Source organism: Methanoregula sp. PtaB.Bin085 (assembly GCF_002067035.1).
Taxonomy (GTDB): Archaea; Halobacteriota; Methanomicrobia; order Methanomicrobiales; family Methanospirillaceae; genus Methanoregula.
Map to the genome: position 1 here is coordinate 57,672 of NZ_MVQB01000013.1, position 57,475 is coordinate 115,146.

At 55.4% G+C, this 57,475-nt stretch carries 57 protein-coding genes and 1 tRNA gene (2 of these 58 only partly in view); 21 read left to right on the top strand and 37 right to left on the bottom strand.

What is annotated here, in order from left to right:
• The 6 genes from A4E33_RS01020 to A4E33_RS01045 form a co-directional block, all read right to left on the bottom strand.
• Positions 1–319 carry the 5' portion of a hypothetical protein gene (locus A4E33_RS01020; RefSeq protein ID WP_292345574.1) on the bottom strand. It extends 269 nt beyond the left edge of the window, so the window shows 319 of its 588 coding nt (coding positions 1–319); its start codon is at positions 317–319; its stop codon lies beyond the left edge, outside the window.
• Positions 320–424: 105 nt separating this feature from the next.
• Positions 425–700 carry a hypothetical protein gene (locus A4E33_RS01025; RefSeq protein WP_292345576.1) on the bottom strand — a complete coding sequence of 92 codons (276 nt, stop codon included), beginning with the start codon at positions 698–700 and terminating at the stop codon, positions 425–427.
• Between the two features lie 78 nt (positions 701–778).
• The gene (locus A4E33_RS01030) at positions 779–1,264 is read right to left on the bottom strand and encodes a hypothetical protein (protein WP_292345578.1); all 486 of its coding nucleotides are present in this window, start codon (positions 1,262–1,264) and stop codon (positions 779–781) included.
• Entirely contained in the window at positions 1,261–1,503 is a 243-nt protein-coding gene (locus A4E33_RS01035) for a hypothetical protein (protein WP_292345580.1), read from the bottom strand. The genes A4E33_RS01030 and A4E33_RS01035 overlap by 4 nt, the downstream gene beginning before the upstream one ends.
• Before the next feature lie 118 nt (positions 1,504–1,621).
• Positions 1,622–1,846: a hypothetical protein gene (locus A4E33_RS01040; protein WP_292345582.1), complete on the bottom strand. Its 225-nt coding sequence runs from the start codon at positions 1,844–1,846 to the stop codon at positions 1,622–1,624.
• 245 nt (positions 1,847–2,091) lie between these two features.
• Positions 2,092–2,373 (bottom strand): hypothetical protein, encoded by a 282-nt coding sequence (locus A4E33_RS01045; protein WP_292345584.1) that lies wholly within the window; start codon positions 2,371–2,373, stop codon positions 2,092–2,094.
• A 430-nt stretch (positions 2,374–2,803) separates the two neighbouring features.
• Here A4E33_RS01045 and A4E33_RS14665 point away from each other — a divergent pair, with 430 nt between their 5' ends.
• Entirely contained in the window at positions 2,804–3,043 is a 240-nt protein-coding gene (locus A4E33_RS14665; RefSeq protein ID WP_363053544.1) for a tetratricopeptide repeat protein, read from the top strand.
• Here A4E33_RS14665 and A4E33_RS01050 read toward each other — a convergent pair.
• From A4E33_RS01050 to A4E33_RS01065, 4 genes are all read right to left on the bottom strand, one after another.
• A complete protein-coding gene (locus tag A4E33_RS01050) occupies positions 2,982–3,770 on the bottom strand; it encodes a hypothetical protein (RefSeq protein ID WP_292345585.1) in 789 nt (262 codons plus the stop codon). The genes A4E33_RS14665 and A4E33_RS01050 overlap by 62 nt on opposite strands.
• Positions 3,771–4,167: 397 nt before the next feature.
• Entirely contained in the window at positions 4,168–4,344 is a 177-nt protein-coding gene (locus A4E33_RS01055) for a hypothetical protein (RefSeq protein ID WP_292345587.1), read from the bottom strand.
• A 68-nt stretch (positions 4,345–4,412) separates the two neighbouring features.
• Complete coding sequence (locus tag A4E33_RS01060; protein ID WP_292345589.1) at positions 4,413–4,676, bottom strand: hypothetical protein; 264 nt, start codon at positions 4,674–4,676, stop codon at positions 4,413–4,415.
• 239 nt (positions 4,677–4,915) lie between these two features.
• Positions 4,916–6,004 (bottom strand): hypothetical protein, encoded by a 1,089-nt coding sequence (locus A4E33_RS01065; RefSeq protein ID WP_292345591.1) that lies wholly within the window; start codon positions 6,002–6,004, stop codon positions 4,916–4,918.
• Between the two features lie 425 nt (positions 6,005–6,429).
• Here A4E33_RS01065 and A4E33_RS01070 point away from each other — a divergent pair, with 425 nt between their 5' ends.
• The 4 genes from A4E33_RS01070 to A4E33_RS01085 all read left to right on the top strand — a co-directional run bounded on the left by A4E33_RS01070 (position 6,430) and on the right by A4E33_RS01085 (position 10,200).
• Positions 6,430–6,726, top strand: a complete 297-nt coding sequence (locus tag A4E33_RS01070; protein WP_292345593.1) for a hypothetical protein — start codon at positions 6,430–6,432, stop codon at positions 6,724–6,726.
• A 162-nt stretch (positions 6,727–6,888) separates the two neighbouring features.
• Positions 6,889–7,572, top strand: coding sequence for a winged helix-turn-helix transcriptional regulator (locus A4E33_RS01075; protein WP_292345595.1), 684 nt, complete (start codon positions 6,889–6,891; stop codon positions 7,570–7,572).
• A gap of 172 nt (positions 7,573–7,744) precedes the next feature.
• Positions 7,745–8,710: a tetratricopeptide repeat protein gene (locus A4E33_RS01080; protein WP_292345597.1), complete on the top strand. Its 966-nt coding sequence runs from the start codon at positions 7,745–7,747 to the stop codon at positions 8,708–8,710.
• A 149-nt stretch (positions 8,711–8,859) separates the two neighbouring features.
• Positions 8,860–10,200: an AIR synthase-related protein gene (locus A4E33_RS01085; protein ID WP_292345599.1), complete on the top strand. Its 1,341-nt coding sequence runs from the start codon at positions 8,860–8,862 to the stop codon at positions 10,198–10,200.
• A gap of 17 nt (positions 10,201–10,217) precedes the next feature.
• Here A4E33_RS01085 and A4E33_RS01090 read toward each other — a convergent pair whose 3' ends face one another.
• From A4E33_RS01090 to A4E33_RS01160, 15 genes are all read right to left on the bottom strand, one after another.
• Positions 10,218–10,949 carry a class I SAM-dependent methyltransferase gene (locus tag A4E33_RS01090; RefSeq protein ID WP_292345602.1) on the bottom strand — a complete coding sequence of 244 codons (732 nt, stop codon included), beginning with the start codon at positions 10,947–10,949 and terminating at the stop codon, positions 10,218–10,220.
• Positions 10,946–11,941 (bottom strand): AAA family ATPase, encoded by a 996-nt coding sequence (locus A4E33_RS01095; RefSeq protein WP_292345603.1) that lies wholly within the window; start codon positions 11,939–11,941, stop codon positions 10,946–10,948. Before A4E33_RS01095 ends, A4E33_RS01090 begins: the two co-directional genes overlap by 4 nt.
• Positions 11,928–12,659 (bottom strand): 4-phosphopantoate--beta-alanine ligase, encoded by a 732-nt coding sequence (locus A4E33_RS01100; protein ID WP_292345604.1) that lies wholly within the window; start codon positions 12,657–12,659, stop codon positions 11,928–11,930. The genes A4E33_RS01095 and A4E33_RS01100 overlap by 14 nt, the downstream gene beginning before the upstream one ends.
• A complete protein-coding gene (locus A4E33_RS01105) occupies positions 12,656–13,522 on the bottom strand; it encodes a pantoate kinase (RefSeq protein ID WP_292345605.1) in 867 nt (288 codons plus the stop codon). The genes A4E33_RS01100 and A4E33_RS01105 overlap by 4 nt, the downstream gene beginning before the upstream one ends.
• Positions 13,523–13,954: 432 nt before the next feature.
• Positions 13,955–15,082, bottom strand: a complete 1,128-nt coding sequence (locus A4E33_RS01110) for a hypothetical protein (protein ID WP_292345607.1) — start codon at positions 15,080–15,082, stop codon at positions 13,955–13,957.
• Positions 15,079–15,426: a roadblock/LC7 domain-containing protein gene (locus tag A4E33_RS01115; RefSeq protein ID WP_292345609.1), complete on the bottom strand. Its 348-nt coding sequence runs from the start codon at positions 15,424–15,426 to the stop codon at positions 15,079–15,081. The genes A4E33_RS01110 and A4E33_RS01115 overlap by 4 nt, the downstream gene beginning before the upstream one ends.
• Before the next feature lie 110 nt (positions 15,427–15,536).
• On the bottom strand, positions 15,537–15,965 hold the full coding sequence (locus A4E33_RS01120; protein ID WP_292345611.1) for a HAMP domain-containing protein: 429 nt from the start codon (positions 15,963–15,965) through the stop codon (positions 15,537–15,539).
• A gap of 133 nt (positions 15,966–16,098) precedes the next feature.
• Positions 16,099–17,247, bottom strand: a complete 1,149-nt coding sequence (coaBC, locus tag A4E33_RS01125; protein WP_292345612.1) for a bifunctional phosphopantothenoylcysteine decarboxylase/phosphopantothenate--cysteine ligase CoaBC — start codon at positions 17,245–17,247, stop codon at positions 16,099–16,101.
• Positions 17,244–18,122: a class I SAM-dependent methyltransferase family protein gene (locus A4E33_RS01130; protein ID WP_292345613.1), complete on the bottom strand. Its 879-nt coding sequence runs from the start codon at positions 18,120–18,122 to the stop codon at positions 17,244–17,246. The genes coaBC and A4E33_RS01130 overlap by 4 nt, the downstream gene beginning before the upstream one ends.
• A 3-nt stretch (positions 18,123–18,125) precedes the next feature.
• A complete protein-coding gene (locus A4E33_RS01135; protein WP_292345615.1) occupies positions 18,126–19,172 on the bottom strand; it encodes a 60S ribosomal export protein NMD3 in 1,047 nt (348 codons plus the stop codon).
• On the bottom strand, positions 19,169–19,462 hold the full coding sequence (locus A4E33_RS01140) for a DUF424 domain-containing protein (RefSeq protein WP_292345617.1): 294 nt from the start codon (positions 19,460–19,462) through the stop codon (positions 19,169–19,171). The genes A4E33_RS01135 and A4E33_RS01140 overlap by 4 nt, the downstream gene beginning before the upstream one ends.
• 464 nt (positions 19,463–19,926) lie before the next feature.
• On the bottom strand, positions 19,927–20,757 hold the full coding sequence (locus tag A4E33_RS01145; RefSeq protein ID WP_292345619.1) for a TatD family hydrolase: 831 nt from the start codon (positions 20,755–20,757) through the stop codon (positions 19,927–19,929).
• Complete coding sequence (locus A4E33_RS01150; RefSeq protein ID WP_292345621.1) at positions 20,729–21,082, bottom strand: dihydroneopterin aldolase family protein; 354 nt, start codon at positions 21,080–21,082, stop codon at positions 20,729–20,731. The genes A4E33_RS01145 and A4E33_RS01150 overlap by 29 nt, the downstream gene beginning before the upstream one ends.
• An 8-nt stretch (positions 21,083–21,090) precedes the next feature.
• Positions 21,091–23,208 carry a minichromosome maintenance protein MCM gene (locus A4E33_RS01155; protein ID WP_292345623.1) on the bottom strand — a complete coding sequence of 706 codons (2,118 nt, stop codon included), beginning with the start codon at positions 23,206–23,208 and terminating at the stop codon, positions 21,091–21,093.
• 2 nt (positions 23,209–23,210) lie between these two features.
• Positions 23,211–24,182, bottom strand: coding sequence for a replication factor C small subunit (locus tag A4E33_RS01160; RefSeq protein ID WP_292345987.1), 972 nt, complete (start codon positions 24,180–24,182; stop codon positions 23,211–23,213).
• A gap of 161 nt (positions 24,183–24,343) precedes the next feature.
• Between A4E33_RS01160 and A4E33_RS01165 the strand changes: the two genes are divergently transcribed.
• From A4E33_RS01165 to A4E33_RS01185, 5 genes are all read left to right on the top strand, one after another.
• Positions 24,344–25,384 (top strand): DUF3821 domain-containing protein, encoded by a 1,041-nt coding sequence (locus A4E33_RS01165; protein ID WP_292345626.1) that lies wholly within the window; start codon positions 24,344–24,346, stop codon positions 25,382–25,384.
• A 414-nt stretch (positions 25,385–25,798) separates the two neighbouring features.
• Positions 25,799–26,308, top strand: a complete 510-nt coding sequence (locus tag A4E33_RS01170; protein WP_292345629.1) for a tetratricopeptide repeat protein — start codon at positions 25,799–25,801, stop codon at positions 26,306–26,308.
• Positions 26,309–26,458: 150 nt separating this feature from the next.
• Positions 26,459–27,232, top strand: a complete 774-nt coding sequence (locus A4E33_RS01175) for a hypothetical protein (protein WP_292345631.1) — start codon at positions 26,459–26,461, stop codon at positions 27,230–27,232.
• The gene (locus A4E33_RS01180; protein WP_292345633.1) at positions 27,229–27,984 is read left to right on the top strand and encodes a metallophosphoesterase; all 756 of its coding nucleotides are present in this window, start codon (positions 27,229–27,231) and stop codon (positions 27,982–27,984) included. The genes A4E33_RS01175 and A4E33_RS01180 overlap by 4 nt, the downstream gene beginning before the upstream one ends.
• Positions 27,971–30,667 carry a DEAD/DEAH box helicase gene (locus A4E33_RS01185; RefSeq protein WP_292345635.1) on the top strand — a complete coding sequence of 899 codons (2,697 nt, stop codon included), beginning with the start codon at positions 27,971–27,973 and terminating at the stop codon, positions 30,665–30,667. Before A4E33_RS01180 ends, A4E33_RS01185 begins: the two co-directional genes overlap by 14 nt.
• 1,004 nt (positions 30,668–31,671) lie before the next feature.
• On the opposite strand, the gene A4E33_RS01190 is transcribed toward A4E33_RS01185, so the two are convergent.
• Positions 31,672–32,226 (bottom strand): TATA-box-binding protein, encoded by a 555-nt coding sequence (locus tag A4E33_RS01190; RefSeq protein WP_292345636.1) that lies wholly within the window; start codon positions 32,224–32,226, stop codon positions 31,672–31,674.
• A gap of 220 nt (positions 32,227–32,446) precedes the next feature.
• Here A4E33_RS01190 and A4E33_RS01195 point away from each other — a divergent pair, with 220 nt between their 5' ends.
• The 3 genes from A4E33_RS01195 (at position 32,447) to A4E33_RS01205 (ending at position 36,266) form a co-directional block, all read left to right on the top strand.
• A complete protein-coding gene (locus tag A4E33_RS01195) occupies positions 32,447–34,114 on the top strand; it encodes an AMP-binding protein (protein WP_292345639.1) in 1,668 nt (555 codons plus the stop codon).
• Positions 34,115–34,235: 121 nt separating this feature from the next.
• Positions 34,236–36,098: an AMP-binding protein gene (locus A4E33_RS01200; RefSeq protein ID WP_292345640.1), complete on the top strand. Its 1,863-nt coding sequence runs from the start codon at positions 34,236–34,238 to the stop codon at positions 36,096–36,098.
• A gap of 83 nt (positions 36,099–36,181) precedes the next feature.
• Positions 36,182–36,266 (top strand) — tRNA-Leu (locus tag A4E33_RS01205).
• 120 nt (positions 36,267–36,386) lie between these two features.
• Here A4E33_RS01205 and A4E33_RS01210 read toward each other — a convergent pair.
• From A4E33_RS01210 to A4E33_RS01220, 3 genes are all read right to left on the bottom strand, one after another.
• Positions 36,387–38,132: a hypothetical protein gene (locus A4E33_RS01210; RefSeq protein ID WP_292345642.1), complete on the bottom strand. Its 1,746-nt coding sequence runs from the start codon at positions 38,130–38,132 to the stop codon at positions 36,387–36,389.
• Positions 38,133–38,375: 243 nt separating this feature from the next.
• Positions 38,376–38,693, bottom strand: a complete 318-nt coding sequence (gene mscL, locus A4E33_RS01215) for a large conductance mechanosensitive channel protein MscL (protein WP_292345644.1) — start codon at positions 38,691–38,693, stop codon at positions 38,376–38,378.
• 191 nt (positions 38,694–38,884) lie between these two features.
• Entirely contained in the window at positions 38,885–39,745 is an 861-nt protein-coding gene (locus tag A4E33_RS01220; RefSeq protein ID WP_292345646.1) for a methanogenesis marker 8 protein, read from the bottom strand.
• A 109-nt stretch (positions 39,746–39,854) separates the two neighbouring features.
• Here A4E33_RS01220 and A4E33_RS01225 point away from each other — a divergent pair, with 109 nt between their 5' ends.
• The 4 genes from A4E33_RS01225 (at position 39,855) to A4E33_RS01240 (ending at position 43,758) form a co-directional block, all read left to right on the top strand.
• Entirely contained in the window at positions 39,855–40,595 is a 741-nt protein-coding gene (locus A4E33_RS01225) for a heparan-alpha-glucosaminide N-acetyltransferase (protein ID WP_292345648.1), read from the top strand.
• 590 nt (positions 40,596–41,185) lie between these two features.
• Positions 41,186–42,121, top strand: coding sequence for a hypothetical protein (locus tag A4E33_RS01230; RefSeq protein WP_292345649.1), 936 nt, complete (start codon positions 41,186–41,188; stop codon positions 42,119–42,121).
• A gap of 74 nt (positions 42,122–42,195) precedes the next feature.
• The gene (locus tag A4E33_RS01235; RefSeq protein ID WP_292345651.1) at positions 42,196–42,741 is read left to right on the top strand and encodes a cysteine hydrolase family protein; all 546 of its coding nucleotides are present in this window, start codon (positions 42,196–42,198) and stop codon (positions 42,739–42,741) included.
• Positions 42,742–42,828: 87 nt separating this feature from the next.
• A complete protein-coding gene (locus A4E33_RS01240) occupies positions 42,829–43,758 on the top strand; it encodes a DMT family transporter (protein WP_292345653.1) in 930 nt (309 codons plus the stop codon).
• 21 nt (positions 43,759–43,779) lie between these two features.
• On the opposite strand, the gene ade is transcribed toward A4E33_RS01240, so the two are convergent.
• From ade to A4E33_RS01275, 7 genes are all read right to left on the bottom strand, one after another.
• Positions 43,780–45,447, bottom strand: coding sequence for an adenine deaminase (ade, locus tag A4E33_RS01245; RefSeq protein WP_292345655.1), 1,668 nt, complete (start codon positions 45,445–45,447; stop codon positions 43,780–43,782).
• Positions 45,448–45,449: 2 nt separating this feature from the next.
• Positions 45,450–45,812, bottom strand: a complete 363-nt coding sequence (locus A4E33_RS01250) for a hypothetical protein (protein WP_292345657.1) — start codon at positions 45,810–45,812, stop codon at positions 45,450–45,452.
• A 107-nt stretch (positions 45,813–45,919) separates the two neighbouring features.
• On the bottom strand, positions 45,920–47,596 hold the full coding sequence (locus tag A4E33_RS01255; protein ID WP_292345659.1) for a methyl-accepting chemotaxis protein: 1,677 nt from the start codon (positions 47,594–47,596) through the stop codon (positions 45,920–45,922).
• 113 nt (positions 47,597–47,709) lie between these two features.
• Complete coding sequence (locus A4E33_RS01260; protein WP_292345661.1) at positions 47,710–48,261, bottom strand: chemotaxis protein CheW; 552 nt, start codon at positions 48,259–48,261, stop codon at positions 47,710–47,712.
• A 24-nt stretch (positions 48,262–48,285) separates the two neighbouring features.
• Positions 48,286–50,880, bottom strand: coding sequence for a Cache 3/Cache 2 fusion domain-containing protein (locus tag A4E33_RS01265; RefSeq protein WP_292345663.1), 2,595 nt, complete (start codon positions 50,878–50,880; stop codon positions 48,286–48,288).
• A 58-nt stretch (positions 50,881–50,938) separates the two neighbouring features.
• On the bottom strand, positions 50,939–51,511 hold the full coding sequence (locus A4E33_RS01270; protein ID WP_292345665.1) for a chemotaxis protein CheW: 573 nt from the start codon (positions 51,509–51,511) through the stop codon (positions 50,939–50,941).
• An 18-nt stretch (positions 51,512–51,529) separates the two neighbouring features.
• On the bottom strand, positions 51,530–53,641 hold the full coding sequence (locus A4E33_RS01275; protein ID WP_292345667.1) for a methyl-accepting chemotaxis protein: 2,112 nt from the start codon (positions 53,639–53,641) through the stop codon (positions 51,530–51,532).
• A gap of 307 nt (positions 53,642–53,948) precedes the next feature.
• Here A4E33_RS01275 and A4E33_RS01280 point away from each other — a divergent pair, with 307 nt between their 5' ends.
• From A4E33_RS01280 to A4E33_RS01290, 3 genes are read left to right on the top strand one after another with little or no spacing between them, the layout of a single operon-like run.
• Positions 53,949–55,616, top strand: a complete 1,668-nt coding sequence (locus tag A4E33_RS01280; RefSeq protein ID WP_292345669.1) for a PAS domain S-box protein — start codon at positions 53,949–53,951, stop codon at positions 55,614–55,616.
• A gap of 36 nt (positions 55,617–55,652) precedes the next feature.
• A complete protein-coding gene (locus A4E33_RS01285; RefSeq protein ID WP_292345671.1) occupies positions 55,653–56,162 on the top strand; it encodes a chemotaxis protein CheW in 510 nt (169 codons plus the stop codon).
• Positions 56,163–56,183: 21 nt separating this feature from the next.
• On the top strand, positions 56,184–57,011 hold the full coding sequence (locus A4E33_RS01290; protein ID WP_292345673.1) for a protein-glutamate O-methyltransferase CheR: 828 nt from the start codon (positions 56,184–56,186) through the stop codon (positions 57,009–57,011).
• Here A4E33_RS01290 and A4E33_RS01295 read toward each other — a convergent pair.
• The gene (locus A4E33_RS01295; RefSeq protein ID WP_292345675.1) at positions 57,008–57,265 is read right to left on the bottom strand and encodes a hypothetical protein; all 258 of its coding nucleotides are present in this window, start codon (positions 57,263–57,265) and stop codon (positions 57,008–57,010) included. The two genes, A4E33_RS01290 and A4E33_RS01295, sit on opposite strands and share 4 nt — an antisense overlap.
• Before the next feature lie 147 nt (positions 57,266–57,412).
• Here A4E33_RS01295 and A4E33_RS01300 point away from each other — a divergent pair, with 147 nt between their 5' ends.
• A protein-coding gene (locus A4E33_RS01300) for a hypothetical protein (protein ID WP_292345676.1) crosses the window boundary here: on the top strand, positions 57,413–57,475 show its beginning. Its footprint extends 618 nt past the window's final position; 63 of the gene's 681 nt are visible here — the first part of the coding sequence; the start codon lies at positions 57,413–57,415; its stop codon lies off the right edge, out of view.

The window sequence follows — 57,475 nt, forward strand, 5'->3', positions numbered from 1 at the left end:
CCTCGCCATTCAACGTGGGTAATTTTGCGTTTGAGGGGACACCGTTGACGAATAATTTTACGGAAAGGTACCGGTTGAGGTAACTTCTTTTACCGACATTCTTCAGTGTCACATAGCTGTTAAAATCCATTTTTCCATTTTTATCATAATGGTCAATATTTACAATTTTGAAGATATCCGGAACATCATCTGCCTGTAAAATATGGATGCCCAGACACATCAGCAGGAGAATCGTCGCGAGAATGATCGTGATACTTATCATCATCACATTGCCGATAACTGACATGCCTGCGCGATCGGATTCTGGCAGCGGGGACACATTCCTCAGTTATATTATTGAGTATATAGCGTTTGTGAAATCCTTTCGCAAACAATATACCGGAGGATATCGGGTGTTATTGTTTCCCGAAAAATAATTTGGTTATCAAACCCTCATAATGAGTGCAAGAATCTCCCTCGCCATCTCCGGCTCCAGTACCTGCGTCAGCACGAACCCGGCCAGGATCACGAACACGCTCCAGAACACCTTCTTCATCTGCTTATTCCTGCCGATGAGCTGGATGATGGTGTCTATATCGGTGCTCATCGCTTTCCGGATCATCTTGGGCAGGAAGAGGAACAGGAGCAGGAAGATCATCGCAGCAATGGTGAACGAGAGCATGCTCCTGCCCTTCTCGGAGAGGAGAACCCACGCAGGCACGGTGAATAATCCGGCAAATAATGCCTCGGAAGCAGCCTCGCCGAACTCATTGCGGATGTTGCGACGTTCAACCCGACTTTAGCCGCTGACAGTTGATAGCCGCTCACCCGCTCCCCCGTTGATGTCTCCTCCCCCGGGCGGATGACGGCCCGGCTCTCCCCCGGTTATCCCGGGAGATCTCACTTCTCCGGAATACCCCGGCACAACCAAAGGATCGATCACCGCCCCGTGCTGGTTGATCTCCACGAACCCCGTGCCCGCGGACCGGAAGAACCGGATGTTGCCGTAATAATCGCAGGCCCAGATCTCGCAGGACCGGCCGGGATCCGGCGGAACGCGGCTGAGGTGCGCGATGGCGGACGGGAACTGCGCGGCCATTCCTGCAGTCGTATCGAAGAGGCGCTTGGTCCGCGTCGCTTTTCCGATCGTTGTCTGGCCGGGTTCCGCGATGATGAAATCGCAGACACAGCCGTGATACCTCTTGCACAGGATCACAAACCCGCGTGCGTTCGCGTACGGCATCGCGATCTCCATCGCTTTCTCGGGCCACGGTCCGCGGTTCACGATCTCACCTCCACTTTTACGCTATAGCCGGCCTGTGGGACTTTCATCCGCAGTTCGCGGCAGATCGAGCGCGTCCGGACACTCACGTTGTAGTAGTGCCGGCCGGCTTTCTTCACAACGATTCGCACGAGTTCCTCGCCCGCCCGTTTCACTTCCTTTTGGATGATGGACGGGATGAGGAAGAGCGGAACTTTTGGCGTGAGGACCGCTGGTCTCCGCGGCATCAGGAACGCCTCCATGCTTCACCGTCCGCAGGTACACGCAGGATGGTCCGGCCCTGCCGGACACATTCTGTCATGCCATGACGTTCCGGCAGGATTATCTCCGGCCCCGATTCAACAGTTTTCCTGCTCACGGCTAAAGCCTCCCCAGTCTTCGCAGGAAGACATCGGCATAATGGTTAATCCTGGTCCGCACACGTTCCGGCAGGGTGAAGGGATCGCAGGCTATGCGGAGTCCCGCTGGTCTGCGGACTCCCTCTACCTGGATGAAGTACACTTCTTCTCCCCGCAACGGCCGCTGCCCGTATTCCGGGTACCGTGCCGTCATGCAGGTTCTTTCCACGCCGGTTCTGTCGTACATTGCTGTACGCTTTTCGTTCCGGGGAGTACACAATTCCCCGGGTTGTATCGTTTTCACCATTGCAATCACACAGTCCACATTTTCTGCAGTTACGCGGGAGGTGAGCGGCTCCGCTCGCCTCTTTCATTCTGTAAGGACCGGCCGGCTCCGGAAAGCGGGAACGGCAGCGGTTGGGCTGCCGGGTATCGTATAGCGGGGAAAATCTCCACGCCAGCGATCCGCTTCCGCTCAGGCCGGTATCCCGGTCACGCAGAAATCCGCTGACACTGGAGAATCTTATGGTCCCGGCAGGGTGCAACCGCCGGGACATTCCCACAATGGCCTGCAGGGCTGTCCTTCATGGTGCGTGAAGGATCTCGGGAAAAGGTCGGGTATTCCGGCTCACTGCCGGCAATACGGAAGCCCATCATCATGTACAGCACGATACACTCGATCACGATCACCGCGGCTATCCGTTCCGCCTCGCGGAGGGAATGGCCGAGGGCCATGATCTTTGTCGTCGTGGGGATACAGGATTCAGCAAGCATTGTGATTATCTAAGAAAAGTGGCGATTGAATATATACTAGTTGGTCGATTATTGTTCTTGGTATTGTACATTATAAAATATTAGCAGCGGACCCTGTAGGAGATTGTTGTGAGTATGAGGTTACCCCCCGGTTTCTGCCGCATATTCCGGATTATGTCTGCATTGGCTGGATTGATTGAGAAACATCTTAGATTTCTGTTACTATCATCTACCGATCACGAGGAGTAAAAATTCTCGTTGAGCGGATAAAAACATAAAAATTATCGATAAAAGAATCAAAGAATAGGATATGAAAAGAATTGCAGGTCTTTTCCTGATACTGATATTCTTATCATTCAGCGGATGTGTCTCGCAGGATGGGACGTCTGCTGCAATTTATCCACGGCAATTTTCCCAGAGAGTGAATGCCAGCCAGGAGGATTTCGATCGGATGGTGGAATCGGATCCAGCGAATGCATCCGCATGGTGCCTGCGGGGGATGTACTACAACAATGCTTTTGGCCAGTATGATAAAGCGCTGGAGAATTATAACAAAGGCCTTGAACTGGATCAGGAAAGTGGTTTATGCTGGTATGCAAAGGGGATTACCCTCCGGAACATGAAACAATTCAATGAAGCAGAACTATGCCTCCGGAATGCAAAAACCTATGATCCTTCTCTCCCCCTCTGATGAACGGAATCCAGGTTTCCGTTTTGGAAAAAAAGAAAGTCCAGGTGTAATACATCGTGTTGGACCACCGTGCAAGGGTCCATGCTGGCGGCACTGCACCCGGGGGGAAATCCCCGAAATGCTGGGAATACGTGGAATAATAGTATCCGGACGGGGGCAGGATTGAATTGTCCCATGCTTCTGTAAACGTGGTGTAATAACTCTCAGCCGTTTTTTCTTTCTGGCGGACCCACTTGGAACCATCCCACCTCATGAGATCTGCGATGACAAGAGACCACGGGCACGGGTAATTTGTCGTAGTGCCTGCCCAGTAATTTATGGCGCCGGGAATGGCTGTAGTTGCACTATAGGCATCTGCAGTGTAGATGATTACCTCCAGCGAGGAGGCAATTTTATCGTTTCCTGACGATTTGCCGGTTGCCGTTGCAGTTGCAAACTCTTTCTCAGTGGTCTGGGAGAATTGATGGTAATTCGGGATCATGGTCTTCAGTTTTGAGTATACATTTTTCTGATCCTGAGACAGATTTGACCAGAATTCCGGATTTCGCTTTTCAAGGATCTGGCTTACCGGGACCTCCTTGCCCTCCATCGTGTAAGCCCATTCCATGTATGCGTCTACTTCCGGCGATGCCGTACTTGTTGTCATCTCTGCTGATCCGGCTGGCATTATTACTGTGACTGCCAGGAAGAGCGCAAGCATGACAACCAGGGTTTTGTAGAGTTCCATTTTCATGCTCCTTTGGCTTGTTCTCAATACGCTCCGCTCGCCGGTACAGAATCATTCCGCCTTTTCAGTGAGGCGGGTATCGCAAGCGGACCGGGGAGAGGAGTTATGTGAGTGTGAGGTTACCCTCCCCGGTTTCTGCGGTGCATTCGGGAGAATGCCCGCACTGGCTGGATTCAGTGCGCGACAAATAAGATTTCTATTACAATCATCTACTGGTCTGGCGACTGGTAAACCGTTATAATTAATACTATAAGCGCAGGCTTCAGTAACGTAAACTGAGGTATCCATGAAGGCACTCGGAAATATATCATGATCCCGGTTGGCGCGATCATGCTCGTGTCGGGAATTTTTTTCAGAAATTTGCAATTAATAATAGTTATTCAACCTGGCTAACCAATCACCTGTCGAAATAATACCGGATGATCCCTATGGCAATGAGGATAACCATCATCAGGCCTAGGTTCGGAAAATAATTCCTGTTGTAAACCATGACGGAGTAAAAATCGATACATGCCAGAATGATTCCGATAATGAGAAGGATATTCCATGCCATGCCTGCGTATTGGTTTTTCATAGGGCTCCCTGTATTATCCCAATCAGTTACTATCTGCCCTTCTGGTCGAGAGTCCGTCGGAATGTCTATCAGAGTACTGTATCCCGAGGTACTTCAACATGGACAATTCCCGTCAGGACAAATTTGCACGGAACGTTTGTTATATTAAACGTTCTTCCCCGTTCAGAAATACGATTATGGATCTCATAGACAACGGTCCGGTTAACTTTCTGTGAGTCGTCTATCATCACGATGATCGAACCCTGCATATCCTTCCTGAACCCGATTACCGGTCCTTTCGGGTAATAATACGGGCTGATATCCGTATCGGATGCATTGATGAACCGCTCCATCAGATCCGGGTCGTTGAGAAAAACCGTTCTATCCGGGTTTTCCCTTTCCAGTCCGAATGAATCAATGATCCGTTCTCCCGGAATAGTCGCCGACAGATTTGGTTTCATATCCGGGCCTTCATCTTGTTCCATCCCTGTAGGAAGAATTAATACAAGACCAAAAACAATCCCGAGGATTAGAATTCCGGTCATTACGTATCGGTTCATCTGTTTTCACCGTTCTGGAAAAAATGGGGATTTTATCCGGTCAATGGCGTTATCCAGTTAAGATCACGCCGGATTCCCTGCACTGGTGAGAAAATGGCATATCCAGTCCCGTTTGATCGTCCTACGTGGATCCCAACCAGTACTGTCTCCCCAGTGGAATATTTCTCATACACAGGTGCTCCGCTGTCACCCGTTGCAGAAGAGTAGGTGGCGTACCATTGATTCTGAATGTATTTTCCGTAATGGTCATTCCAGACATTGGCCTGGTACACCGTGCTACCCGTTGTCAATCCCGATTCCACTCCAGACATATACAGGGTAAGTCCTGACGGATTGTCATCCCAGTAATTGAATGTCTTGTATGCAGAAGCGGATTCATACACTTTGGGATTACTCGTAACCCCACTCGTCAATTGTGTCCATGAAGAATCAGAATAGGTATTACCCAGAGTGGTTTTATAGCCGATAAAGGCGCCGCTGACGGTCGGATCCGGCTGATACACTGATGATCCTATCGATCCCATATGGCCTGTTGCGACGATGCCACGGTTTCCGGAAGAATCCGTTGCAACAAATCCAAGCGTGGAATAATACCCAGCCATGTGAACCTTGGTTCCCCCGATTACCGGTCGTATCTGTTCGGTCCGGGTGGCTTGCGTTTCCATGAGTCCCATGGAGATAAACCTGCAGGGAATATTTTCGATGCCCTTCTGTCGTCCCTGTTCGGAAATTTTTTCGTAAATCTCCTTTAACACTGACTGATTCACGACCCAATCTTTGTTAATCATCACAACGATTGATCCTTTCATGTCAATGCCTTTACCAATCATTGGACCATTCGGATAGTAGTATTTTTGCAGTTCTTTGTCTGATTCGCTGTTTACGGCTCTCAGACTTGAATACCAAGGATCGGAATCAATTTTCCGCAAATCAGTATATGGTAATTTTTCTGACGGTACCCGGCCGAATGCAGCGAGAATGATTTCTTTCTGATATGCAGTTTCCGCGTTTTTTATCGCAGATTCCTTTGATAAATCATCACTCGCACTCACTATCGGTACAAATATTATCGCTGCCAGCATTAGTGCCAGCAGGATAACGATTATCTTGTGTGGTTTCATCCCTTTTCGCTCCTTTTTTCGATACGCTCCGCTCGCCGGTACAGAATCATTCCGCCTTTTCAGTGAGGCGGGTATCGCAAGCGGACCGGGGAGAGGAGTTATGTGAGTGTGAGGTTACCCTCCCCGGTTTCTGCGGTGCATTCGGGAGAATGCCCGCACTGGCTGGATTCACTGCGCGACAAATAAGATTTCTATTACAATCATCTACCAGTCCATCGATCGGTAGATAGTTGTAATAGAAACCTTAAGTGCCTGGCTTTGAGACGCAATCCGTGATATCCATGAAGGTATCCGGAATATCCCTCATTTTCCTGGTATGCGCGTTCGGGCTCATACCGGGTATTTCTGCATTGAGTCCTGAAATCGATAATGGTTATTCAGTCCGGCCGGCAAATGACCTGTTCCTACCATCAGTGATCATGCCCATGAGTACCGGAACCATCGGGCAGGGCCAGACCGTGTACTACTCGAAATATGTGTCATCCGGTACTATGGCCATTTATCCGGACCTTAACTGGGGCGACACATCCGATTCCCTGACCCTCACAATCTCGGCACCGGATGCGACGCTTGGTCCTTATAACGATGCATCTGACGGTGTGATCAACGGAAGGATCTATCTTTCCGTATCGAAACCGTCCGGCCTGACCCCGGGCAGCTGGAGTTTCAGGGTGTATGGAGAACACGTAACGGGGGTCCAGGGGTTTTCATTCAATGTCTGAAAGTCTGGATCAAAAACCTCATATTATTTTGAATATTAATTGGTTTTAATGAAAAGGAAGATCTGCAGCCTGGTCATCGTGCTTATTACCAGTCTTCTGGTCCTTTCTGTAGTACCTGCCGTGCACGGAGAAAGTTACACAGTCCGGCCTGCATATGGTCTCGTGCAGGAACCGCCGGAAGATACCAGCCAGGAAGTCTCCTTTTATGAACTGACACCCCGTGCCATGATCATCTTTGTCGCCCTATCATTCTCTCCAATCCTCGTGTATCCGGTCGAATTTTTCCTTATGATCAAAATATTCGTTTATCTCGGATACAGGAAAATCGATGAGATGGCGGTTTTGTATAACAGTAACCGCAGGCTTATTTTTGAAACTGTTGCACGAAATCCCGGCATCAATTTCAATACTCTGATGATATCGTACGGGATTAACCGGGGAGTACTGCAATATCATCTCCATATCCTTGAATTAAAAGGAAAGATCGTCAGGTTCCATACTGCAAAGTCCGAGGGGTATTTCGAGAACAGCGGGCGATGGGGCAACCTGGAAAAATGTATCTTTATCCATATGAGGAATTCAACTACCAAAAAAATCTTGGGGATCCTCTCTGATTCCCGAGAGATCACCCGTAAGGAGATTGCAGAAATCCTCGGAGTTTCCGGGCCCTCAATAACTTGGCACACGAACCGTTTGTCGGAAGACGGAATAATCACCATTACAAGGAACGGAAGAGACGCATCTTTCCGTTTGTCCCATGATGCAGCCCGGTCTATCCGGGGTCTGTCCCGGGCCCTCCAGAGCCCTGTTTTTTCAGGACAAGCACACGCCGACCAGGCTGTTTGAGCGAAAAAAATTTTTCTGAACGAAATGAGCATCCCTTACGTATGTCTGGGAATTGCTATCAGAATTTTCACTATCCGCGGGTCTCTTTCTTTCCCCCGTCACCCATAATCCGTTAAAATAAATATCACCGGCACTAAGCAGTTGTACTACAATCCACCGGGTAACGGAGTCCATGCCAGTCGCATCAGAACCTTCGGATCCAGCCACCGGCGCCAAGTCCGGAAGGGACTTTTACCTCGAAGGTCTTGCCCTCGGGCGTGAAGGAAAGCACGAGGAAGCTCTGGAACAGTTCGCCCGTGCGCTTAAAGAGGATCCGAAGCTTGCCATTGCATGGGTCGGCAGGGGGTTTGCCCTCGGGAAGCTCGGCAGGTTCGAGGAAGAGATCGAGTGCTGTAAAAAAGCCATCGAGATCGATCCGTTCTGTGTCGAAGCATGGAACAACATGGGATTTGCCTTCGGGATGCTCGACCGGTTCGAGGAGAAGGTCGAATGCTGCGAGCGGGCGCTCCAGATCGACCCGGAGAATGCCACTGCGTGGAACAACAAGGGAGTTGCCCTCGGCATGCTCGGCCGGTTCGAAGCCGAGGTGCGTTGTTGCGACCGGGCGCTCGAGCTCCGTCCGCGATACCTTTCCGCATGGGTCAACAAGGGGTATGCGTACGGGAAACTCAGGTGGTTTGAAGAGGAGATCATCTGCTATGACCGCGCCCTCAGGATCTACCCGTTCTATCTCTCTGCGCTGATCAAGAAGGGAGTTGCCCTCATCAACCTGAAACGGTACCGGGAAGCGCTCGAGGTCCTCGACAAGGCACTCTCCCTCGAGCCCGACAATGCAAAAGCCCTGTACCGGAAAGGCCTTGCGTACAGCATGCTCGGGAAGCATGAAGAAGCCGTGAGCTGCCTCGAGAACGCCCTCAAATCAGACCCGTCGATTGCCGATGCCTGGGTTGTCATGAGCAACTCGTGTTTCATGCTCGGAAAGCTCGAGGAATCGGCGCGTGCGTTCGACCAGGCGTATTATATCGATGTCAAGGATGTCCGGATTGGTGTTGTCAAAGGACTCTCTCTCCTGAAGAACGGCAAAGTTGATGATGCCATCAGGAGTTTCTCCGAGGTATTCGGTATCCTGTTGCGGTAAATCTTCCGGTTCGTAAGTCAGGGAGTTGAAACCGGCAGTATTCAATTTGCATTCTGAAGCGTTCGGTTTTCCCGGCATAATACAAGAATCACCCGCACTTCTTCAACGGATCCCCGTGTTTTTTATGTCCTTCCCACGTACAGAGAATCATGGATGTTGAGGAGTTTGCCCGGAAAGAGATTGCGTGTGGCAGGAGCGAGGCAGAGGTCGAGGAAGGCCTTGTCAGGATCATCCGCTCGTTCAAGACCGTCAGCCCCGCATATGCATCCGCGTTTGCCCGGGCGATCATCACGGAAGTAAAGAATACCCGGGGGTTGGCCGGCGACTTTTTCACCTTCGAACCGGCCGGCGTCAAAATGGGGGAATTCGGCGTTGGTTCGCGGGGGAAGGGCGATTTTTTTGCCCACCGCCAGATTGCCCGCATCATCGGCACAGGCCCGGCCGAGGTCGGGGTCGACCAGATGGATGACGGCGGGGCTGTCAGGGCCGGCGGGGAATTCATTGTCTGTACCGTGGACGGTATGCACTCGCGGCTCTCGGATTTCCCGTTCCTTGCCGGGTTCCATGTGACCCGCGCCACGCTCCGTGATGCCATGGTCATGGGCGCCCGGCCGGTCATGCTCTTCTCCGATATCCACGTGGCAGATGACGGGGACGTTGCAAAGATCTTCGATTATACGGCCGGCATCACGACCGTGAGCGAAGCGATGAATGTCCCGCTCGTCTCGGGCTCGACGCTGCGCATCGGAGGCGACATGGTACTAGGCGGCCGGCTCACCGGCTGTGTCGGCTGTGTCGGGGTAACGGAGCACCTCACGGCCCGGAAGTCCACGCAGCCGGGAGACGTGTTCCTGATGACCGAGGGTGCCGGCGGCGGGACGATCGCGACGGCAGGGATCTACTCCGGATATCCGGATGTCGTGGAACACACCATCAACCTCAATTTCCTTACTACCTGCCAGACTCTGATGAAGAGCCCGGTCTTTCAAGAGATCCATGCCATGACTGATGTCACCAACGGCGGGCTCCGCGGCGATATCTCCGAGATGGCCGAGACCGCCCAATGCCGTATCGTCATCGACGACACCAATGTTGCAGACCTTGTCGAACCCCATGTACGGGCAATGCTCGAAGCCCTCCGCATCGATTACCTGGGTGTATCGCTCGATGCTCTCCTGGTCGTCGCCCCTCCGGAAGCAGCCAAGGAGATCTGCAGGGTCGTGCGGTCGGCTGGTGTGAGGATCGAGGAGATCGGCCGGGCCGAGGAAGGAAAGCCTGAGGCCGTGCTGGTATCGGGCGGGAAGGAGCAGGATTTCACTCCGCGGTTCCGCGAATCGGCATACACGCCGGTCAAGAAGGTTGTTGACACTGATGCCCGGAACTTTGACGAGATGAAAGAGCAGGTGATGAGGGCATCGGAAGCCGCAATCAGGAAGAAAGAGCGGGTGCTTGCACGGCTGAAGGGGAAAAACAGATCAGCGCGGACCTGAAAAAACTGTGATCTGTTTTAATCCTCAGTTTTCTTTGCGCTGACGAAGATATTATACGCGAGCTGGGGGACTTTCTTCTCCACGAACGGCTCGACTTTCGTGGCAAGAGTGAAGATCGGATCGATCATGTCGATGTGCGCAAACGAACACCATTTCACGTTCACGTCAGAGAACCCGGCATTGTCAAACAGGCTGTACATCTCCTTCTCATTGTAGTAGTGTTCCCCGAAGTCTTTCATGACGACATGTTTGATTTTGATCTTCTCACCGATCTTGTAGAGCGACGGGATCCCGCGAGTGATCAGTTTTTTGCCAAGGGTCAGGAGCGCGACAGATCCTCCCGGCTCGAGAACGCGATGGACCTCTGCGAGCATGGCAACGGGATCCCTGACATAGCTGAAGACAAGGACGCTCGACACGGCGTTGAATGACGAATCGGAGAACGGCAGCTTCTCGCCGGTTCCGACAAGAAACTCGCAGTCAGGGCAGCGGCGGCGGGCCTTTGCAACCATCCCTTCGCTGATATCAAGGCCGGTGCCGGTCCCGCCGTTTTTGATATACTTCTCGACAAACAGGCCCGTCCCGCACCCGATATCGAGCAGGTTGCCGCCTTCCGGCAGGGCTTTCATGAGGTGGTTGCTCAGGTGGGTGTGGTACGTTTTCCCCCGGTGGTGATCGTAATGCGAATCGTAGGTGTCAGCGACGGTGTCATAGTGCTTGCGGATCTTGTCTGTTTTTGTACCGCTCATATGAAGACCTCACGGGTGCCGGTGGCAAATGCCCCGGCCTGGATATATTCATTGTTGGCATGCAGCATCCGGTATTCTGCATCGGCGAGGGCGACAGCCAGCGCCGGGTGGTTGTACTCGCGCCGGATGATGGTCCGGATCTCATACAGCACCTCGCTGCCGGAGAGGCCGTAATCGATCATGAGGGATTCCATCCGGCGGATTGCTCCCAGAATGTCCCCTGCCCTGAGTGCCGCGAGGACTGCCGAGGCGATCGCCTGGTTCTCTGACGCAGTATGGGCAAGCAGGTCCTCGCAGCGGCCGGACTGCATCGCCGCCTGGAGGAGCAGAATCGCACGCCGCAGGTCGCCGCCGGCAGCCTGGACGATGAGATCGAGATCGTCGTCAGTGCAGGGCGGGGAACCGGCGGTCTCCTTTTCCCGGATAGCCGCCAGGTGGCGGGCGATGAGGTCGTTGTGCACCGGGGCAAAAAAGAGGGGGAGGCAGCGGGAGCTGATAGCGGGGATGATTGCGCTCTGGTTTGTTGTCGTGAAGATGAACCGGCAGGTGTTACTCGTCCGCTCCATGATACGGCGAAGCGCCTGCTGGGCGTCGCGGGTGAGCGCATGGGCATCTTCAAAGACCATCAGTTTGTATTCGGCGTCCAGCGGCCGGAGCGATGCATACCATTTGAGAATGTACTTGAAGTTTGCGATAAGCGTCAGGTTCTTCTGGTACAGGTGAGAGTACCGGTCATCCTTTTCAAGGAAGGATTTTCCCTGGGAAAAGAGGTCTGATACCGGGAAAACGGATGTGTTCAGCTCCGCGTTCCCGCCATACAGTGCACGGGAGAGGCACAGGACTGCGGTGCTCTTACCCGTCCCGTGCGGGCCGGAGAGGATGAGGTGGGGGAGTGTCTTTGAGGAAGCAAACGAGGACAGGTGCCGGACAACCGGTTCCTGGCCAAGGATCTCAGTAAAGGTGTTCGGGCGGTAGGTTTCAGTCCAGAGCACGGGATAACCTCCCAGTCATCTCACGTATTGCTTCTGACAAAAGATAATGGTTGTCCAGCGACTGCAGGAGGCGTCCGCGTTCTTCTCCGGTAAGATCCCGGCAGGCACGGGTGATGTTCGGGAGCGCGCGGGTCAGCTCGTCAACAACGGTCACGGTTGCCGCGCGGGCAGTCCTCGACAAGGGGTTGAGATCAATCGCAAGAACGGTCTTTCCCATCTTCACCAGCGCCTCGCACCGGTCCCCGTCCTCGAGCGGTACGAGGACAACATCTGCCGAGAACATTCCTTCGCGCCGGCACCATGCCCGGTCATGCGAGAGGGGAAGCAGCCGCTCTGCCGGCCCCGAGAAGACATCGGCCCCGGCGTCACGGAGAAGGTTCTCGATACGGCGCACCCGCTCCTCGGTCCGGTGGAAGAGGTTTACTTCAACGATCGCGCCGCTCGCTTCCTGGAGATCGGCAATCCCGCGCGCAGCGAGCGCTGCCGCATTCCCGTTCACCGAGATGACCGGGTGTCGTGCAGTCATCAGGAATGCCGCCGCAGTCCGTTCGGCAATGAGGGCGCTTGCCGTTGTCCTCTCGCCAAGGAAATAGTCGAACGCCTCTCCCCTGCCATGGGCGGTGAGGCCCTCCATCGAAACGATCCCGTTTTTCACGCTCTCTGCAAGGTGCTCGCGGGTCACGAGCGAGCGATACCGGGGATGGTCGGGCGGTATCATGGCCCTTCTCCCGTTATCCGTGCGCCCTCGTTCGCGACGCTGAATGTATACACCCGCCCGTGGGCGGCGAGGATTTCCCGTGCGTTCTTCCCGTACGCGAACACGCCGTTGCCCAGCATGGTCATGCTGGCAGGGATGCGGCTTTCTGTACATTCCCGGATCACAACACGGGCTTCCGGTGTCAGGAGCCCGCTCTGCTCCGCGAACCGGAGGGACAACCGGAAGAAATCCGCGGCATCATACGGGCGGGTCGGGGGAAATGCAGCGGCAACGCGTTCCATCTGTTCCTGCGAGCCGAGGACGGACGGGGTGGAGATCGGGCCGAACGATACGGCACAGAGTGGTCCGGGGAGATCAAAGAACCGTGAGATAGACCCGTCGATGCCCGGCCCGTCCCGGACCACCCGGCCTCCGGCCTGGCAGGCAGCGACATCGCCAAGGCCGGTCCGGTGGATTACTTCCGCTTCGTGGGCGAGCCGGGCGATATCATGGGGAGTCAGCCCGAGGTTGCATGCCCTGTTTGCTGCCGTGATCGTTGCCAGCAGCGCTGCCGCCGACAGGCCGAATCCCGCACCGATCGGGAGCGTGCATCCGGTTGTTACTTCAACCGTGACGCCGAGTTTCTCAAGGACATATTCGAGCGGCGGCGAGGAGGTGGAATACTTCACACGGTTTCCGGATCCATCGGTCCGGTTCACGATGACTGATGTGGAATCCGCCTGCGTTACTGAAGCAGTGACTCCTTCGCTGATTACGATGCCGGCGCCGATACTTCCCGTAGCAGCGGGTGTCGCTCCGCCGATGCGCCTGAAATACCCGGAAATATGCCCGGGGCAGAATGCAGTAACCGTCCTCGAGTTCATGGGAAGCCGTGATATCTGTGTTGTTAGGTATTGCCTGCACTGGCATTAAGAAATTCGGCCCATGAAAATCACGCTCAAAGAAAAACGACGGGGCCTGATACCCCCAAACCCCCTTTAGGATAGTTGCCGCCGCCCCCGCGGGAGCGCTCCCGCGGCTGCTTTCAATTACCTTTCCGGTAATCTGCTCTGGCCCCGTCGTGCCTCGGAGAGGCCATGAGGCGGGGAGCCTTCATAATAATTCAGATTTCATATGATTTTCATCATTCTGGTATGAACTTCTGTTCATGTTCGTTTCTCCAGAGTAAAAATTCAGGACCGATCGGATGCCCGTGACAGCATTCCGCAGCGTCTCCCGCCAGTGAACATACCTGCCTGAAGTGGTAAAGGAAAGTTGAGTCCCGTCGACAGTTCTTCGCAGGGAACCTTCGGGCTCTACAGAACGCCGCCGTGCTCCCTGTCCTGCTGGAGATCGCGGAGGATGCGCCGGATGTGGCCGATATTGATGGTCCGTGTTGTCAGGATGCAGAGATGGTTCTCACGATACGGTGCGATGATGACATTTCCCTCCGGGATCTGGAGCGTCATGTGGACAAACGAACCCCAGTCCAGGTGCGGCGTGATCTTCCTGGTGGTCGCAAGCATCGTGCGCGCAATTTTCAGGAGAGGCTCGATCTCGACGTCCCCCATGAGAAGGATATTCCGATCTTCGTTGAATACTGAAATGGCAACGATTCCATTGAGTTTCTTGATCTGACCGATGATCCTGATATCCGGGTCCTCAAGGATGGCCGGCTGCGGAACGAAGACCCGATCCTTTGCGGCGGTCACAGGTTTTACCGGGACCGCTGCTGCGGGTTTTACCGGAATAGCAGCGGCCGGCATGACGGGCACGGCAGCTTCCGGTTTTGCGGGTGCGGGAGATGCCGGCCTCACGATCATGGCAGGTTCCGGCTGGACCGGGGCAGCTGCTGCCGGCATTGCAGGTTTTGCCGATCCGGTCATAGCGGATCGTTCCGGAGCGGAATACTCCGGCTGTGCAGGTGTGGCAGGTTCCGGCTGCGGGGGGGTATATGAGACCTGCTTGACCGGTGCCGCAGCCATAGGGGACTCCCCTGGAGGCTCCGTACGCATTGGCCGCGACGCCGGTTGCACGAGCCGGTGGATTGCAGACGCATCCCCCACTCCAATGGTATCCTCCTCTTCAGCACGGGCCGGTACTGTCACAACCTTCTCTGCTGCACTCCCTTCATCCGCCATCGACTCGTCTATGTTGCAGACCTTCAGGGCCTGGGCAAACTCTTCTGGGGTATATTTGCACAGGTTGAACTCGATGGTGGGGTGGGAATTGAAATAATCCAGGGCCCCGTGTCCATGGAGCTCGATCCGGCCGTGTTTGAAATAATAGACAAGCGGCTTTCCTTTCTTGATCAGGATGAAGCCTTCACCGTCCTGGATGACCACACGGACCACGCCGATGAACCTGATGGTATGGGTAAAGATCCACTGCGGCGGCGCCTGCATCCAGCCAATGCTCTTTCCTTCGGGTAACTTGTCTATCATAACAGGGAAATGATCGCGTCCTGGTTCTTCTTCATCTCGTACGTTATCTGCCCGATATTTGCTGTATTCTTTGCGATGATCACAAGGTAAAACTCTTCCATTACCGGTCCGAGGATGAGGAACGATTCAGAGAACTCCACAAAGACCATGGAGAGAGGTGCGTTCCCGAACTGGGTTGCGGTTTTCCGGGAATCCAGCATGATCGTCGCAATGGCATCCTGGAGATCCTGCCTGATCGTGATCCCGGACTTCATGCTCTCTATGATCTCCCCGTTCTCCTGGACTACGAGGGCTGCCTGCACGTCATTCAGAATAAGGAATTTGTTCAGGATCTGTTTGAGCATGGGAGTTCCTCTTCTTTCCGGGTCCCTGCATTCATGGTGGTTCCATCGGTTCTGTGGCTCTCTTTTCCGGTATAATATACCGGATCGGCGTTTTTTATCCGCAGGAGCGGTTATTCATTGTCTTCTTTTGACAGGGTATCCAGGATCCGGTAGGTGTTGATCATGCGGTTGAACGCGGTCTGGAGCTCCCCGATCTCATCGTTGCTGAGCAGCTCGATCTCGGGATCCTTGAGCTCGCCGGTACTCATGCTGGTGGCGATCTTCGAGAGTTTTACGATCGGGTTCGTGATGCTGCTTGCAAGGAAGAAACTCCACATCACGACAACCGAGAGGGTGATGAGCGTGATGATGAAGATGCTGTTTGTCAGGCCGATATTGCTGATGATGCTGTTCTGGTCGCCCATCATGACAATACCCAGCAGGATCATGGGTATGGTCGCGACAAAGAGCATGCTCACCATCAGCTTGTAAAAGATGGGAATCGGGATACTGAATCCCCCGGGCGCAGGTTTGGGATCCGATTTTTTCATGGCGGTCATACATCAGTATATACTTAAACTCCATATAAAAATATCCAAAAAACCAATCCGGAACCTGCCAATACGAGTGCTATTATAAAAAAAAAGGGTGCCGGTGACTGCAATCGCGCAGAGCAGCCACATGCAGGGGTATTTATATCAGATTCGGTAAATCCTTCCAGAATTCGTGGGCGATCGCGTCCTTCGATCCCTTCAATGTCGTCTTTTTCCTTCCTGCAAGGAGGACATACTCACCGTCCCTGCTGCCCATGGTCGCGGGTGTGTTCGTCAGGACTGCTGTTACGCCCTTCCGGAGCATTGCCCGTGCCTGCACTTCCGTATCCGTTCCGATCTTGAACGCGACGGTCACCGGCGCAAAGTCGCGGATGACTTCATCCAGAAGTTTCGGCAGAGGAGAAAGTTCGAGGGAAGTCTTCTTCCCGCTGGGTATCTTTCCCGGATACTTTTTTGGTGCAAAATCGGAGATGGCTGCAGCGCTGATGTAGATATCGGCTCCATCCTTTGAAAAACAACGACGAACTGCCTTGCGCATATCCGCAGCCGATTCCGCGAATATGTTTGTGATGCACGGGAAGGTATCACGATGGACAACGGTAACTTCGGCGCCCAGCCGGAACGCCTCGAGAGCAAGTGCCCGCCCTATCAGGCCGGTTGACCGGGTTGTCAGTACCCGTACGTCATCCACGGGTTCGCGGCATGGACCGCTCGTGATGATCACCCGTTTCCCTTTCAGGGCCGTGCCAAGGATCATCCGCTCGCACCAGAGCACGATCGTTTCGTTGTCCGCGATCTTTGCCTTTCCCTCTTCGATCCGTGGGTCGACAACTCCGACACCCCATGCACGGAGGCATTCCAGGTTGCCGCGGACCGCGGGGTGGCGGTACATGCTGTGGTGCATTGCCGGGACGACCAGGACCGGCATTCCGCTCCCGAGCGCTGTTGTTGCAAAGGTCGTAACAGGGGTATCGTCGATGCCGCAGGCAATCTTGCTGATGGTGTTTGCCGTGCAGGGGGCGATGAGGAGCAGGTCAGCGGATCCCCCGTCACCGCAGTACGTCACATGCTCAACCATACCGGAGATGCGGGTGATGGCAGGCCTCCCGCTGGCATAGGTCAGGGAATCCGGCGAGATTATGCCGGCTGCCGCTTCGCTCATCACAACCTGGACCGTTGCGCCGCACCGCCGCAGGGAGTGGATCAGCCTGACGATCTCGACCGCAGCGATGCTTCCCGTGACGCCGACAACGATTTGTTTCCCGGCAAGGGTCTGAACATCTGTCATGCGAGATACACATCCTGGACCATATGCCATGCATGCGGCCGGTATTTCTTAACCTTATGTACATGGATGGTGGCAGAAAAACCTGCGCCCTCCACGTATTGCCTGATCTTCTCATCCGCCGGCCCGATACTGTGGACATGAATGATGCTTCCCGGTGCTGCATGCTGCAGGGCATCCGGAAGCATGGACACGGCGTCGAAGTGTCCCATGACGATACGGTCGTAGATGCCGGACAGCAGAGTGCGGGAATCCCCAAGAGCAGGGATTATCCGGCCGGTAAGGTCGTTCGCACGGATGGATTTGTTCAGGTATTCAAAAGCAGCGGGATTGATCTCCATGGCATGGACAGATGCTCCTGCACCGGCAAGCGGGATGGAGAAGTACCCGATACCGGCGAACATGTCTGCAACCCGTTCGGTACGGGAATTCTTCCGGACCATCCGGGCAATCCGGGCCTTCTCTTCCCGGTTACCCATCGAGAACATCACTTTCTCCGGATCAAGGATGAACACGTATCCCCCTTCCCTGTGGCAGACCTCGCCGCCCTTCCCCCAGACCAGTCGTGTCTCGGGCGTCCGCGTGATATCGTTCAGGGACCGTATCCACAGGACCCCCCGGGGATGACGGAAACCGGTGATTGCGCTGATATCGTCCGCGGTTGGTTCCCTGCCATGGAGAACGGCGATGTCGCCGACCATGTAATACCCCCGCCCGCGGTACCGGGCCCGTTCGGGGATCTCGCGGTCACAGGGTTCACCGTCGATGACGGGGACCCAGAGGATATCGCCCTCGCGGAACGGGTCCCGTGTACGGTCAACCCAGCCGGCATCATGGAGTCTGCCGGTATTTTCCGGTCGTACTGCCCGTACCCGCATATCCTACCTGACAAAGATTATCTGGTCATCGTCCCGCAGGATGCGGATGGAGTCTCCAGCTTTCATCGTGGTCCACTTCAATTGCGGGTATTCGCGGGTGCGGTTCGTTGCCGGGTCGAGTATCCCCATGTTCTTCCCGTCTGCAAAGACGATAAGCGCCGGTTCAGCATTCCGCGAGTTGCCGATAAGCTTAGCGATATCGTCCATCCGGATCGAGCGGGCCGTGCCGTCCGTCAGATCGATAACCTGGAGATGGCGGGACTCAACAGACTGTACCTCGAAGTACCGTTTCCCGGCCCTGACAACGTCGTTCTTCTGGTAGCGGGGGAGCCGGACGGAATAGGTGATCCGGAAGAGCTGCCTGCCGTTCTTTTCGCCGACAAGTTTCGGGTGGGTGGTGTACCTCCCCCCGAGGCGTGCGACAATCCCCTGCGCGATCAGCAGGCCGATATGCTGGGACCCGATGACGATATCGAGACCGTCGTGGATCTCGTTCATGTCTGCAATAAAGGAGAGGCGCTCACCCCCGGCCTGCAGCGTGTCCTCGATCTGCTGGGCAACGGATGCAGCGATATGTATCTCGTATGTGCTGGGGCTGCGGCCTTCTGCCCTGATCTGCACGACACCCTCGTGGTAGCTGCCGCTGATGCGGTTACACCGGTCGCACTGCTCCTTTTGCCAGCGGATCTCAACGGTGCAGGTTCCTTCGACGGGCTTGTTGTACAGGATTCCACGGATGATGAGTGAAGCCCGCGAACGGTTCGGTGAAATGTCCCGGACCGATACTTCGATGACGGGTTTTTTCACGTCCTTGTGGAAATGCACCGCAGATCTCGCCACTTCGGGTGCGAGATCCTCCCGTTCCGCTGCCGAGTCCGTCCAGGTGTTCACAACCTTAATCGCACCGCAGCTGGGGCAGTTGGTACTCGCGACACGGCTGTCACAGGTGAACCACGGAGTGCTGCCGATCCTGCACTGGCTGCAGAGGCCTCCGCTCTCCGACAGTTTGCCGCATTTCGGGCAGAAACCGCCCCTGATATCCCTTTTCATAACCGGTAGATCTGGGCGTGGGGGACTTTTCCGATCATCATGCAGCCGGATTTCGTGATCAGGCCCATGCCGATTGCAACAGCAACCGAGCGTTCTCCGATGAGGTTGATATTGCCGGCTTTCTTCAATGCTTCCCTGACTTCGTCCTCCGTTGCAGGGGTAGTGCCATAAAAGGTGTCGGTGATGGTGAGCGATAGCATGTCATGGCGGATCGTTGTATTCAGCAGTTCACGGTCACAGACAGCAACTACGTCACCCATCTCCCGCGAGCGGTGGATCTTCATCAACATTGTGTACGCATTGGCGGGTGTGGATAAAAAAGGTGAGTTTGCCGGAAAGAATTCCCAGATTGGTTGAAAAAAAATTGTTCGCCTAATTCAAGGAATTGAGGGATTTCATATTCAGAGATTCAAAGAGCATTATTATCAGTATTATGATGGGGGCTGATGCCCCCATACCCCCGGTTGTGATAAACGGACGCCGCCCCCCCGCGGGGACCTCAATTACTGTACATAATCTTTGGAAGCAATCTGTATGTTCTTTTAGTGATGTTCCCGTTCTGCCATTATAGCGCTTTGGTTTCGATAATACATATTGTCTGTATACCTCAATGAAGGGCTGTAAAGGTAATGCAGAGAAATCGCAATGCGCCCCCGCCCCCTGCGGGGGCAGGGCTGGCGCAAGGGGGATTATATTTTTCACAGTTGGTGGGATTTTCGTTGTAATTTTCAGTTTTTATAGAAAAACTGTTCCCTTACTTCAGCTCCACGGTCACCCCATACACCCTCTCAACGGTATCCTTGTGGATAAAGTAACAGTCTTCGATAGTCATGACTCCGGCAGCGACAAGCCGGCCCGTATACTTCGGAACCGATTTCGGGCCGGTGACCGCACCGGGCCGGGAGTTCTCGTCCATGTAATCGCTCTCCATGGTGAAACGCCGGCGTTCACGTACCATCTGCGGGACGGCATCGTGTTTCGCGATAAGCGACGGGTGCAGGGGTGTGTCGGGGGATGCGTAATGCTTCACAACCCGCTCAACCGGCATCCGCGCTGCCGCAGCCATCGTTACGACATCGTCGCACGGGCCGCTCTCGGCATGGATCTGCAGGGCGCAGCCGCATTCAGCGGACAGCCGGAGCGCGTGGGAAAGGACATCGTTCGATGCATCAAGCATTTCCGGGCTCACATCATAGTGGGGCCGGCCGCTCTTGAGCGCAACCGCTTTCCCTTCGCGTACATAGCTGGCAGCGCAGTCGAGCCCGGCCATCATCAAGCCTGCTGCCTCGTCAACAGGCATCCGTTCCGCCAGCCGGTTCATCTCCGCAGGGTGCACTCCCAGGACTGTAAAGACTGTCAGGCCGGTACTGCGGATCATCTCCGCAATACGGAGCGTCTCGTCAAAGACCTCCCCGTAATCTGTGCCGGCCGATACATCCACACCCAGCGTCCATGACGGCAGGGATACAAGGAACAGGTGCGTCCCCCCTGCGCGGAGGAAATCCTTTGCAGCCTCCAGTCCCCGTCCGCCCCTTGGGTTGAAATGGATGTGGTCGTCAGTGACGGGATATTCCGGGGATTTCATTGCATTCCACAACCTGCATGAACGGGTATCCCTTGTCAGGGGCAAGGCGGGCCCGGCAATAGGAGAATCCCACGCGGGTGACGATCTCGACATCGAACATCAGGCCGGAGAGCTCGCTGTACCCGAACCGGTTTTCCGCCATGAGGCTGCGGTCAAGCCTCACAGATATCTCTTCGACGAATGGCTGAAGGATTACGGCTTTCTCGATCGCAGCCTCAACGCTTGCGGCCGATTCCTTCGAAACGGGTGTGCCAACCCACTGGTGGTAGAGCGCGCCGAGTTTGATTCCCGCCTCGAAGACTGCCTGTTCACAATCGTTTTTCATGGTATTCCTCATATGAGCTGGATGATACCGTTTTTGGGCTCCATAGCCTCTCCATGGCGAAGGAGCATATCGATCCCTTCCTTCACCTTCTCCCGCGGGAAGCCCTTGGCGCTGACGGCGTCGATCACCTGATCGATGGCGGCACGCCTGCCCTCGCCACCGATATCGCGGATGGCATCCTTGATGACCCGGACGATATCCCGCTTCTCCTTCGATATTCCCGTCACGACCTTGTCGATATCAAAGGTTCCCGTCCGCGCATCGTATGCGATCTGGCGCAGGCAGGCGTCCACAATGTGGATGACTCGCTCGGCATCGGTCTGCTCGATAGTGTCCGAAAGGCGGATTCGGGCGCTTGCTTCCGCAAGCCGGACGAGCGCTTCCAGCTGGCGGGCGGTTACGGGCACTGGCTTGTTGGGTTCTGCAATACCCCTGAGTTTAAGGTAATAGTTCACGAGCGCTTCCTTTGCTTCGGCAGAGAGCATCGGATAACAGGACCGTTTCGAGTACGCAACGTATTTCCGGAAGAGGGACGGGTCGATGTCCGGCATGACAGGCTTGAGCTGTTCGAGAATATACTCATCGGTAACGCCGGGGATGGGGGTTTTCTTGTGCTGGGCGATGAGTTCCCCCGTACTGTGCGCCTTGAGGATGTGCTCAGCAATGGCAAGGTCACGTTTCTGTTCCGGCTGGTCGGTCATGATAAAGATGAGGTCAAACCGGGAGAGGAGCGATGGCGGCATGTTGATCTGGTCGGAGATGTCGCCGAACATGTCGAATCTCCCGTATTTGGGGTTTGCCGCACCGAGCAGGGCGCACCGGGATTTGAGGGTTGCCGTGATGCCGGCTTTTGCAACGCTGATGGACTGCTGCTCCATTGCCTCGTGCAGCGCGGAGCGGTCCCCCTTCTCCATTTTATCCATCTCATCGACTGCCGCAACACCCATATCTGCGAGCACCAGTGCCCCGGCCTCGAGGGTCCACCGGCCTTCGCCGAACTCGTCCTTGACCGCGGTTGCCGTCAGGCCGGCAGCGGTGGAGGACTGGCCGCTCGTATAGATCGCCCGTGGTGAGAGCTTGACGACATACCGCAGCAGCTGGCTTTTTGCAATGCCCGGGTCGCCAATAAGGAGCACGTGGATATCTCCGCGGAGCCGGCTCCCGTCCGGCATCTCCTTGGCTATCCCCCCGAAGAGCTGGAGGGCGATCGCCTGCTTCACGTCCTCGCTCCCGTAGATCGTGGGAGCAACAGAGTGGGTGATCATCCGGTAGATCATCGGGTCTTTGCTCAGCCTCCGGATCTCGTCCTCCGCTTTCTCGTCAATTTCGACCTCCTCAAACTCTTTCTCCGCGACCTCGATGGAGTTGCATTCGAGAAAGATGTCGAAGACCGTGCTCTTCTCCCCCTTGACAATCCTCTGCATCGACCGGAGGATCCCGTTGATGATGATCCGGTCGCCCGGGGAGACCTTCCCGGAGAGGTCGTCGGTGACATCCACGTCGAGCGTCTGCGGCTGCTCGCCCCCGCGCAGGCCTTCCGGCGATTCCTGGATCCTGAGCTTCTGCGAATCGACGAACTTGGAGCGCTTGGGCATCAGCTCGAGCTTCTTGAAGGTGCAGCCGTCCGTTGCACACCCGTCGGGCTCGATGAACTTCCCGTACTTCTGTTCCTTGTACGTGAAATGGCCCGCCGGGCACCGGAACGCTGCCATGACCACCCGCGGCCGGACCTCCGTCGTCTTCCGGAGGATCCCTTCGACCGACATGAACTTGTTGATATCCTCGGAGCGGATATCGCGGATCAGGGTCTTTTTGGGAAGGTTGACGAACCGGATATTGACGCCGCCCTTTGGCAGCTCCTTCCCGTCCTTGGTCCGGATGAGCTGGTCGCCGGTGATCGCTGCCTCGACATCTTCGAGTACCGACCCGGGATTGTCGAGCAGCTGGTCCGCAAGGGCGATGCCCGCTTTCCCGAACTTTTCGATCTCCCGGTAGTCGATGTACAGGGAACGCCGGTGAGGATACTCGCGGGAGATCTCCAGCAGTTCCTTCTTGTAGCGTGACTTGAGGAGCCGGCTCCAGTCTGCCGCCCGGTCCGTTTCCTTGAGACCCCGCTCCTGCGCCATGGTCAGCTCTCACGCTTTTCCGAGGACACGACAAATCGGGCGATCATGGCTTCGAGCTGGATATCGCTGTTGGCTCCTTCCGAAAGGCGGAAGTCGGCCTCGCCAAGATGATCGATGAGCCGGACCTTGAGCTTCCGGTCGATGTCCATGGAAAGGATCGTCCGGTAGCACTGGTTGATCAGCTCGTTGGGGGCAATGCCCCGCTCGTGCAGGAGATGGGCAAGCAGGGATTCGGCACCATCGAAATCGCCCCTGAGCGACCGGGAGAGGAGGTCATTGATCTCATCCGGCCGTGCAGTCGAGGTGATAGCGTAGATCATCTTCTCGTCAATCGTACTCCGGATGATCGCGGCTCCCTGCAGGGCATTGATTGCCTTGCGCATGTCTCCCTGTGCAATATAGACAATCGCGTCCATTGCCGCGTCTGAGACGGTCAGCTTCTCGTGGGCTGCGATCCGCCGGATCTCTTCCTTTACGGCATCGGCGCCCAGCGGCTTGAACCGGTAAATTGCGCACCTGCTCTGGATGGGATCGATGATCTTGGAGGAATAATTGCAGGAAAGGATGAACCGGCAGGTCTGGGCATAGCTCTCCATGGTCCTGCGGAGTGCAGCCTGCGCATCGGTTGTCAGGGCATCCGCCTCGTCGAGGAAGAGGATCTTGAAACTGGCGGTGCCGAGTGGTTTTGTCCGCGAGAACTCCTTGATCTGGTTGCGGACAACATCGATCCCCCGTTCATCCGAGGCGTTCATCTCACGGAAGTTCACCTGCCAGGAGTCTTTGAAAAATTCCTTTGCCAGCGTCACGGCAGCCGTCGTCTTCCCGACACCCGCACTGCCCGTGAACAGGAGGTGAGGGAGGCTGCCGCTTTTGACATAGGATGACAACCGCTCAACTATCTCGTCCTGCCCGACTATATCCTTCAGCACGGCAGGCCGGTATTTCTCGATCCAGATCGTGTGGCTATCATCCATCGTCATCACTCCTGCATAAACGGAACCGCGGGTCTTACCAGCCGGGCACGCCGGATGAAAAATTCCGTGCCGGCCGGACCTGCTGCAGTACTACTTTTGGGCCGTATGATCTTTTAATGAATGTCATAATCTTTATCATAAGTGTTTTGAAATTACTTTTCATGCATGGAAAACTTTTTTTTATCCTGTTTGCTGTCATCGTGGTGGTCACAGCCCCGGTTGCCGGCAGCCTGACAAAGATAGCGGCCGGCGCTCCTGTGTATATCGGCGAGCAGAACCTGAATATTGCAGCCGGGCTCCAGGGATGCCGTGCTATCGAATGGTACGAGCCGGGGGCCGACCTGACGGGGCCAGCCCAGAAGAACGTTGTCATCATCAAAACCCTTGAAGATTCCAACATCGCCTTCAGGTACACGATCGATCCGGCAATCTATAACGGATACGAAGGGAACTGGTACTGTGCGGGCTGGCGGCCGCTCCGCCCGGTCTTCGAGGTACGGAAGCCGAATCTGACGGTGCGGTTCTGGGATCTTGACAGGGACGAGGATGTCACCGGCAAAACAGTGCCCCAGACTGCCAATATCACCTTCCGGATCGATACCAATCTTGACAAGGCCCTCCAGTACAAGTATCGCCCCGAGATGACCCCTCTCGACTCGTTTTATACGCTGAGCCTGATGGATCCCTCAAACAAGGTTCTCACCACGATTTATACCGGCAGCACCGGGAAGGCTGGTGCCCATGGTATCCTTATCGAAAAGAATCCCCTGATCACCACGACCCCGTATTTCTGGAAGGACGGAAGTTCATGGGACCGGACCTCCCGTGATGCACAGGGTGACGCCATGTACCGTCCCGGATCGTACTCGGTTTTAATAAAACAGAATCTCAACAACATGGAGGCGATGTATTCCGGCCTGTATCCGGATGAGCGGGCCGGCCTTCTGGAATCAACGGCTTCGGTGACATTCACCCGGCCCGAATCTACTGCGGTCCCAACAACCGTGGCCATGGAAAAGACTCCCACAAAGACTGTCGTGGCAACCACATCGGAAACACCCGCGTCCTCACCGGCATCATCAGAAACGACAGCAGAGGGAACAACGGCCCCGGTGAAGACAACCTATGCCCCGTTTCCTCCATGGATTGTCGCTGCCGCGCTTGGACTGGCATGCGCCTGCGCTGCCCGCAACCGCCGGTAATTATCTTTTTTCCGCATGTTCCTGCTCTGGAGAATCCTTCCCGCAACACACTCATTGGAATTTCGAGTGTGACCCTCTGTCCCGGTGGGGAAGGCAGCCTGATGGGAGCAAATCCCCTTGAACCTGTGAGAAGTCATCAGACCACGAGCAGGAGAAGGGAGGCTTCAGCCGACCTTCAACTCCGGTTTCGATCAGTGCATTCGATCCCTCTATACGGCCATGCTCCACGGGGCGAGTGTCGACAGACCCCGAGCACCTGTCGTCCCAATCCGAAAGTATCCCTTGCAGGTTTTCTCCAGGGTCGGTTTTCCCACCAATTTATAGCGGAACCCTCCCAACAATATTCGGAGATCCCCCATGAGAAACCGGATAATCTTTGCCATGCTCCTTTGCATAGTGGTTCCTGGAGCATATGTGTCCGCAGAAAACGCGCAGGAATCCATGAGCGCTGCCGGGGCGCTGTACTCACAGAGCGTCGACCTTGCCAACGAGGGGAAATACCAGGAAGCGCTCGATGCTGCGGACAAGGCCCTTGCAAAGAATGACGCATCGATGACCGGCCTCATCCAGTCAAACCGGGCCGGTATTCTCGTCATGCTCCAGCGGTACGACGAGGCTATTGCTGCTGCCGATGCTGCGATTGGCATCGAGGGCAACCTGACCACGGTCCACTCCATAGCATGGTATAACAAGGGAAATGCCTTCCGCGCGCTCGGAAGAATCCCGGAGGCACAGGAAGCGTATGACCATGCCTACGCACTTGACAGGACACTCGTCCCGCCCGATATGAGTCTTGATGTCACCATTCCGGCCACGGCTGCGACCCCCCTGCCCCGAACCCAGAAATCGCCCCTTTCACCGCTTATTGCTGCCGGTGCATTTGGCCTCTTCTCATGTGCAGCCGCAGTGATACGGCAGAGATAATTTTTTGGAATCTCCACCCATGCATGGCGGAAAAACCGCATCTTTCCCTGTCTTGTCTTCCCGTTCGTGAACGTTTATCCCCGCGGGTTCTCATCCTGCCGGTGGTACTGACTATATCTTGAAGTGGAACCCGGCCAAAGATCTTGTACCATGGAGGGAGCAATCCGTCTCTTTGCCGGTGAGTTCAGCAGCTCGACCCTGACAGTACCGGATGGGGATGACCGGAATGCAGCGTGGGTGGTAACGCCTTCCGGCGGATTCTGCAGGCAGGTGTTCATAGCCGGGGCGCTCGTCGAGGTCCGCGAACAGGGCGGGTTCATTTCCTTCCGGATTGCAGACCCGACCGGGGGATTCGACTGTATCGCCGGGGGGAACAACACACCCCTTGCCGAATCCGTCCGTACGATCCCGCTCCCTTCGTTCGTCTCCGTTTCCGGCCGTGCCCAGCTGTACCGGCGGGATGGGAAACCCGTCGTGACCATACGCCCGGAGCATGTGCAGGTCATCGATCGGCGCACACGCGACCAGTGGGTAATAACGACCGCCCGTGCAACCCTCAGGAGGCTGGAGGCGATGCACGCGGCGCTGAAAGGTAACTGTCCGGATGATCGTATCCGGCAGGCAGTCACCCATTACACCCAGACACCGGAGAAACTGGACGGACTGGCAGGACTGGTTGAGGATGCGCTTGCGAGTGTCCGTCCTGTTGAGGAATCCGCTGCCGCGGCCACCGCTGATCCCCGGGATACAATCATGGAATACCTCAGGACGAAGAGCGGTCCCCGGGGCACGTCTGTCGAGGATATCCTCGGCATGGCCAGGGCGAACGGCATCCCGCAGGAAGCAGCACTTGCCGCTATCGAGTCCCTGATTGTTGACGATGAATGCTATCAGCCCCAGAAGGGTTTTGTCAAACCGTTATGAACCTGGAATTCATCGGTGAGGGCCCGGCGCTTGTCGTCACAGGGGAGGAGCGGCACCTTGTTGTTGCCGATCTCCATTTCGGGATTGAAGCCGATCTCGCCGTGCACGGGCTCCATTTCCGGAGCAGGAGCAGGCCCCGGCTCGAACGGCTGCTGAAGATCATCGACCGGACCGACCCTGACAGCCTTGTCCTGCTGGGCGATATCAAGCACAGCATCCCCTCGCTCACGCGGCAGGAATATTACGAACTGCCCCGCATCCTTGGTACCCTGAGGGACAGGACATCCCTGCACATTTTCCCCGGCAATCATGATATCGGGATAGAACGATATTGCAGCGCGGTCGAGATCTGCCCGAAAGATGGTGCAATCATTGACGGCGTCGGGTATCTCCACGGGCATACGTATCCCTCGCCGTACCTCGGGGGGCACCTTATCATCGCCGGCCACCACCATCCCCTGCTCTCTCTCAACGACGAAGTCGGTTGTTCCCTCCAGTCGCCGGCGTACCTGCGTGCCGGTCTCAATACAGGGGAGCTCGGGCTTCTCGAACCCGATGAGCCGGATCTCCCGACGCGGGTTCTCTTCATGCCATCATTCAACGAGATCGCCGGGTATGATATCCTGCAAATCGTGAGAAACCCCACATCTCCTCTCTCCCGCCATATCCGGCAGGACGATGCCGAGGTCATCCTTGCTGACGGGACATATATCGGCCCGCTGAAATCGGTGATGGACGATGAAAGCAGTTGAAGCGCTGGACCCGAGAGTGCAGGCCTGCATCAGGAAACGCGGTTTCACGGTCCTTTCCGATGCGCAGAAAGAGGCCATCCCGCATATCCTGAATGGAGATCATACCCTCCTGATCGCGCCCACGGGCACCGGCAAGACCGAGAGTGCGATGTTCCCGGTCTTCAACGCGCTCCTTTCCCTGCCGGCCGGGGGCGGTTTCAAAGCTCTCTACATCACCCCGCTGCGCTCGCTGAACCGTGACATCCTCTCCCGGATGCAGTGGTGGTGCAGCGAGCTCGGTCTTACTGTCGGGGTCCGCCATGGCGACACGCCCATGGCCGAGCGGCGCAAGCAGGCGCTCCATGCCCCGGACCTCCTCATCACGACACCGGAAACGGTGCAGGCGCTGTTCATGGGAAAACGGCTCCGGCAGCATCTTGCCGGTGTCCGGTTCGTGATCATTGACGAGATCCACGAGCTTGCCGGCAGCAAGCGCGGTGCCCAGCTCGCGGTTGCTCTTGAACGCCTCCATGTTTACGCCGGGGAGTTCCAGCGGATCGGCCTCTCCGCGACGGTCGGCAACCCGGATGCCATCGCACGGTTCATGTGCGGGAACCGCCCGTTCTCCATTGTCCAGGTTCCGGTTGCCAAGAACCTCCAGATCGAAGTGAAATATGTTGGCGACGATTTCCGGCACCAGACTGAAGTTCTCTCCCGAATGCTGAAACGGGAGGGTTCGACACTGGTGTTTGTCAATACCCGCGTTACTGCTGAAGCGCTGGGCCATGCCCTCTTCGCGGAGGGGGACGTGGAGGTGCACCACGGGTCGCTCTCAAAGGAGGTGCGCATCGATGCCGAGGAGCGGTTCAAGCGGGGTGATATCCATACCCTTATCTGCACGTCCTCGATGGAACTCGGCATCGATATCGGGCGTGTCGATCACGTGATCCAGTTCGGCTCCCCGCGCGAGGTGGCGCGCCTGGTCCAGCGCGTGGGGCGCGCCGGGCACCAGCTGAACACGGTCTCGCGGGGAACGATCCTTGCCACCGGGTTTGACGACCTCCTCGAGTCGCTGGTTATTGCGAACAAGGCAAAGGCCGGCGAGCTCGAGGATGTCGCGACCGAATACAATGCCGCGGATGTTCTTGCAAACCAGGTCGCGGCCATCGCCGTGGAATACGGCGAGATCGAACGCGGGAAGATCCTCGGGATCCTCTCCCGTACATCCCTGTTTGGGGATGCGGGGCCGCTTCTCGAGAATGTCTGCCGGCAGATGGAGGAGCACCGGCTTATCCGCCTTGACGGCAGCAGGATCATCACGACCGCACGCGCACGGCGCTACCTTGCCGGGAACCTCTCGATGATTCATGACGAGCGGAAAGTACCCATCTATGACATGGTCTCCCGCAGGACCGTCGGGACGCTGGACGAATCGTTTGTCGTGGGATGGGTACATACCGGCGTGGTCTTCATCACCAAGGGCCAGCTCTGGCGCGTTCTCGAGATCGCGGACGGCAGGCTTACGGTCGAACCGGCACGCAAGGCGGTCGGCGAACTCCCTTCATGGGAGGGCGAGCAGATCCCGGTCCCGTTCCCGGTTGCACGGGAGGCCGGGCGTATCCGCCGCACACGGCGGTTTGCCGATTATACCAGCGATTCCGCGAATACTGCATATGCCGAATCGTTCCTGTCCGAGATGGACAAAAACCGGTCGCTCGTCCCGACCGACACACTCATCACGCTCGAGAATATCGATGACGGGGTTGTCTGCAATGTCTGTGCCGGCCACAAGGCCAACGAAGCCCTCGGACGGGTCCTCTCGGTCCTCATCTCCGCCCGGTACGGGACCACGGTCGGCCTCGAGCTTGACGCATACCGGTTCCTGCTCCGCCTTCCGTTCGATATCCGGGCAGCGGATGTCAGGGATCTCCTCCTCTCGCTCGATCCTGCACACATGCCCGGCATTATCCGCCTTGCGCTCAAGCGGACCGCCCTCTTCAAGTGGAAACTCGTCCAGATCGCAAAGAAGTTCGGCGCGATCGATCCGGACGCCGACTACGAGAAGATCAGCATCCAGCGCCTGCTCGAGTTCTTCGATAACACCATTGTGCAGCAGGAAGCCTACCGGGAACTCCTGACCGCGTACATGGATATCGGTACTGCCGCATCCATCGTGCAGAAGATACGGGACGGTGAAATCCAGGTTTCTCTCGGCCCGCATTCCCTGATAGGCGCCGGCGGGCTGCTCTCGTCGCGGGACCAGATCCCGCCGCCGACCGCGGACCAGGCGGTTCTTTCAACCCTCAAACGCAGGCTCGACCAGGACGACGTTCTCCTGTGCTGCATGAACTGCCGGGACTGGAAGAGCCACACGGTTGTCTCCCGGGTTCCGGAGCACCCCCAGTGCCCGAAATGCGGGGCGCGCCTGATCGCGGCCCTCAAGCCGTACGAGGAAGAGTCCTGTGCTGTCGTGAAAAAACCCCGGAAGAATGCCGAGGAGCGGGCAGTGGAGCAGCGCCTTCTCCGGAATGCGAACATCGTCCTTTCGAGCGGGAAGAAGGCGGTCATCGCGCTGTCTGCCCGGGGTGTCGGGCCGGAGAACGCATCGCGGATCCTCTCGACCCTGACGGAAGGGGACGCGTTCTACCGCGAGATCCTCAAAGCGGAGCGGACATTCATCCAGACCCACAGGTACTGGACGTGAATTTCCGTGGTCATGCCCGGTTCCCTGTTTTTTCAACACGTGTTATCCTGAGGTATCCGTTTTTTCCCGCAGACCCTGCTGAAAAAATTTCGATCTCGGCAACTGGTTGTTAATAAGGCAGGCGATTGTAGGATAATTATCCTACAATTCGGGTGTACAACCTACAATTTTTTCCCATTCTCCGTCATGGACCTTCCGGCCGATCGATCGGATCGCAATGAAATAATTTCAAACGCGACCTGAGGGTTGATTGAAAATTTTTTTCCGGAGACGGGTTGGTGATGGAAAAACGATCCCGATCAGGTTGAACACTCACTGGAACTGTTAGTTCATCCGGCCTCAGCCTCAGGACCGCTTAGCGGTATGGCGGGCCAGGAGCAGGTTCTGAAAATCGGGCTCTGTGGAAAACCTACTGAGATATCACTTAAAAATTATGATGGAGCCACGGGCGCTCGGGGTCTGTCGACCCTCGCCCCGTGGAGCATTACCTTTTCCGGTATCTAAAAAAATCAATCATGGGTGTCAAGGGGGCTTGCTCCCTTGGGTGGCCTCCCCCTCCGGGGGAGAGATGGGGTCACCTTCACAAATTCCACCAAGCGTTTTATTAAGGATTTCTACAGAGCAGAAAAATGTAATTGAAGCCGTCGCGGGAGCGGGTCGAAAATTCTCTTTGAGAATTTTCACCAGCCAGTCCTTACCGGATGGTCATGGCTGGCTCCCCCGAGGGGACAGCTGAAGGCTGTGGAAAAGATTTTCCTGCGGAAAATCTTCGACTGCGGCGGCACCTGTCCTTGTGGGGGTATGGGGACATCAGCCCCCATCATTGTATCTTCCCATTTCACTTTCACGGGAAATGTTTGTTCAAAAAATGATTACCTCTGTCAGTGTCTGCCATTTTCTGGAGCATCATCGCCGGCGACATAGTTTCTCTGAAGCAGAATGACTCATTTTGGTTTGTCTGAATGTGTTGGAACCGGAATAGTGAGGAAAGAAAATATGAAAAATTACATGATGCTCTCGAGCTTCTGTTCGAGAAAATCGAGGCCTTTCTTGATATCTTCGAGGTTCTTGCCTCCCGTGAGGATGATCTTGCCGGACGAGAAAAGGAGCGCGACGATCTTGGGATCCTTGATCCTGTACACGAGGCCGGGGAACTGCTCGGGTTCGTACTCGATGTTCTCGAGGTTCAGCGTGATGACGACCTTGTTGAGGTTGATATACTTCCCGATATCATAGGAGCAGACGATGTTGGTTATCGCCACTTTCGGCTCTTTGAACGTATCGACACCTGCCGACTTGAGCGACTTGATAATGATAGCAAGGCCGTCAGTCAGGGCTTTCTTGTCGCGGATACCGGTCAGCACAACCTTTCCCGAGGAAAAAATGAGCGATGCAATCTTCGGGTTCTCGATCCGGTATACCGCACCCGGGAACCTCTTGGTATTGAGCTCGCAGCTCTTGATCTTGCCGGACACTTCAGCGAGGTCAATAGAATCGGCAATCACTCCGGAAGCCACGATATTCTCAATCTTTAATGAAGCATACTTCTTGTCTGCCATCCACTATACTATGCAGTGCACCCAATCATAATACTAATGCACAACCTTTATGATATCCGGGACATCCTGTGCTGACGACGATTTTTTGTCCCGGGTTTTTATGGCATGTCCTGCGCCAATCTCCTGTATCATGCGATTGTCTGTCGGCAGAGAGTATGCAGGAGACCGGTTCAGATCACCATATTGAAAAATGAACAGGAGATACACTGTTCCTGATTTCATGAAAAAAAGCGGGCACGATACGGACAGTTACGCCAGGATGTGCGAAAAATTCTCCATCGATATTCCGGAATACTACAACTTCGGGTTTGACGTCATCGATGCATGGGCAAAAAAGGATCGCAACCGGCTTGCCATGATCTGGGTTGATCAGGGCGGGGCTGAGAAGAAATTCAGTTTCCTCGACCTCGCGAACCTGTCGAACAAGGCAGCCAATATCCTCCTGAAGTACAACATCAACAAGGGCGACCGCGTGCTGCTCATGCTTCCCCGGATACCCGAGTGGTGGATCTTTGCCATTGCGCTCATCAAGCTTGGCGCGGTTTTTGCGCCATGCCCGACCATGCTGACCGCCCGGGACATCCGGTACCGGATCAACCGGGGCAGGTTCAGGATGATCATCACCGATGTTGAGAATGCGCCCAAGGTTGAGGAGATCTGCAATGAATGTCCCACGCTCACGAGCCGGTTCCTTGCAGACGGTGAACTGAAGGGGTGGGCAAGTTTCCCGTACGAGCTCCTCTATCCGGCTCCGGTCTCTCACCGCTCGGTGAGCATCCCCGGCAGCCGCAGGACAAAGAGCACCGACCCGATGCTCATCTACTTCACCTCCGGCACCACGGGAGAACCGAAGATGGTGCTCCACAACCACGGTTACCCCCTGGGACATACCGTTACCGCACGGCTCTGGCAGGACGTGAAGCACAACGATCTCCATTTCACGGTCTCCGATACTGGCTGGGCCAAGTGCGCGTGGGGAAAGATCTTCGGCCAGTGGATCGAGGGTGCGTGTATCTTTGTCTACCATTTTACCGGCAAATTCCAGGCAACAGAGGTCCTTCCCCTGCTGGAGAAATACCAGGTCACCACTTTCTGCTGTCCGCCGACCATTTACCGGATGCTGATCCTTGCGGATCTCGGGAAGTTCGACCTCTCCTCCCTGCGCCACTGCACGAGCGCCGGGGAACCGCTCAACCCCGAGGTCATCCGGGTCTGGAAAGAGGGGACCGGCCTCACGATCTGTGAAGGATACGGCCAGACCGAAACCGCCTGCTGCGTTGCCGCATTTCCCTCGGTCGAGCCGCGGCCGGGATCGATGGGCAAGCCCTCGCCCGGCTGGACGATAGAGATCCATGATGATGATGGCAAACCGGTCGGGAACGATGAGGAGGGCAGGCTTGCCATCAGCTGCAACCCGCGTCCCCCGGGACTTTTTGTCGAATATCTCGACAACCCGGAGGAGAACAAGAAGTCCTTTGTCAACGGCTGGTATTATACGGGCGACAAGGTCAGCAGGGACGACGACGGGTATTTCTGGTTTGTCGGGAGGAGCGATGACGTGATCAAGAGCTCCGGGTACCGCATCGGACCGTTCGAGGTTGAGAGCGCCCTGCTCGAGCATCCTGCGGTACAGGAGGCAGCGGTTGTGGGATCGCCCGACCGGATCCGGGGAATGATCGTCAAGGCATTCGTTGTTCTCAAGAAAGGTAACGAACCGTCGGAGTCCCTGATCCGGGACATCAAGAACTATGTCAAAAGGACAACAGCGCCGTACAAGTACCCGCGTGAGATCGAGTTCATCCCCGAGCTCCCCAAGACCATCTCAGGCAAGATCAAACGCAACGAGCTTCGCGCAAAAGAGCTGAGAAAATATACCGGCACGGAGTAATGGCGGGTAATCCCGTCCAGCTTTTTTAATCTGATGCACGGCTACATCCGGTTTCGCCATCATTTTTCTGGTGCACAAACCGATCGCAACACGTATTAAATGCACCACTAAATGGATCTGTATGGTGCGATTTTCTGTTACCATGGATGAAGGACTCACCGGCACGATCGATAAATCGTGTGCGAAAAAGAAGATGTCGAGGTCAGACTGGATCACCGAGGCCTGCACCGCACATCTCACCAAAGGGAGCGGGGCCAGTTCGGTTGGGATGACAACCCTGCCATCGGCCGGCCCGTTCATGTCCCGTGACGATCATAACATCCCGGATTATGACGAGATGTACAGGAATTTCCGCATCGATGTCCCGGAGTATTTCAACTTCGGTTTTGATATCATCGATGCATGGGCGAAAAAGGACCGGAACAAGCTGGCCATGATCTGGGTGAACCAGCAAGGCGCCGAGAAGAAGTTCACGTTCTGGGATCTCATGATCCTCTCCAACCAGATCGTGAACATCATGATCAAGTACGGGATCAACAAGGACGACAAGGTCCTGATCATGCTGCCCCGGGTCCCGGAATGGTGGACCTTCACGCTTGCCCTGATCAAGCGCGGCGCAATCTACTGCCCGGCCCCGACCATGCTCACCCCCAAGGACCTGAAATACCGCATCAATGTTGCAAATATCAAGATGGTCATCACGATGCAGGAGCAGGCGGACAAGATTGACGAGATCGCAAAGGAATGCCCCTCGCTCACCTGCAGGCTGCTCATCGACGGGAAACGATCCGGCTGGATCAGTTACCCGGTCGAGCTCGAGTATCCTGCGCCGGTCTCATCGAAGATCGTGACGCTCCCGGGAACAAAGAAGACGAAGAGTACAGACCCGATGCTCATCTTCTTCACGTCCGGCACGACCGGGGAACCGAAGATGGTGGTTCACGACCACAGTTACCCGCTTGGCCATATCGTGACCGGCCGGTTCTGGCACGACCTGCGCCCGGGCGACCTGCATTTCACGATCTCGGATACCGGCTGGGCAAAGAGCGCGTGGGGGAAGTTCTACGGCCAGTGGATCGAGGGCAGTGCAATCTTCGTGTACGATATCCGGGGCCGGTTCAATGCAACCGAGATCCTCCCGCTCATCGAGAAGTACGGCATCACAACCTTCTGTGTCCCGCCGACGATGTACCGCATGCTGATCCTCGCGGATCTTGACAAGTTTGATTTCTCGGAACTGCGCCACTGCGTCAGTGCGGGCGAACCGCTCAATCCCGAAGTGATCAAGGCGTGGAAGGACGCCACCGGCCTCACCATCTACGAGGGATACGGCCAGACCGAGACCGTCCTGTGTATCGGGACATTCCCGGGAATGAAACCGAAATACGGGTCCATGGGAAAACCTGCACCGGGCTGGCATATCGAGCTTCAGGATGACGACGGCAAGCCGGTCGGGTTGCACGAAGAAGGAAGGATAGCTATCAAAACCAAACCCCGGCCGGTGGGTCTTTTCAAGGAATACATGAACAACGAAGAGGAGAATAAGAAATCGTTTGTCGGTGACTGGTACTATACCGGTGACAAGGCGTACCGGGATGAAGACGGCTATCTCTGGTTCATAGGCCGCGACGACGATGTTATCAAGGCATCCGGGTACCGCATCGGACCCTTCGAGGTTGAGAGCGCCCTGCTTGAGCATCCTGCTGTCCAGGAGTCTGCTGTTGTTGGTTCACCGGACGATATTCGCGGCCTCATTGTCAAGGCATTCATTATCCTCAAGCCCGGTTTCAAGGCATCGGATGCCCTGACACGGGAGATCCAGGATCATGTCAAGAAGGTCACGGCGCCTTACAAGTATCCCCGTGCCATTGAGTATGTCGAATCGCTGCCAAAGACGATCTCGGGCAAGATCCGGAGAAAGGAACTCCGCGAGAACGAGATGAAAAAGGCAGGCGGGGAGAACGCGTCAGCAAAGAAAAAATAAACCGGATCCTCAAAAACGACCGGGAATAGGATATGGTCCTCCCCCCTTACCTTTATTAAATCCGACAGGTAATCTATAGTGGCGCGAGGGTAGCCAAGCCAGGTCAACGGCGATAGGTTCAGGGCCTATTCGTGCAGACGTTCATGGGTTCGAATCCCACCCCTCGCATCTTTTTGTGTTTGCACACGGCTGGACCTCTTTTTTCCATCATGTTCAGGGAGTCGACATCCCATCCTGACACCAAGATACTAGCCTCACGGATTTTTAACTCGGTTACCCGTAAGGGTATCAGTCCACTTTCCGTATCAGAACCTTCTGTCCTTGCCTCACAACGATCTGGAGCCGGATCCCTTTCATTTCAAAGAATTCCGGATAGGTCGCATTCACCATCTCGCCGGCAACGTACCGTGCATCCGGGTCCAGCAGCCATTCACTGAACGGTGTGGCGTTCGCGAGGAAACGCTGCGACACATAATTCTTATCCATATGGAGGAGCAGGCCGAACCAGTATCCCTTGAGTTCCCCGGTTGTGATCGACAGGTTCTGGTACGGGATGTTGTTGTTCCGGAGGTATGTCTCAGCCTTCTGGGCAAATATGGCATCCTCGGGGGTCACCACCGGTTTCTCCTGCACAGGAAATGTCAATGCAGTATAAAGGGAAAAAATCCCGATGAGACCGATGATACCGTACAGTGCAATACTGCGGTGCTTTTCCCCGACACCCCGCCGGACTGCATACAGAACCGGGAGGCTCGCGACAACGGGAAGCAGCAGGACGAGCAGGTACAGGGTTTTCTTCGCATAATATGCCGCGATAATCCCATACTGGCTGAGCAGGAAGAATCCCAGGCATTCAGCGATGACGATACCGCAATAAACGGATATTGCGTTTTTCGTGAAGCCCCTGATGCATTTCAGGGATAGTATCGTGCCGCAGACGATCAGCCCGATAAAAATGAGATTGAATCTCAACAGATCAGGCTCAAGAGCCACACCTTCGTACTGGAGAATGTGGGTCCCAATACTCATCCGCTCGAACGTGAACAGTACGAAAAAGACTGCAGTAAAAAGGGCTGCCGCAAGGTTGAACCGGTCAAAAACTTGTCGTATTTTTTCAGGATTGAGAATTGTAAAGAAGATCAGTGCACAGACCGGTATAACAATGAAAAGCGTGTAGGTGAATATGATCCCTGCGGTCGCTATAATGAATACATATAACCATAACCGTTCCCCCGCCTCGACATGCATAAGGGCAAGGAGGGTGAGGAGGACCAGGAGTTCTCCAAACATCATCGAATAATAAAAATCACCGCAGTACTGGCCGATGTAGTATGACGGGACGGAAAAGACCATGAACGCGCTGACCATGGCAGCCGCATCTGCCATTGCTGAACGCGTTTCATACCAGTCAAGGAACTTCCTGGCAAGAAGGTACACCATGACCGCAAGGATTGCTGCTATGAATGCAGCAAGGACGCCGGTCATGGTCATGAGGGAGAGGCCGGTCATCTTTGCAGATACCGCGGTAAACAACGAGGGCCCGAACGGGTACTGGACCATCTCGCCGAGACCTGATGTGAGAAGGGGCAGTTGTTCGTGGGTGGAAAGAAAATCGATAAGGATGTAATGGTTTGGATAATCCGCGCTCCAGCTTATCGGCAGGAGCGAAGGAGACTTATTGAGCGAGATCCCCAGCGAGAGCAGGAAGACGAGGATCGCCCACGCGGTTGTACGGTAACCCCGCTGGATGATGATCTTTGAACGGGCAGCCCGGCCCAGAAGCGCCAGTTCCGCAATCAGCAGGATGGACAGAGAGAAAACCGAGAGTCTCAGGGATACTGCGTTGAGCAGGTATGCATTGACGCAGAACAGGGAATATGCAACACAGAACAGGACAATGGAAAATTCCATCAGGCTCGTGAAGATACCAGAATTCGATGCCCCGCCGCGGGAATCATCATCCGCCTCGTTTATCCTGCCGTAAACCTCCGCAGCTGGCGAAAGCGAGGGTCCCGCTCTCTTTCTCTTCCCCATATCTTTTACAACGAGTCCGGACGATATATCGTTTTTTGGTTTTCACTCCCGCATTTCATAAAAATGAAGATTCCGGAATATCGTCAGAAAATACCAGGGGTTCGAATGATAGGCTCCCGATCCCGGAGAAAACGGATTTCAAATAACTACCATCGTTGATAGTATTTTATAAAAAGAAAATACATGCGGGTTCTTCATCGATCTGCGACAGGACATCAGTCCTGAAGCAGGAGAAGAACATCCTCAGACTTTCTTCGATGTGTCGCCTTTCATGATCAATTTTACAATGAGGAATATCACCAGCGCGACAATGAGGAAATCGATAACCGCACCAACAAAGTCCCCTACCATGAATTTTACCGGACCTACCTCGAGGACGGCACTTTTCCAGTCTCCTCCGGGTGTAAGGACGGCAATGACCGGCATGATGATATCATTGACCATGGCGGTGACCATCTTCCCTGCTGCTGCACCGATAATAACTGCAATCGCAAGACCGATTACCTGGTAGTTCTTGAGAAATGTCATGAACTCTTCGACGAATCCCTGTGGTGTTGCCATATACTCTTGCCTCCGGAGATTTTCCATGTCTCCTGATTAGCAATTATATAAGTTGTTTATAAAAACATTGCTGTATTCCGGGCATACCTGGGAATACGTTTCTGTCGATCCGGTTCCTGATTTGGAACCGCGATAATATCTTTCCTGCGTTCCTGCCTTTGTACTGGATGAGAACGAAAAACCAAAAATGATTATACCAGGGGTTCGGGCTGCTGGTCGGCGAGGGCCGGGAGTTTCGTGGATTTGACGAGGACTGGTTCGGTCGAGAGGCGTATCTTCTCCATGATCAGGTTCTTGCCGGTCATGGTCAGCGCGAAGATCGGGATAGCCGTCCCGGCCTGGACCAGGGCATTTTTATTGACGGCCTTGCGGATCGTCCGGGATGCACAGGATGTCACAAGATCCGATGATGCAACGAGCATCTCTGCCTCTGCTTTTGAGAGCCCCGTGACATGGACACCGAAGATCAGGGTCTTCGGGTGCACCCTTCGGATCACCTCGGCAGTCTGCGGACGGGCAACGGTGACTGCGATCTTCCGGAATCCCCGTGTGAGGGCGAGCGCAACACCTGCCAGCTGGTCGATAGAGGCCCTGTCCCGGTCGAGCACGAATCCCCCGTTCTTCTCGATCCGGTCCATGACAGCCGGGTACGGGGTTGTCGATACCAGCCCGGACATCCTGCCGCCAATGCCCTGCACCATTGCGGGTTTTGTCGCAACAACCGTTCCCGCACCGTCGCATACCAGCACGACTGCGTCCAGGAGTCCCTTCTGGAGGCCGAAACTGAGCAGTTCGGAGGCCCCGAATCCGACAAACTCGCGCGTGTCCATCACTTCCCGGCCGGGCGTGCACATGCCGAATGCCTTGATCCGGTGCTCGATATTGGCCTTGATCGATTCTTTCTGAATATCCGGGATCGGGAACGCAAACCGCCGGGCAAGCGGGCAGTCCCGTATCACCGGTTCACCTACTTCAACAACCTGGCCGTTCCTGATAACGACCCGGCATTTCCCAATCGCTTCAATAACGTGCTCATCTTTTGTGAGTGTCACGGTCTCACCCTGTACCTGAATATCCGGGTTGCTGGTTCATAAGCATGATCGCCCCTCACCGGCAGGGCCCAACGGCAGGCATATCTGGGTCCGGCAATCACCTTGTACCATGGATTCGGCTGCGCGGTTCCCTGAGATTGATGCAACCCGCGGGATCGCCATCCTGATGATGATCGTTTTCCATACGGTCTTCGATCTCAGTTTCTTTGCTATCGCACCGGTCAATGTGGCAACCGGTTTCTGGCGCTGGTTTGCGATGGCAACCGCCTCGCTGTTCCTCCTCGTAGTCGGTATCTCCCTTGTTGTCAGCCATGCCCGTTTTTCCCGGACACATGACAGGAATGAAGTAACCGGAAAATTCCTGGTTCGCGGGGCCGGCATCTTTACCCTCGGCCTGCTCGTTACTCTTGCGACCTTGCTGTACCTGCGCGAGGGTTTCATCATATTCGGTATCCTGCACCTGATCGGTGTGTCGGTGATGCTCTCGGTACTGTTCTTCAGGTTCGGGAAATACAACATCGTTCTCGGGCTGCCTGTTCTTGCCTGCGGGTTCCTGATCCGGGCTGTCACCGGACCCGTCTGGCTCCTCCCGTTCGGGGTCATGCCGGCATCGTTCTCATCCGTTGATTATACACCGATCTTCCCGTGGTTTGGTATGGTGCTTATCGGCATGGGCATCGGGGAAATCCTGTACTCCGGTGGAATCCGCCGGTTCACACCTCCACAGATTCCGGACTTGGTGATTCGGCCTCCTGCATTCCTTGGCCGGTATTCCCTGATCATCTACCTCGTCCACCAGCCGGTTATCATCCTGCTCCTGGGTGCGGTGACCGGGACAAAGGTATTCTGAAACAGTGATCGTTGCCGGGCGACATCCGGTTTTTCCTGAAAACGGATGAGAATCTGATGGCACATTCGGCATCATGGATTTTCCGGCTCCGGTTTTTCCCGAAAACAGGTTGTATTCTGTGGCCATCAGCGTTCCGGATTTTCCGGCACCGGTTTTGCCCCAGCCCGACCCCCCCTCAGCCTGTTTCTGCGTTCTATGACGTAAAAATAGAAGTTTTCCACGCGAAGGACAGGGGGGTCGGGCAGGGGCAATCTGTTTTTCATTGCCCGGATGATCAGAAAAATTCCGGTCAGAGGCCCGGAATGGAATAGGTATCAGCCGTAATATCCCTGCAATTCATCCACGTTTCGGATGTACGGCAGATCCGGAACCGGATATTTGTCCCTGCCCGACCCCCCCATAAGGATCTCTGCCCGTCCTGCACCCGGATGGAACAGACAATCTTTCTATCCTGCCTCCGGGTGCAAGGATATCCGGTTCTGAAAAGGATTAGGTCGCCGCAACAGTGCCGATGCTGTTCCCTGACCGGGAAAAAAACCTATTTACCTCCGTATACTGATGTTAATTGTTCAGCCAGAACCGGAAATACCATGTCCCTGCTCCACTCACTGACCATCCTTCTCCTTGTCATCGGACTCGTCTGTTCTGCCGGGTGTTCGGAATTATCCGGTGCAGGGAACCGGATACCCGGTGAATCCGCGTCCGGACCAACAGGCCGGCAGACTATCGCACAGCCGGAGGACACTGCACGGATGATCCGGATGGAAACTGACCTCTATACAACCGGCGATATTGTAGAATTTGTCATCACCAATGAAAAATCCGGGGACCTCTCCTGCAGGCACGATCCGCCGATGTTCTCAGTCCGGTACCAGAAGGATACCGGCCAGTGGGTGACCCGGATGGGGGATGAGAACCCGCCACCCGGCAACACCACGACTATCGGGCCCGGCAAATCCACCGAACCATACCGTTTCATCACAACCGGATGGGCCCCCGGGCGATACCGTATCGTCACCGACTGCGACGTGTCCCGGGATATTTTGATCCGTGCGGTCCCCGGAACAACACCCTCCGGATCTTCCTGCCCGCCCGGCACAAACACATCCCCGTTTATCCGGGTGGCAGCGGTCAGCGACCAGCGGGCAGGGGAACCATTTGCCATCACCGGGACAACGAACCTTCCCGCCGGTGAGGAACTCCGGTATTCCATCTTTGCCCTCCTCCCGCTGACAGGCAACGTTACCTCGGCAAAACTTGTCTCGTCCACGACGACCGTTGCTTCAGGTACCTGCGGGGTTAATACCTGGTCCGTGAACGGCATCATCAATGTTCCCGGTGAATATTTCATCGGGATCTCCAACAGCGGCAACACGATCTCGGCAGTCAAGCGTTTCACCGTTCTTGAAAAAACAGCACCGGCCGAATCGGTAACGCTTCCCGAACGGACCGGAGCACCCGGGATAATGACCGGTTGCTCCCCTGCGGATCCCCAACTCCGTCATCCCGTCGTAATGCCTGGATAAAAACATCCGATCTCAACAACGGCTCCGACAATAAAACGTATTATGGATTCTCTCAAACATAAGAGCGGAAACACATGAAGGAAGCACTCCTCGTCATCGATGTCCAGAATGAATATTTTACCGGCAAACTTCCCGTTTCGTACCCTGACGGGAGCCTTGACAACATCCTCCGGGCAATGGACTGGGCACACGACGGACGCGTACCGGTGGTCGTGATCCAGCATACCAATGCGGCACCGGAAGCAGTCACGTTCCGCAAAGGGACGCACGGGTGGGAACTCCATGACGAGGTAAAGCGCCGGCACGCGGATCTCGTGTGCGAAAAAACCCTGCCGGGCAGTTTTACCGGCACCATCCTTGAGAGCTGGCTCAAGGAACGATCGATATCAACGGTCACCATCGCCGGCTACATGACCCAGATGTGCTGCGACACCACGGCACGGCAGGCATTCCACCGGAACTATGCCGTGAACTTTCTCTCCGATGCAACCGGCACCCTGCTCATCTCCAACAAGGCCGGCACGATCGGTGCTGCCGATCTCCACCTGGCAACCCTTGTCACCCAGCAGCAGAGGTTTGCCCGCGTCCTGACCACGGCCGAGTGGATCATGGAGTTCTGAACGGCTGAAACGGATTATCGGGCCCGCATCACCATGAAAAAAACCTGAATGCGATATACGAATACCAGCGATCGAACCTGAATTGTCATGCTCTGGGTCTTTCTTGCCATAATTGGCGCTATCGCGAATGCTGGGTATTTCATTATCATCAAGAACAACATCGCGACACGCAATCCCTGGATCCTGAATGCGATTGGTCTTTTCCTGGCAGGTATCCTTCTCCTCTGCATAACGGCACTCAATGGATTCCCTGCAATCGGCCCGGATTATGCGGGTGCCGTCATCATCTCCGGCATCCTCAACATCATCGGCCTTTCCCTCATCTTCCGCGCAATGGAATCGTCCGACCTCTCCCTGTCCATGCCCATGCTCTCGTTCACGCCCGTCTTCCTGATCGGCACATCGTACCTGCTCCTGAACGAAGTTCCTTCGATGGCGGGGATCCTTGGCATCTGCATTATCGTGAGCGGTTCGTATGTTCTCAACATCTCTGCAGAGCACGAATATATCCTTGATCCGGTACGTTCGATGGTGCAGAACCGGGGCAGCTGGTTCATGCTCATCGTCGCCCTCCTGTTCGCGGCATCGATCAACTACGACAAGATCGCGATGCTCAATTCAGACCCGGTCTTCGGGATGGCATTCACCCTCCTTATCATCAGCGGTGCGTTCTCCCTGTCCTTGGTTATCCCCCGGCAATGGGGGGGAGACCGCTCTTTTCTCCCTCCGGGATGGAACCCGGTTGCTCCTGTTACCCCCCCGGTTCCGGAAGCTCCCTTCCGCTCGTATCTGGTCCCCGCGGTTCTTATCGGGATCGCGGCTGTTGCAGAATCCATCTCGATCAATATGGCCTATACGCTGCAGATCGCACCGTATGTCATTGCTCTCAAACGTCTCAGTATCATCTTCATGGTCCTGTACGGGACCATCATCTGCGCCGAACATGAGATCCGGACGCGTATCCTGGGTTCGGTGCTGATGGTCGGCGGGGCCGTGATCATCCTCATCTTCGCCTGAACCGGGAAAAGCGGGAATCGTCTATCCGGTAAACAGCGGCACGTCCCTGAACGCCACGCCGTCAAACAACCCGCGGTCGGTGATGCGGAGCGTGGGGATGACCGTGAGGGCGAGGAACGAGAGGTACATGAACGGGTCAGGAATTCCGCCCATCAGGCCGGTTGTCCGGTTCAGGTCCGCGAGACGTGCAACCACCTGGGGATACGGAAGGGCCGACATCAGGCCGGCACAGTCGAGCGGGAGGATCGTCCGGGTATTTCCCCTGACCGCGACCATTGCGCCCCGGGCTTTTATGACTTCGTCGATGGCCCAGAGGATCTCTGGATCGCTTGTCCCGACAGCCACGATATTATGGGTGTCGTGGGAGATACTGGACGCGATCGCCCCGCCGGAAAAACCGAACCCGCGGACCAGCCCGACACCACAGGAGCCCGGCCGGTACCGGTTCACGACAACCACTTTCAGGAGGTCCCGCTTCAGATCCGGGACTGCCTGCCCATCGATGTCGTACTCGAGCGCTTCCGTGATGATCTGGCTGGGGACGAGGCCAATCACCCGGGCTGTTCCGGACCCGGTGATCCGGATTTTGTCTGCGGACGGCGTTGAGCAGCCAAACGATTCCGGCGGAACCTCCGGTTCTGACGGTTTCGTTTCCATAACCTCCGTTCCGCGCAGGAAAACCTTCCTGACAGTGAACCTGTGAGGGTCGTCGATGACACAGAAGTCTGCGCGCCGCCCCGGCACGAGCGCCCCGCGATCGTAAAGGCCGAAGCGTTCGGCCGGGGAGAGCGTCGCCATCCGGATTGCGAGTTCGGGGGAGAGGCCGCATGCAATCGCCCGCCGGATACACCGGTCGATATGCCCGCTCTCAGCAAGCAGGTCGGCATGGCAGTCGTCGGTGGCAAAACAACACCGCGGGACCGTTGCCGGGCTGACGAGCGGTAGGAGCGCTGCAATGTTCCGCTCCGTGGATCCTTCCCGGATAAAAATATACATGCCTTTTTCCAGTTTCTCCTTTGCCTCGGCAAGCGTCGTACATTCGTGATCGCTCTGGAGCCCGGCAAGGACATAGGCATTGAGATCCTTCCCGGCAAGGAGCGGGGCGTGGCCATCGCGGACGGGCGAGAGCTTCAGTTTTTCACCAATTGCGGGATCCCCGGCAAGGACGCCCGGCACGTTCATCATCTCCGCGAGCCCGAGGATTCCGTCCCGCCCGGCAAACGGCCGGAGATCGGCAGCTTCCAGCATGGCGCCCCCCACCTCCGTCGGGGTTGCAGGGACACACGACGGGAGCATGTACAGGATATCGGCCGCTGCACCGACCCGTTCCCTGAGCATGAATTCAATCCCTGCGGCCCCGGCAACATTTGCGATCTCGTGCGGGTCAGCCACGACTGTCGTGGTTCCGTGCCGGGCAACAAGCCGGGCATATTCGCGGGGTGTCAGGAGTGAACTCTCGATATGCACATGGGCATCGATCAGGCCCGGGACGATATACATCCCGCTGAAGTCATACTCCTTCTTCCCGGTATAGTCCCCGATTCCAAGGACAATACCGTTACTGATGGCAAGCGTGCCCGTCTCCCAGGTGCAGGTAAAAGGATTGAATATCCGAGCATTCCTGCAGACACTGTCAGCGGGCGCCATGCCTCGGGCTGCATCGAGAATGTCTTTTCTGAACGTCTCCATTGTCAGGTCACCACGATATCGCGGATTGTCGCTGCCTTCCGCTCTCCGTCCTGGATAAGGTAGAAGTACAGTTTGTACTGCCCGGGACCGAGCGGTGCGGGTATGAATACCCGGTTCACTCCAGCCTTCAGGTTCAGCGGGGCATAGTATGCCCCGGTCTCTTCCTGCTGGTTGTTGCTGATCCGGTAGACGGTGACCTGAATATATCCTTCGGAAGGAGCCCCGTCATGCGTCACGGTCAGTGTCAGCCCGTTACCGGACCATGCGACATCGCCAAAGGTTGTTGAAACGCATGCAGCAGAACAGATGGCAAGGAACACCATGCCGGAGAATACCAGGAATCCGTGGCTGCCGGTGGTCATCATTCAGATGTCAGACCACGGGACGATAAAACTATGGCATCACCGGCCAGTACCGGGTAAACGCTTGGAAAAAGGTTGATCCGTTTTTGGAACGGGAGATGGTTGTCCCGTCAGCACCGGAACTTCGCTACTTCGTGGGATACTTTCTCTGCGATCTGGTTGATATTGCCAACAACATGCGTGATCTGGTCGACTGCCGCGCTCGACTCCTCGGTGGCAGCGGCTGAATCCTGGGCTTCCTTTGAACTCTTTTCGACAAGGTTCAATACCTCGCTGACGCTTGCCGCCACCTCCTCGATGGATGCAGCCTGTTCTTCGGCCGCCGCCGCCACTTCGGTGACATGCTGGCTTATCTTGTCGATCGAATCTGCAATCAGGTTGAAACTGGAGATCGTCTCCTGGAGCGCCAGGCTGCCATCCCTGACCCCCTGGTTCGATGAACGGACGGCCTCGACGGCCAGGTTGGTCTTGGTCTGGAGCGTTTCGATCATGCCGGAGATCCGCTCGGCAGATGCGCGGGACTCGACCGCAAGCGATTTTACTTCCGTTGCAACGACGGCAAACCCGCGTCCTGCTTCGCCGGCCCGTGCAGCTTCGATTGCAGCGTTGAGTGCAAGCAGGTTGGTCTGGTTTGCAAGGTCGGTGATGAGGTTGACGATCTCGCTGATCTTATCCATCTGGTCCTTGATCTCGCTAATGATCTGGTTGACTTCACCGGAGGACCGGGTGATACCCTGCATGCCCTGCTCTGTCTTCTTGGCGAGCTCCATTCCGTTCCTGCTGTATCCGGTCGTGTCCGTCACGATCTGTGCAACGGATTCGGATTTCAGCGCAACCTCCTGGATGGCCTTGGAGAGATCGTCCATTGCCTGCTGGACCTGCTGCATCCCCCGCGTCGTCTTGTCAGCATTCTGGCTGACACTCGAGGCATTGATCGCACACTGATTGGATCCTGCCGATACTTCCTGGATGCTCGCGTTTGCCTCCTCTGTATTGGCGGCGAGGTTTGTCACCTGCTGGTTGATCGATATCATCGAAGCGGAGATGTCGGTTCCGATCCGGTCCAGGGACTCACGGAATTTCTTGAAATCACCCCGGACCTTGACCTTTTCATCGAACCGTGCCGTGAAGTTGCCTTCAGCATACTCACCGGCTACCCGGATACCTTCGTTGAGAGGAATGACGACATTTTCAAAGGTCTTGTTGATACCTGCGATGATCTCCCAGTATCCTCCCTTGAACCTGCTGGCATCGCCGCGGACGGAGAGCTTTCCCTCGACTGCCGCGATCGAGAGCTTGTTCGATTCGGCGATGAGGGCACGCAGGGTGTCGGTCATGGTCTTGAGCGCCGGGACGATCTCATCCCGGGGGTCCCGTGCCTTGAGATCCCGGCTCAGGTCCCCGTCTGCGATCATCTTCATAGTCCCGATGACATATTTCTGGAGGTCGTTTGAGAACTTGTCCATCTCTTCAGCCATCTGGCCGATCTCGTCCTTCCGGTTGAGGCCGATACGCTCGCCGAGATGGCCCATGTGGATCTCGTGGATGTTTGCAGAGACCTTCCTAATGGGAGCGCTTATGCTTTCGGTCATCACAACGCCCATCGCGGCGGATGCGATGATACCCGCAATGCTCACGATCAGGATAGTCGTGTACCCCGATCCTGCAGCGCCTGCGGTACCCATACTGCTGAATCCCAGAATCGCAATAATGAGAAAAATTACTGTTAAGAGGAGATAGGATCCAAGAATCTTTCTCCCCAGTGGCATGTTGTCGATACTTTCCATTGGATCAAACCTGCTTGTTTTTTTTTTACCTGTGATTTTTCGTACCTGCTGAAATCAGGTACCATTGTTTTTCGGCGGATCAGGGATCGTATCCCATCACCTCCGCCGTTTTTTCACTTTTTCTTCTCCATGATGCTCATCGCCTGGCGGATATCAATCCAGATGATAAGCTCGCTGACCTCGTTCTCTCTGTCCTTTGACCTTTTCTTGATGATACCGACGATAGCATCATCTTCTTCGGCCCCGGCCGTTGAAGTCTTGTCGACATCCTCCTCCTCAAAGGTCGAGACCGCGAGTACGTCGTCGACGAGGATCCCGGTCTTGACCCCGGTCAGCTTCTCATCAAGGACGATGAAACGGCCGTCTTCATCTTTCCGGGAGGCATCAATGGGTATATGGAGCCGGTCCTTGAGATCCACGATCGTGGTTATCTCGCCCCGGAGATCGATGATGCCCTTGATGCAGGACGCCGTGTTGGGCAGCTGGGTAATCGGCGTGTATTCTACAACTTCGCGGACATCGAACAGGTCGATGGCGAAGTGCTCCCTGCCGAGGAGGAACTCCAGCACCTGGAATGTCTTTCCTGCCGTTTTTGCGCTGGTTGTTCCTGGTACCGGAGCCGCGGTGGCCGGGTTTTTCATGATCTGCTGACCTGCTGTTGTCATACCTGAACCCTCTCCCTCTCCGGTTCACTTGAAACTGTTGATCTCTTTCTTCACGCTGTCGACGATGACGGTCACATTGCCAATGACCTTGCTGATCTGCTCGATCGCGGCGGATGATTCTTCGCTTGCAGCCGCAGCATCTGTGGATTCCTTGGCAGTGTTCTGCATCAGACCGTTGACCTCGTTCACGCTCGCGGTGATCTCTTCGACAGAGGCAGCCTGCTCCTGCGTTGCGGATGCAACATCCCCGACATTCCGCGATATCTGTTCGATGGAATCCGCGATCCGGGTAAAGCTCGCAATCGTGTTCTGGAGGGCAGCGCTCCCTTCCCTGACGCCTGCAGTCGATGCAGATACCGCATCAACGGCACTGTTGGTCTGGGCCTGGAGTTTCTCGATCATGTCCGCGATCCGCTCTGCGGATGCACGGGACTCGACCGCGAGTGATTTCACTTCAGATGCCACGACAGCGAATCCGCGTCCTGCGTCACCCGCGCGGGCTGCTTCGATTGCCGCGTTGAGCGCCAGCAGGTTGGTCTGGTTGGCGAGGTCCGTGATCAGGCTGACGATCTCGGAGATCTTGTCCATCTGGCCCTTTATCTCGAGGATGATCTGGTTCACGTCATTCGATGACTTCGTGATACCCTGCATACCGGTCTCGGTCTTCTTGGCAAGTTCCATGCCCTCACGGCTGTAGTCCGAGGTGTCGTGGACGATCTTTGCTGTCGACTCTGCCCTGGTCGCCACGTCCTGGATGGTGCGGGACAGGTCTTCCATTGCCTTCTGGACCTGCATCACCGATTCCAGGGATTTCTCGACATTAACGCTGACCGCGGTCGCGTTCTTCGCTACCTGCCCGGCACCGGCCGAGACCTCTTCGACGTTGGCGTTGGCCTGTTCCGTGCCGTTCTGGATCTTGCCCATCTCGCCGTTGATGAATGCAAGTGCGTCATCGATCCGCTTCTGTGCCTGCCGTGCGGCTTCACGGATGTCCGTGAGATCCGTGAAGAACTCCATGGCCCCGATCGCGTTGCCGCTCCCGTCCAGGATCGGTACGCCGGAATACGCGATATCGTGTTTCTTCCCGGTCCTGGGGGAAGCTACCGTCTCGGAGGATGTCATCCTGCCGGAGATCATGCACTGGCCGGAGGCACACTTCTGCGTGCGGCATTCCGGCGTTTTAAAGTGGTCGTAGCACCTGGATCCGAGCATCTCGGCCGGGCTTGAGCCGGCCATGGCTGCCGAGGCTTTGTTGGCATAGAGGATGGTGAAGTCCTTGCTGATGATGAATGCCGGGACTGGTATGGCATCGAGATGGCCGACGACCGCGTTGATGGTGCTGTTGAGTCCCTGGATCATCGTTGCATATCCGCCCTCGAACTTCCCGGCATCTCCGCGTGCAGTCAGTTTACCCTGGACGGCTGCGGTGCTGATGGAGGTAATTTCGTCGCTGAAACGCTGGATGTTATTTACAACCCCGGTGAATGCCTCCGAGACCTCGCCGATCTCGTCACCTCCGCTCACCATCCGCTCGTTCTTGTCGATCTCCATTGCCGCACCCGAGAAGTCCCCGGCCATCACCTTCCGTCCAAGTGTGACAAGGTCCCCCATCCTTCGGGCAATGGAATTGCCAAAGCGCAGGGCAATGAACGATCCGGCGCCGATGCTGAGCACAAGGATGATAATGATCATATTCCGCAGGTTGTCGACCGGCCCGCTGAAGTCCGACGGATCAACACGGGCTACGATCAGCCAGTCGAGAGGTGCGAAATACGTATAATACGCGACCGCGTTCTTTCCCTGCCAGATATAGGTGATGCGGTCGGTGTTTTCCTTGACTTTCTCCTTGTTGGCGATGATGGTCTTGATGAAGTCCTCGTTCCCGAGATTCTGTCCCTGCGATGTGGGGTGGATGAGGAGGTCGCCCTTGCTGTTCATGACATAGAGGTACCCGCTCGCCCCCAGTTTTGCACCGAGAATTTCCTTTTTCAGCGGTCCGTAGACATTGTCTTCAGGAACACCAACAAAGAGGATACCGATGATCTCGTTGTTGGCGTTCCTTATCGGCTCGTAGGCTACGACGTATTTCTTTCCGACAACGTCAGCAGTGCCATAGTAGGTCTGCCCTTTGGTGATGACAACATCGTACACGGCGCTTGAAATCTCGGTTCCGATTGCACGCTTGCCGTCAGCACCAATGACATTTGTTGAAACGCGGATGGCTTTGCCATCGACTTTCTGGAATACCGTAGCCTTGCTGCCCATGTCATTCTCGATAGAATCCACGACCTGGAAATTATCATTGACTATATGGCTGCCATACGCAATCTTGCCCCCGGTAATGGAGGGTGTGCCATATGCGGTAAAACGGTTCCGCAGCAGGTTGAGATCGCCGTCAAGTTTGGTTTTTGACAGGTCGTAGGAGTTGGAGGTCATCGCCCTGACATCGTTCACCTGCGTGTTCAGGGTCATGTCGAGCTGGTCGTTGATTGCGTTGCTGGCCGTGAAGTATGCCACGGTCCCGATGATCAGGGTGGGGACAATGACAAGGATAAGGCAGATGATCAGGATCTTTGTCCCGATCTTCATGCGATTGAATCTGTCGGTTAATTCGCTCATTATTTTTCCTCGTTGTGGTTTTCCGAAATAGGGAGATTACCCCGCTGTGTCCAGGTTTTTACCCCTGTCCGATATCCGCCAGGAGATGGCGGATGTCGATCCAGATGATCAGCTCGTTCCTCTCCTGCTCTTTCTCCTTCAGTTTCTTCTTGATGATGCCGAGGATTGCTGCATCATCCTTTGCTCCGGAAGCCGAAGTGGAATCGATGTCTCCATGCTCGAACGTGGAAACGGCGAGCACATCATCAACAAGGATGCCGGTCTTGGCTTTCGTGAGTTTCTCGTCAAGGACAATGATCCGGCTGTTCTCGATCGGCTGGCTGGATTTTTCAACGATGTTCAGGCGTTCCTTGAGATCTATGATGGTCGTGATCTCGCCCCTGAGGTCGATAATACCCTTCATATAGGACGGGGTATTGGGAAGCTGGGTGATGGAGGTATATTCCACCACTTCCCGCACATCGAACAGATCGACTGCATAGTGCTCCTTTCCGAGGAGAAACTCGACAACCTGGAGTTTTCCGCCCGTTCGGCTTCCGGTTTTTCCGGGCACTGCCTGTTCCGCCGGTACGACCGGGGCAGGCCCGGCCGGAGTGGCTGAATCCCCTTTATCACCTGTACTTTTTGTCATGGGTATACCCTCAGCGTCTCAGCATTTGAACCGCGAGACTTCCTTTGTCACCTTGTCGACGATAGTGTTGACGTTGGCCACGACCTTGGTGATCTGGTCGATGGCTGCGCTTGACTCCTCGCTTGCTGCGGCAGCATCGGTTGCCTCCCGCGTGGTGTTCTGCATGAGGCCGCCTACTTCATTGACACTGGCCGTGACCTCCTCAACCGATGCAGCCTGCTCTTCTGCGGCTGCAGCAACGTCACTCACGTTCTGGCTGATCTTGTCGATGGATGTTACGATGTTGTTGAAGCTCGTCAGTGTCTCATGGAGTGCGGCACTCCCTTCCTTGACACCGGTATTTGCAGCCGAGACGGCGTCGACGGCACTCAGGGTCTGCTTCTGGAGGTTATCGATCATCTCCGATATCCGCTCGGCTGATGCTCGGGACTCGACCGCGAGCGACTTGACTTCAGTCGCGACAACCGCAAACCCGCGGCCGGCATCACCTGCACGGGCCGCTTCGATTGCCGCATTGAGCGCGAGCAGGTTTGTCTGGTTGGCAAGGTCAGTGATGAGATTGACGATCTCGCTGATCTTGTCCATCTGGGCCTTGATCTCGAGGATGATCTGGTTGACATCATTCGAGGACTTGGTGATGCCCTGCATGCCCTGCTCGGTCTTCCGGGCGAGTTCCATTCCCTCGCGGCTGTAGTTGGTCGTGTCCTGCACGATCTTTGCAACCAGCTCTGATTTGGTTGCAACGTCCTGGATGGTGCGGGAGAGGTCTTCCATGGCCTTCTGCACCTGTTCGACGCCCTGCGTCGCCTTCTCGGCATTCACGGAAACGCCGCTTGCGTTCTTCGCCACCTGCGCTGAACCGGCCGAGACCTCTTCGACACTTGCATTCGCTTCTTCCGCGCTTGCCGCAAGGTCGCCGACCTGCTGGTTGATGATGGTGAGTGCTTTCGAGACCTGGATTCCAACGTTGTTGAGCGCTTCCTTGAACTTAACGAAGTCGCCCTGCACGTTCAGTTTCTCGTCAACCCGTGCGGTGAAGTTGCCCTGTGCATATTCGCCGGATACCCTCATGGCCTCGTTGACCGGGGCAACCACGCCATCGAGCGTCTGGTTGATCCCTACGATGACCTCCCGGTATCCTCCCTTGAACTTGTCAGCATTGCCACGTGTCGAGAGCTGGCCGGCAACTGCGGCCTTGGAGAGCATGCCGGCTTCGGAGACAAGCGCCCGGAGCGAGTTCGTTGTGGTCATGAGAGCGGGGGTAATCTCGTCCTGAATATCTTTTGCTTTTAATTCAGTTGAGAGGTCCCCGTCTGCAATCTTTTTCATCGTGCCGATGACGTTGTTCTGGAGGTCGTCCGAGAACTGGTCCATAACTGCAGCCATCTCGCCTATCTCATCCTTGCGGGAGAGCTTCAGACGGTTGCCAAGATGCCCGTTACTCAGTTCCTTCAGGTTCTTTCCGACCTGTTCGATCGGTGCCGTGATGCTCCTTGCCATATAGAGAGCAACGCCGATCCCGATCAGGATGCCGGCGATGGACAGGATTGCCATATAGAGCGCTGCTGCTGCTGCGGCATCGCCCGATGCCTTGTTCAGTGCAGCGGCATTATCCTGGTTGAGCTTGATGATCTCCTTGTAGGCAGCAACAGCATTCGTGCGGGAGGTGATTAATGGAGATCCTGCCGCGAGCTGTGCATCGACTGTCTTCATATCGTTGGCATCTGCGGCCTTGATTGTCTTGTCGTACTCCGTGATGAACGTGGCATAATTTGTCTCGAACGAATTCAGGGCCGCTTTGTCCTTGTCGGTGAGATCCAGGTTGCTGTAACTATCTATGTTAGCCCTGATGCTCGCTTTCAGACCGTCAATGGTCGTAGTGGCAGCAGATCGTGCGGCCGGTACGTAGATATACCGGTATATCTCTGCACGCATCTGCTGGAAATCTGCACTCACAAGACCCATTTTATCGATAGCGGCAAGGTTCGTCTCGTACATCACTTTGGAACGCGATGCCGCGTCCTGGGCGCTCATGTATCCGTACGCGGCGATCATAGCCATGATAAGCAGGACTATCACAAAACCGCCGATCAGTTTCTTCCCGATTTTCATGTCATCAATGAAACTCATACACACCCTCACATCTGTCTCTCGTACCGGGGCTCAGGGCACCGGCAATCCCCTGAACAGGTGTCACACACACCGCCCGTTCTTCCCGTTCTCTTCAGCGAGCACACCCCACATCCCATATTTCATCATCATATATGCTCATTAAAGAGTCAAGGGTAACATAGACTTACGTTGGCCATCGTATATAAATGTTCGGCCAACACTCATCAAAAGCAATGTTTATTAATGTTGAGCAATAATGATGAATACTTACGTAGGAATGGATTCTCCACGAATACATTCCATCGAGTGTTCAGGACGTAGATTCATGGTGCGCGAAGAGGAAACCAAACGGATTATTGATCTGCTGGTAAAGAACCCGTCCGGTCTCACCATTGAACAGGTTTCACGGCAGCTTTCCATCAACAGGACAACTGCGGCAAAATACCTGAACTTCCTGATCGCATCCGGGCAGATCAAGAAGCGGAATCTGGGGCCGGCCAAGATCTTCACGTTCGTGCCCCGGCTCCCCATGTCCAATTTTCTGAACCTCTGGCAGGATGGTATCGTCATACTCACATACGATCTTACCATCCAGCAGATCAATAATGTCCTCATCTCTCTTTTGTCACTGAACCGTGACGAGATTATGGATAAACCGGTTGACAAGTCACCGTTTGGCAGGTATATTGACGAGGCCGCACTGGATCTCCTCATGAAAGCCCGCGACGGGCAGGAGGAGTCGTATCTCACAAAGCTGGTGATAAACAACCGTGAAGAAAAGTTCCGGCTGAAGATGATCCCGCTGACGCTCGAACAGGGCGGCAGGGGGGTTGGCCTGATCTTCGAACAGCTCCCTCACCTTCCCGAAAACGACACGGAAGCCCGGTTGCAGGAGCATGCCGGAGATGCCGGCACGATGCCGGAGATGACCGATCTCGAGCGCAGGGCAGCCGAGCACCGGAAAGTGGAGAAGGCACTGGTCGAATCAGAAGCCAAATACCGGGCACTGGTGGAGAATATCTCGGAAGTTATCTTCACACTGAATGACCGGGACCTGATAACGTACGTGAGCCCCTCAATCCGGAACCTTGCCGGGTATGCCCCATCGGACCTTATGGGCAAACGGATCCAGGAGTTCATTTATGCAGAGGACGCGGTGCCATTCGAGACCGGGCTCGATCTGGCCCGCCGGGGTGTTGCAGGGCCCTTTGAGTTCAGGCTGATAACCCAGAATTCGTCCGTTATCTGGGTCCAGGTCTCCGGCAAGTCCCTTTCCGACAAGCCCGGCAGGGGCGGTTTCCATGGAGTCATTGCCGATATTCATGAACGGAAACGGGTCGAGGATGCCCTCAGGCATGCCACCCGTCAGATAATCCTCTTAAACAGCATCACCCGCCATGATATCCTGAACGGCCTGACAAAACTGCAGGGGTCCCTTGAAATTATCAGGAACGAGCCCCAGACTGACAAACTGATCCATTTCATAGACCTGCAGGAAAAGACCATTGCGCAGATCCAGCACCAGATCAATTTCACGCGCTATTACCAGAATATCGGTGTCCGTCCTCCAAAGTGGAAGGACATCGGCGAAAGGTTCCTTGCGGCAGCAGCGACGCTCCCCCTGGGGAGCATTGCTATCACTGCCGACGTAAAAAATACCGAAGTCTTCAGCGACGATCTCATTGAACGGGTCTTTGCCAACCTGATCGAGAACACGCTGGAGCACGGTGTCAGGGCAACGAGCATCCGGTTCTATTCCCAGATGCAGGGGAAGGACCTGGTGCTCGTGTATCAGGATGACGGGGTTGGGATCCCCCGGGAAGAGAAGGAACTGGTCTTCGAGCACACACGGCAGGGCCGTATCAGCTACGGCCTGTTCTTCTCCCGCGAGGTGCTTGCGATAACCGGTCTCTCGATACGGGAGACCGGCGAGCCTGGAAAAGGAGTGCGCTTTGAAATCCTGGTACCGGACGGGTTATTCCGGAAGATGTGAGAACGTATCTGAATATACTGAACACGGGGTGTCATTATGGAGGCAGACAGCAGCTCAAATGCAAGCGGGTGCATGAAAGGGGATTCAGCAGAAGTACTGGAGTTTTCCATGGGGGCGGAGAATTACGCGCTGGACATCAATATCGTCCGCGAGATTGTCGAGATGATGCCTATCACGGTCATCCCCCGGGCACCGGTCCATATTACCGGTGTTATCAATCTCCGCGGTGAGATCGTGAATATCGTCAACCTGAACACGTTTCTGAAAATCCCGGCCAGGCCGATAACAAAGGACCAGAAGATTATTGTCCTGATGCCCGAAGCGGCCGGGGGAAACAATGTCGGCATGATTGTCGATAACGTGAGCAGCGTAACCGAGATCTCCGCATCACAGGTTGACTGCATGACTGACAGCATCGCGGGAAACGACACAAAATACATCAAGGGAATCATTACCCAGGACCAGGAGACGAAGGAGGGAGGGCGTAAAACTCTCGTTATCTGGCTGGACATCCATAAGATGTTTAAGGATATAGAGAGGAACTAGGTATCATCAGGGATGCCTTCCATGGATGATTCTGCCGACTTTGTCCTGTTAAAACGCCATGTTGAACAGCTGCTGAAGATCCAGTGCTCGAATTACAAGGAAGATTATATCAAGCGGCGGTTCCTCTCCCGCATGCGTTCGACCAATACCACGAACTATTCGGATTACCTGAAATACTTAAAAAGCCACCCTCAGGAAACAGAACCTCTGCGCAACGCCCTGACCATCAACGTCACGGAATTCTTCCGCGACAAGGAGGTCTGGGACGAGGTGAAAAATGTCATCCTGCCCTCCCTGTTTGCGCAGAAGAAACGTATCTCCATCTGGTGTGCGGGATCATCTACCGGCGAGGAACCCTATACACTTGCCATCCTGCTCCATGATGCGCTCGTCAACCACAAGGACTGGTCAGGGATCATCACGGCAACAGACATCGATGAAGTCGTCCTTGCCAAGGCCAAAGCCGGTATATTCGAGGAGAAATCCATCCAGAAACTCCCGACCGTTCAGGTCCAGCGCCATTTCACAAAACGTCCTGACGGCCTGTATGAAGTCAAGCCGCACCTCAGGGAACTGCTCCGGTTCAGGCCCCATGATCTTATGAGCGGCGTTCCCCCGGTCCGGTACGTTGATCTCATTACCTGCCGGAACGTGACTATCTACTTTACGGAAAAACAGAAGGATGACCTTACCCGCATGTTCCACTCAGCACTTGTTTCCGACGGGTATTATATCATGGGCAAGACAGAATACCTTGGCCGGCAGGTCGAAGACCTGTTCACTCCCAAGAATACGGCCCAGAAGATATTCATGAAGCGGGAGAAGCCCCTGCAGCCAAAAACACCTTAATGCTTTTCCCGATCATCCTGTTCTTGTGTATCACGTTCAAATCCTTCCGTCAGGCTCTTCTGGAGCGCATCCCGCGAGGCATGCTGCTGGACCTGCCGGTAGACGGTATAAAAATTAAGTCCGACGATGATGATAACAAGGAAAAGGCTGACCCAGAGCATGACACCCTGCGCAGACAAAAACGCTGCCCATAACAGGACGACGAAGGATATCAGGTAAAACACAATCCATGTCCTGAGGCCGGGCAATTCCATACACCGGTATTTGTCCATGTCATAATAAATCCCCGGTTGTATATCGCGTCCGGGAGGGGATTCAACAAAAAACCGTTCATTCGTGCATCCCTGCCGTATTTCCGGCAGGATCCCGTGCTTTTTAATACGTAATGACCCAGTACTTTTGTGGAAAAAGGGGATATTCTGACGGTTGCCGGCGGGCTTGTCCTCGTGCTTATCCTGGCACTG

Coding starts and splice junctions, on each gene's coding strand:
- A4E33_RS01035 (WP_292345580.1), bottom strand. CDS start 1,503: ATGGAGGCGTTCCTGATGCCGCGGAGACCAGCGGTCCTCACGCCAAAA.
- A4E33_RS01040 (WP_292345582.1), bottom strand. CDS start 1,846: ATGTACGACAGAACCGGCGTGGAAAGAACCTGCATGACGGCACGGTAC.
- A4E33_RS01045 (WP_292345584.1), bottom strand. CDS start 2,373: ATGCTTGCTGAATCCTGTATCCCCACGACGACAAAGATCATGGCCCTC.
- A4E33_RS14665 (WP_363053544.1), top strand. CDS start 2,804: ATGGTGGAATCGGATCCAGCGAATGCATCCGCATGGTGCCTGCGGGGG.
- A4E33_RS01050 (WP_292345585.1), bottom strand. CDS start 3,770: ATGGAACTCTACAAAACCCTGGTTGTCATGCTTGCGCTCTTCCTGGCA.
- A4E33_RS01055 (WP_292345587.1), bottom strand. CDS start 4,344: ATGAAAAACCAATACGCAGGCATGGCATGGAATATCCTTCTCATTATC.
- A4E33_RS01060 (WP_292345589.1), bottom strand. CDS start 4,676: ATGGAGCGGTTCATCAATGCATCCGATACGGATATCAGCCCGTATTAT.
- A4E33_RS01065 (WP_292345591.1), bottom strand. CDS start 6,004: ATGAAACCACACAAGATAATCGTTATCCTGCTGGCACTAATGCTGGCA.
- A4E33_RS01070 (WP_292345593.1), top strand. CDS start 6,430: ATGAGTACCGGAACCATCGGGCAGGGCCAGACCGTGTACTACTCGAAA.
- A4E33_RS01080 (WP_292345597.1), top strand. CDS start 7,745: ATGCCAGTCGCATCAGAACCTTCGGATCCAGCCACCGGCGCCAAGTCC.
- A4E33_RS01085 (WP_292345599.1), top strand. CDS start 8,860: ATGGATGTTGAGGAGTTTGCCCGGAAAGAGATTGCGTGTGGCAGGAGC.
- A4E33_RS01090 (WP_292345602.1), bottom strand. CDS start 10,949: ATGAGCGGTACAAAAACAGACAAGATCCGCAAGCACTATGACACCGTC.
- A4E33_RS01100 (WP_292345604.1), bottom strand. CDS start 12,659: ATGATACCGCCCGACCATCCCCGGTATCGCTCGCTCGTGACCCGCGAG.
- A4E33_RS01105 (WP_292345605.1), bottom strand. CDS start 13,522: ATGAACTCGAGGACGGTTACTGCATTCTGCCCCGGGCATATTTCCGGG.
- A4E33_RS01110 (WP_292345607.1), bottom strand. CDS start 15,082: ATGATAGACAAGTTACCCGAAGGAAAGAGCATTGGCTGGATGCAGGCG.
- A4E33_RS01115 (WP_292345609.1), bottom strand. CDS start 15,426: ATGCTCAAACAGATCCTGAACAAATTCCTTATTCTGAATGACGTGCAG.
- A4E33_RS01120 (WP_292345611.1), bottom strand. CDS start 15,965: ATGACCGCCATGAAAAAATCGGATCCCAAACCTGCGCCCGGGGGATTC.
- coaBC (WP_292345612.1), bottom strand. CDS start 17,247: ATGACAGATGTTCAGACCCTTGCCGGGAAACAAATCGTTGTCGGCGTC.
- A4E33_RS01130 (WP_292345613.1), bottom strand. CDS start 18,122: ATGCGGGTACGGGCAGTACGACCGGAAAATACCGGCAGACTCCATGAT.
- A4E33_RS01135 (WP_292345615.1), bottom strand. CDS start 19,172: ATGAAAAGGGATATCAGGGGCGGTTTCTGCCCGAAATGCGGCAAACTG.
- A4E33_RS01140 (WP_292345617.1), bottom strand. CDS start 19,462: ATGTTGATGAAGATCCACCGCTCGCGGGAGATGGGTGACGTAGTTGCT.
- A4E33_RS01145 (WP_292345619.1), bottom strand. CDS start 20,757: ATGAAATCCCCGGAATATCCCGTCACTGACGACCACATCCATTTCAAC.
- A4E33_RS01150 (WP_292345621.1), bottom strand. CDS start 21,082: ATGAAAAACGATTGTGAACAGGCAGTCTTCGAGGCGGGAATCAAACTC.
- A4E33_RS01155 (WP_292345623.1), bottom strand. CDS start 23,208: ATGGCGCAGGAGCGGGGTCTCAAGGAAACGGACCGGGCGGCAGACTGG.
- A4E33_RS01160 (WP_292345987.1), bottom strand. CDS start 24,182: ATGGATGATAGCCACACGATCTGGATCGAGAAATACCGGCCTGCCGTG.
- A4E33_RS01165 (WP_292345626.1), top strand. CDS start 24,344: ATGCATGGAAAACTTTTTTTTATCCTGTTTGCTGTCATCGTGGTGGTC.
- A4E33_RS01175 (WP_292345631.1), top strand. CDS start 26,459: ATGGAGGGAGCAATCCGTCTCTTTGCCGGTGAGTTCAGCAGCTCGACC.
- A4E33_RS01180 (WP_292345633.1), top strand. CDS start 27,229: ATGAACCTGGAATTCATCGGTGAGGGCCCGGCGCTTGTCGTCACAGGG.
- A4E33_RS01185 (WP_292345635.1), top strand. CDS start 27,971: ATGAAAGCAGTTGAAGCGCTGGACCCGAGAGTGCAGGCCTGCATCAGG.
- A4E33_RS01190 (WP_292345636.1), bottom strand. CDS start 32,226: ATGGCAGACAAGAAGTATGCTTCATTAAAGATTGAGAATATCGTGGCT.
- A4E33_RS01195 (WP_292345639.1), top strand. CDS start 32,447: ATGAAAAAAAGCGGGCACGATACGGACAGTTACGCCAGGATGTGCGAA.
- A4E33_RS01200 (WP_292345640.1), top strand. CDS start 34,236: ATGGTGCGATTTTCTGTTACCATGGATGAAGGACTCACCGGCACGATC.
- A4E33_RS01210 (WP_292345642.1), bottom strand. CDS start 38,132: ATGGGGAAGAGAAAGAGAGCGGGACCCTCGCTTTCGCCAGCTGCGGAG.
- mscL (WP_292345644.1), bottom strand. CDS start 38,693: ATGGCAACACCACAGGGATTCGTCGAAGAGTTCATGACATTTCTCAAG.
- A4E33_RS01225 (WP_292345648.1), top strand. CDS start 39,855: ATGGATTCGGCTGCGCGGTTCCCTGAGATTGATGCAACCCGCGGGATC.
- A4E33_RS01230 (WP_292345649.1), top strand. CDS start 41,186: ATGTCCCTGCTCCACTCACTGACCATCCTTCTCCTTGTCATCGGACTC.
- A4E33_RS01235 (WP_292345651.1), top strand. CDS start 42,196: ATGAAGGAAGCACTCCTCGTCATCGATGTCCAGAATGAATATTTTACC.
- A4E33_RS01240 (WP_292345653.1), top strand. CDS start 42,829: ATGCTCTGGGTCTTTCTTGCCATAATTGGCGCTATCGCGAATGCTGGG.
- ade (WP_292345655.1), bottom strand. CDS start 45,447: ATGGAGACGTTCAGAAAAGACATTCTCGATGCAGCCCGAGGCATGGCG.
- A4E33_RS01250 (WP_292345657.1), bottom strand. CDS start 45,812: ATGATGACCACCGGCAGCCACGGATTCCTGGTATTCTCCGGCATGGTG.
- A4E33_RS01255 (WP_292345659.1), bottom strand. CDS start 47,596: ATGGAAAGTATCGACAACATGCCACTGGGGAGAAAGATTCTTGGATCC.
- A4E33_RS01260 (WP_292345661.1), bottom strand. CDS start 48,261: ATGACAACAGCAGGTCAGCAGATCATGAAAAACCCGGCCACCGCGGCT.
- A4E33_RS01265 (WP_292345663.1), bottom strand. CDS start 50,880: ATGAGCGAATTAACCGACAGATTCAATCGCATGAAGATCGGGACAAAG.
- A4E33_RS01270 (WP_292345665.1), bottom strand. CDS start 51,511: ATGACAAAAAGTACAGGTGATAAAGGGGATTCAGCCACTCCGGCCGGG.
- A4E33_RS01275 (WP_292345667.1), bottom strand. CDS start 53,641: ATGAGTTTCATTGATGACATGAAAATCGGGAAGAAACTGATCGGCGGT.
- A4E33_RS01280 (WP_292345669.1), top strand. CDS start 53,949: ATGGTGCGCGAAGAGGAAACCAAACGGATTATTGATCTGCTGGTAAAG.
- A4E33_RS01285 (WP_292345671.1), top strand. CDS start 55,653: ATGGAGGCAGACAGCAGCTCAAATGCAAGCGGGTGCATGAAAGGGGAT.
- A4E33_RS01290 (WP_292345673.1), top strand. CDS start 56,184: ATGGATGATTCTGCCGACTTTGTCCTGTTAAAACGCCATGTTGAACAG.
- A4E33_RS01295 (WP_292345675.1), bottom strand. CDS start 57,265: ATGGAATTGCCCGGCCTCAGGACATGGATTGTGTTTTACCTGATATCC.